The following is a 55,599-nucleotide window of genomic DNA, read 5'->3' as shown; positions in this document are numbered from 1 at the left end:
CCGGGGCGCGGCAGCCATGCCGCGCCCTTTCTGTTTGCGCGTATCGGGTGTATGTCGCGCACGGACCAGGGATCGTCGGACCGCGTGAAGCGGTCCGGCGCGAAACGGCAGACAACGGCGCGAAGCACCGGACTGGAAAAATGTTTCTTTCCGTATTCGATCTCTACAAGATCGGCATAGGCCCATCGAGTTCGCACACGATGGGGCCGATGAGCGCGGCCGGCCGCTTTCTCGACGAGATCGCCGGCGACGAGTGGCCGCGCCCGAGCGGTGTCGCCGTGGAAAGCCTTTCGGCCAGCCTGCACGGTTCGCTCGCCTTTACCGGCATCGGCCACGGCACCGACCGTGCGGTGATTCTGGGCCTGGCCGGCGAGAACCCGACCACGGTCGACCCCGATCAGATGGAGGCCATTCTGGCCACCGTGCGCGCGGACAAGACGGTCAGGCCGGCCGGCCATCCCGCCTACCGCTTCGATCCCGACGCAGACCTGGTGCTGGACAAGTCCACGCCACTGCCCGGCCACGCCAACGGCATGGCGTTTTGCGCGCATGACGGGCAGGGGCGGGTCCTGTTGCGGCGTGTCTATTATTCGATCGGCGGCGGCTTCGTGGTCTCGGAAGAGGAGATGCAGCGGCTGAAGGCGCGCGGCGCGGCGCCGGCGGGCCCGAGCGTTCCCTATCCCTTCGGCACCGCCCGGGAAATGCTCGACATGGCTGCAAAAAGCGGGTTGTCGATCGCCGAGATGAAACGGGTCAACGAACAGACCCGCCAGAGCGGCGAGGCGCTCGACGCCGGCCTCGAAGGCATCTGGGCGGCGATGCAGGCCTGTATCGAGCGCGGCCTGTCGAAGGACGGCATCATGCCGGGCGGGCTGAAGGTGCGCCGGCGCGCGCGCGTGCTGCACGACAGGCTGGAACAGGACTGGCGCGAGAACCGCCCCAATCCGCTGCTCGCCAACGACTGGCTAGCGGTGTTTGCGATGGCGGTCAACGAGGAAAACGCCGCCGGCGGGCGCGTTGTGACAGCGCCGACCAACGGGGCGGCCGGCGTGGTGCCGGCGGTGCTGCGCTACTGGCTGAAATTCCACGTCGACGCCGACGCGCGCGGCATCAAGGACTTTTTGCTGACCTCAGCCGCGATCGGCGGCATCATCAAGCACAACGCCTCGATCTCGGGCGCCGAGGTCGGCTGTCAGGGCGAGGTCGGATCGGCCTCGGCGATGGCCGCGGCCGGGCTGGCGGCGGTGATGGGCGGCACGCCCGAACAGGTGGAAAACGCCGCCGAGATCGCGCTCGAGCATCATCTGGGCATGACCTGCGACCCTGTCGGCGGCCTGGTCCAGGTGCCGTGCATCGAACGCAACGCGCTCGGCGCGGTCAAGGCGGTCACCGCCGCCTCGCTGGCGCTCAAGGGCGACGGGACGCATTTCGTGCCGCTCGACGTGGCGGTCGAAACCATGCGCCAGACCGGCCTCGACATGAACGAGCGCTACAAGGAAACCAGCCAGGGCGGGCTCGCGGTCAACGTGGTGGAGTGCTGAGGCCGGGCAGGGGCCGTTGTGGAGAACCGACGCTGCCGCTTGACCCGGGCCGGATCGGCGCTACACCCTTTCACGCATGGCACTTCACTTGGTCAAACTGTGTGTCGGCGCCGACAGCGTCGAGGATCTTCAGGGCTGGATCGAGGCCAGGCTCGACGCCATGCGCGGCGCCGGCGAGACCCCGGAACATTTCCACACCACCCGCATGATCCCCAAACGCCGCGACGAACTGCTCGACGGCGGGTCGCTCTATTGGGTGATCAAGGGCAACGTCCAGTGCCGGCAGCGCCTGACCGACATCAGGCCGTTTACCGACAAACAGGGCGTGTCGCGTTGCCGGCTGGTCTTCGATCCGCGGATCGTGCTGACCGAATGGCAACCCCGTCGCGCCTTCCAGGGCTGGCGCTACCTGCAGCCCAAGGACGCACCGCGCGACATCGACGACAGAAGCGGCGGCGGCTGGCAGACGCTGCCGCCGGAGCTGCGGCGCGAACTTGCCGAGCTCGGTCTGCTTTAGACTTCGTTCACCGCGCCCAAACAACACCCGCCCGCCTGGGTGAAAGAAGCCGCGCGCTTTACCAAAAATCGCACTTCTTGCTGTAGTGCAGCGGAAATGATTGATGCTGCCGGAAAAAAGAGTCAGTCTCGCCATTGGGTGGAGTGACAACGATGTTGTTGGCGGGGGTGAAGGGACATGCGACCGAGCGGCGCGATCGCGGCGCTCACGTTGTCGTGTGCGGCAACGAAAAGGGCGGCTCGGGCAAGTCGACGACGGCGATCCACATCGCCGTCGCGCTGCTGAAGTCCGGCTATTCGGTCGCCACCGTCGATCTCGACGGGCGCCAGCTTTCCCTGACGCGCTACGTGGAAAACCGGCGCCGCTGGGCACACAAGGCCCAAATCCCGCTCGCCGTTCCGCAGCATTTCCACGTGCCGCCGGCCCGGCACGACACGATCTCGGATGCCGAGAGCGAAGAATTCCGCAAGCTCGCCGGCGGGCTCGCCGATATCGAGAACGCCCACGATTTCGTGATCATCGACACGCCCGGTTCCGATACGTTCCTGAACCGGCTGGCGCATCGCATCGCCGACACGCTGGTGACGCCGATGAACGATTCCTTCATCGATTTCGACGTGCTCGCGCGCATCGATCCGGTGAGCTACGACATTCTGGAACTTTCGCAATATTCGGCCTCCGTGCGCGACGCACGGCGCGAGCGCCGGCAGACCGACAATGCGATCCTCGACTGGGTGGTGGTACGCAACCGCATGTCCTCCTTCACCTCGCGCAACGAGCAGAAGGTCGATTCGTGCCTAAGAAACCTGGCCGCCCGGCTCGGCTTCCGGCTCGCCGACGGGATTTCCGAACGCGTCATCTTCCGCGAGTTCTTTCCCATCGGGCTGACCGCGCTCGACGATTTCGACGAACACGTGCTGGGCACCAAGCCGACCCTGTCGCATCTGGCCGCGCGCCAGGAAATCCGGCTGCTTCTGTCCGCCCTGCGGCTGCCGACCAACGAGATGGGCCGCAAGCGGCTCGCCATGCGCCGCAAGCTGGCCGATTCCTCGAGCCGGCCGCTCGAACTGCCCGACATCTTCGCCAACTGACGGGCCGGCGCCGCGCCGGTTCCGACCGGATCGCCCACATCTTTGGCCCATCGACGGGCTTGCAAGTTCCCTCCGCACGCCACATTTTCCAAAAATGATGAACAAACGGGACAAACCGCTCGCGCGCAGGCAGGCCGACCGGCCGGCCGAACAGCGTTCCGACGCGGGGGCGGTGGACGCCTTCCTGCGCCAGGCCAAGGCGTTGCGGACCGTGTCGGGCCTGGCGCGCGGGCGGCTGGTGCTCGCCCTCGACGCCACGATGAGCCGCCAGCCGACCTGGGATCTGGCCTGCCGTCTTCAGGGCGAGATGTTCCAGGCGGCGGGGCAGTCGGGAAAATTGCGGGTCCAGCTGGTCTATTTTCGCGGTTTCGGCGAATGCCGCGCCTCGAAGTTTGTGCTCGATACCGACGAGCTGACCCGGCTGATGACCCGGATAGACTGCCGCGGCGGGCGTACCCAGATCGGCAAGGTGCTGTCGCACGCCCTCAAGGAGAACGAGCGCGAGAAGATCGACGCGCTGGTCTTCATCGGCGACGCGATGGAGGAAAATGTCGACGAACTCGCCGATCAGGCCGGCCGGCTCGGCCTGCGCGGCGTGCCGGTGTTCGTTTTCCAGGAGGGCCATGACGGTGCGGCCGAAGTGGCGTTGAAGGAAATCGCGCGGCTGTCGCGCGGCGCCTGGTTCCGGTTCGACCGCGCCGCCGCCGGCCGGCTGGCCGAACTGTTGTCGTCGATCGCCGTCTACGCCACCGGCGGCTTTGCCGCCCTGGAGGCGCGCGGCAGCGCCGGCGACCGCCTCCTCATCGAACATCTGGGCAAGAAACGGTAGCGGACGCGCGACATGACGGTGCTGTTTTACCTTGCGGCGATCCTGCTTGTCGCCGTACTGGCCGCGCTGGCGTTCCTGCGCGCCAATCCCGCCAGGCTGGCCGCCGGGCTGAATGTGGCCGGGCCCGTGTTTGTCGGGCTTGCCGGTCTCGGCCTGATGCTGGCGGGACGGGTCGGCCTGGCCGGGGTTTTGATGTCGATGGCGGCGGCCTGGTTTGTGTCCGGGCGCCGGCGCCGGCAGGCACGCCCGTCGCGGGGGCGGGTATCGACCGTGCGCACGGCGGCGCTGGAAATGGAATTGGACCACGATTCCGGCGCCCTCGAAGGCGCCGTGCTCGCCGGCCGGCACGAGGGGCGCACGCTCGGCGGCATGGATCGCGACGAGCTTCTCGAGCTTCGCGACGCGCTCGGCGGCGACGCGGAAAGCCTGCAGCTATTGGAAACCTATCTTGACGGCCGATTTGCCGGTTGGCGTGAAGGCCTTGACGGTGACGCGCACGGGCGGGAGCGAGCCTCTCCAAGCACGGGCCCCATGACAAAGGAGGAGGCCTACGAGATCCTTGGTCTTGAAGCGGGGGCCGGTGCGGCGGATATCCGCGAAGCGCATCGCCGCCTGATGCAGCGTGTGCACCCCGACCTCGGCGGCTCGTCCTTTCTGGCCGCCCGGATCAACGAAGCTCGCGATGTCCTGCTGAATGGTCATGACTGAAGTCTCCGTCGACTAAAAACCTGCCCGGGAGAGGGTCGGGAAATTCCGGATGCGGATGCCGCCTATTGCTGGGCGGCGTAGCACTCGATCTTCTTGCGTTTCAGCGCCTTGCAGGCGTTCCACGCAGCCGTCTTGGTGGTGAACCCGCCGAAACGGGCGCGATGATAGATGGTGCCTTCATGTTCGAACGGAACCGTGAAGGGCGAGGCGTCCGACAGGATGTTGCCGGCCGCGGCCCGCGTCTGTGACAGGGCGACCAGCGCGTCCTTCTGGTTGGGCGAGGAGGCAACCTGCACCACCCATCCCGAAACGGCGGTGGACGACGTCTTGACCGGGTCCACCCGGGCGGCGACGGAATTGCGGATCTCCGTGGCCACATCGCCGCCACCGCCGGGCACAGGCGCCCCCGGCCGCGGCGCGGGTTCGGGCGCATAGGCCGCGACGACGACCTCCTGCGGGCGCGCCTTCGGCGTGGGAATGTTTGCCTTGGGCAGAGCAACCATGCCGGCAACGGCGATCGAGCCGGGGTTGATGGTGCGCTTGGCCACCAGCGGACCGCGGTCGCGCGTCGAGGCCTTGGGCAGATATTTCTTGATCAGCTCGGCCATGTGGGCGTCGCGGGTGCGGCCGGACCGGCCGCCCATGACCACGGCCACGACGCTGCGCCCGCCGGTTTTGACCGACGAGACCAGATTGAAGCCGGAAGCGCGCGTATAGCCGGTCTTGATGCCGTCGACACCCTTCACGCGGCCGAGCAGCTTGTTGTGGTTGCGCATCCGGCGCTTGCCGAACTTGAACGAGCGCGTCGAAAAGTACCCGTAATATTTCGGGAAATGCTCGCGCAGCGCGATGCCCAGAACGGCCATGTCGCGCGCCGTGGTCTTCTGGGCCGAGTTCGGCAGGCCGGAGGCGTTGCGGAACGTGGTCTTCGTCATGCCGAGCTGGCGCGCCTTGGCCGTCATCTTGCGCGCGAAGCCGGATTCGGTGCCGCCGAAATATTCGGCCAGTGCCGCGGAGGCGTCGTTGGCCGACTTCGTGACCAGCGCGTAGATCGCTGTTTCCAGCGAGATCGAGCCGCCGGCGCGCACGCCGAGCTTGGTGGGCGGACGCGCGGCGGCATGTTTGGAAAACGGAATCCGCGTGCTCTTGTTGACCTTGCCGGCCTCCATCGCCTCGAACACCATGTAGAGCGTCATCATCTTGGTGAGGGAAGCGGGATAACGCGGCGCGTCGGCATTGGATTCGTGCAGCGTCTTGCCGGTATTGGCGTCGACGACGATCGCCGCATATTTCGACGCGTGCGCCGGCGCCAGGGCGAACACTGCCAGCGCGACCAACGTTGCTGAAACCGTCCGGACCGCGGACCGGACCCTCGATGAACCAAATACGCTCACGCTTGCCACCTTCAAAAACCTTCCGGTGTGTGTGTTGCGGGCCGCGAACCAGCCGGACGCCGCGACGCCATTTCCCCCAAGCTAGAAGCCACGCCGTTACCATTCCGTTTATGGTAACCGAGTTCTTCACCATTTCCCTGGCATTCGCCTCTCATTCGAACGGCCGCGCCGGCGGCAGGCCTTGGAAACGCCGCCACCCGCGGCCGGCCCCCTGATTGCGTCGGCAGGGGTTTTCCCGCGCTGCGCAGCGGCAAGCGTGTCGATGGCAGCACGGCGCAATCTTGACATTTGCTGCAGTGCAAACTAGTTTGCTGCATCGCACATAGGTGCATGCAGCCTCCTCCAACACGCCGGGAAAACACCATGATGCAGTCGTTCGAAGACACCAACAAGCTTGGCAAGGAATATATCGACAGCGGCCTGCAGAGCGCCGCCGCGCTGTCGAAGGGGTTTCAGGCCATCGCCGTCGAAACCACCGAATTCTCCAAAAAATCCTTCGACACGGCGACCGCCGCCATCGAAAAGCTGGCCGCCGCCAAATCGCTCGACACCGCGATCCAGGTGCAGAGCGACTACGCCAAGCAGGCCTACGAGGCCTTCGTCGCCGAGGCCACCAAGCTGAGCGATCTTTATGCCGACCTGGCCAAGGACGCCTACAAGCCGTTCGAATCGGTCGTGTCCAAAACCGTCTGACGCGCGTCCCGTCGCGCCCGACGAGAGATTGCCCGCATTTTTTGCGGGCTCCGCAGAAGCCCGGTCGCGCAAAGGCGGCCGGGTTTTTTCGTTTCGCGGTCATGATCGGTCAATCGTGACCGGATTTCGCCCCGCCAACGCCAACGCTCATATTGTCAGCGCCCGAGAAGGCCTTAAAATCGGCATAGGATTGACTACATAGGTCGTTCTGTCCCGCGAACGAGATGAGGGCTTCCAAGACTTGACGACAGGTAAGGCAGCCATGGGAGACCAGGCCGTAAGAATGCAGGGCGACGACGGCGATCGGGGCACCCCCGGGCGGGGGACCACGGTTATCACGCGTACCAAGCCCAAGACGAAGAAGCCGAGCCTTTATCGGGTGCTCATCCTCAACGATGACTACACCCCGATGGAGTTCGTCGTGCACGTCCTGGAGCGTTTTTTTCAGAAGGATCGTGAAGCCGCCACACGCATCATGCTTCATGTTCACAACCACGGCGTGGGCGAATGTGGCATATTCACCTTCGAGGTGGCGGAAACGAAGGTATCCCAGGTGATGGATTTTGCCCGCCAGCACCAGCATCCGCTACAATGCGTGATGGAAAAGAAGTGAGGTTCTAATGCCGGCTTTCTCGCAAGGCCTCGAACGGGCGCTGCACCAGGCGCTGACCTACGCCAACGAGCGGCATCACGAGTATGCCACGCTCGAACATCTGCTGCTGTCTCTGATCGACGATCCGGACGCGGCCGCGGTGATGCGCGCTTGCAATGTCGATCTCGACGAATTGAAGCAGACCGTGCTCGGCTATATCGACACCGAGCTCGATAATCTGGTGACCGGCTACGGCGAGGATTCCAAGCCGACCGCCGGCTTCCAGCGCGTCATCCAGCGCGCCGTCATCCACGTCCAGTCCTCCGGGCGCGAGGAAGTGTCGGGCGCCAACGTGCTGGTCGCGATCTTCGCCGAGCGCGAAAGCCACGCGGCCTATTTCCTGCAGGAACAGCAGATGACGCGCTACGACGCCGTCAACTACATCTCGCACGGCATCGCCAAACGTCCCGGCGCCACCGAAACGCGCTCGCCGCGCGGCGCCGAGGAAGAGCAGGGCCATAGCGGCGGCGAGGCCGAGGAGGGCGGCAAGAAGAAACAGCAACAGCAGGACGCGCTCACCGCCTATTGCATCAATCTCAATGAGAAGGCCCAGGCCGGCAAGATCGACCCGCTGATCGGCCGCGAAAGCGAGATCAACCGCACGATCCAGGTGCTGTGCCGCCGCTCCAAGAACAACCCGCTCTATGTCGGCGACCCGGGCGTCGGCAAGACGGCGATCGCCGAAGGCCTGGCCAAGCGCATCGTCGAGGGCGACGTGCCGAACGTGCTCGCCGAATCGACCATCTTCGCGCTCGACATGGGCACGCTGCTGGCGGGAACCCGCTATCGCGGCGATTTCGAGGAGCGGCTGAAGCAGGTCGTCAAGGAGCTGGAGGAGTTTCCCGGCGCGATCCTGTTCATCGACGAGATCCACACCGTAATAGGCGCCGGCGCCACCTCCGGCGGGGCGATGGATGCCTCCAATCTGCTGAAGCCGGCGTTGTCGTCGGGCACGATCCGCTGCATCGGCTCGACCACCTACAAGGAGTTCCGCCAGTTCTTCGAAAAGGACCGCGCCCTGGTGCGCCGGTTCCAGAAGATCGACGTCAACGAACCGACCGTCGACGATGCGATCGAGATCATGAAGGGGCTGAAGCCCTATTTCGAGGAATTCCACAAGGTCAAATACACCAACGAGGCCATCAAGGCCGCGGTGGAACTGTCGGCGCGCTACATCAACGACCGCAAATTGCCCGACAAGGCGATCGACGTGGTCGACGAGACCGGCGCCTCGCAAATGCTTCTGCCGGAGACCAAGCGCAAGAAGACGATCTCGATCAAGGAAATCGAATCGACCATCGCCACCATGGCGCGCATCCCGCCGAAGACGGTTTCGGCCGACGACGAGAAGGTTCTGGCCGGCCTGGAGGCCGAGCTCAAGAGCGTCGTCTACGGCCAGGACCGCGCCATCGAGGCGCTGGCGTCGTCCATCAAGCTGGCGCGCGCCGGCCTGCGCGAGCCGGAAAAGCCGATCGGGGCCTATCTGTTCTCCGGCCCGACCGGCGTCGGCAAGACCGAGGTCGCCCGCCAGATCGCGTCCTCGCTCGGCGTCGAGCTGCTGCGCTTCGACATGTCGGAATATATGGAGCGTCACACGGTCTCGCGGCTGATCGGCGCGCCGCCCGGCTATGTCGGCTTCGACCAGGGCGGACTGTTGACCGACGGCATCGACCAGCATCCGCACTGCGTGCTTTTGCTCGACGAGATCGAGAAGGCGCATCCCGATCTGTTCAACATCCTGTTGCAGGTGATGGATCACGGCAAACTGACCGACCACAACGGCAAGCAGATCGATTTCCGCAACGTGATCCTGATCATGACCACCAATGCGGGCGCGGCCGACCTGGCCAAGCCGGCGATCGGCTTCGGGTCGTCCAAGCGCGACAGCGACGACATGGAGGCCATCAACCGCATGTTCACGCCGGAATTCCGCAACCGGCTCGACGCGGTGATCCCGTTCGGCTCGCTGCCGGTGCCGGTGATCCACAAGGTGGTGCAGAAATTCGTCATGCAGCTCGAGGCCCAGCTTTCCGAACGCGGCGTCACCTTCGACCTGTCGCAGGACGCGATCGCCTGGCTGGCCGACAAGGGATATGACGAGCGCATGGGGGCGCGCCCGCTGGCGCGCGTCATCCAGGACAACATCAAAAAACCGCTCGCCGAGGAGGTCCTGTTCGGCAAGCTCAAGAAGGGCGGCACGGTCCGCGTCAGCGTCGAGACCAAGGAGGACGGCGAGACCGGCCTGAAACTCGACGCGATCGCCGACACCGTGCCGGTGAAGCCGAAGAAGGAAGTGCCGGCCAAGCGCAAGCCGGCCAAGAAGCCGCGCGCCCGGCCGGCGGCGAAAAAGACCAAGCCGGCAGCCGCGCCCAAGGGCAAGGACAAGGAGCCGCCCAAGCGCAGCCTCGTGCCGCAAATGCCGCGCAAGAGCTGATCCGGCGGCCGGCACGCAGGCGATGAACCGGCTGCGCGACCGTCTGGCCGAGAATGCCCGCGGCGAAATCGGGCAGGCGAGCGCCGTCGCCCGGGAGGTTCTGGACTGTCCCGGGCAACTCGATGCGCTGGTCGCGCTTCTGGCCGACGACGATGCAACCGTGGTCGCCCACGCCGCACACGCGGCCATGCAGGTCGCGCTAGACCGGCCCGACCTGTTCCAAGGCCGGGCCGCACACCTGATCAGTCTTCTGGCGCGCCCGGGCCCTTGGGAACGCGGCGAACAGCTCCCCAAAATCCTCGCCCGGCTCGACCTCGAGAAGGGCGAAGCCTCCCGGCTGGCGAAGATCCTTCTCGGCAAGCTGGACGAACGTTCGACCATCGCCGCCGCCTCTGCCCTGTCGGCGCTGGTGGAGCTGGCTTGTACCGGCCGGATCGAGCCCGCCGTGGCGCGCCGCGCCCACAGCCGCGCGCTGGCTTCGCCGCGCAAGGCGCTCGCCGCCCGCGCGCGCCGTCTCGCCCAAAAGGTGCGCGACCTTGGCTGAGGCCGCGCACGCGCACATCGCCGGCACGCGCCCGGCGCAAAAGCGATGAGCCGCGCCGATCCGCCGACGACCAAGGTCGACAATGCCGGTCCGTGGCGCTGGTTCCTGCGCGGCGTTGCGGCGTCGTTTTCGATCCCGGGCCTGATCCTGGCCAGTGCCTTTGTCGGCTTCGCCGGCCTGGCGCGCGAAGCCGGCCTGACCATGGCCGAGACCGTGTTCATGGTCGGCATCGTGTGGGCGCTGCCGGCCAAGGTGGTGCTGGTCGGCGCGATCCTGTCCAACACCACGCTTCTCGCCGCCGCCTTCGCGGTCGCGCTCTCCTCGGTGCGGCTAATGCCGATGGTGGTCGCGATCGTGCCGGAAATGCGCGCGCCGACGACACGCAAATGGGTGCTCTACGCTTTGTCGCATTTCGTCGCCGTCACCTCCTGGGTGGTGGCGCTTGAGCGTTTTCCGACCGTGCCCCGGCACCGGCGCACGGTTTTCTATGCCGGGCTGGGCGCAACGCTGGTGGTTCTCAACATGGTCGTGGTCGCGGTCGTGTTCAGCCTGGCGCAGAACCTGCCACCGATCGTCGGCGCGGCGCTGTTTTTGCTGACCCCGATCTATTTTCTGACCTCGCTGTGGGGATCGGCGCGCGAGCGCGCCGGCCATCTCGCCATGGTGTTCGGGCTCGCGCTGGGACCGGTCTTCCATCTCGTCGCGCCGGGCGTCGACCTCTTGGCGGCGGGCCTGCTCGGCGGCCTGATGGCCTATGGCTGGCACCGCTTCGCCAGCCGGAGGGCGCGCGAATGAGTTTCGCCGCGATCGACACCTGGTGGTGGCCCTATCTGTTCATCCTGCTTGCCGGCTGGCTGGCGACGGATTGCTGGCGTTATCTCGGCGTCTATCTCGGCGACCGTCTGTCGGAGGACGCCGACATTCTGGTCTTCATCAGGGCAGTGGCGACCGCGCTGGTGGCGGCCGTGATCGCCAATCTGATCATCTTTCCGGCCGGCGCGCTCGCCGCCACGCCGCTCGCCCTGCGCATCGCCGCCGCCATAGCCAGCTTCGTGGCCTATCTCGCCGCCGGCAAGCGCGTCTTCGTCGGCATTCTGGCCGGCGAGGCGGCGCTCTTGGGCGGGCTTTTCCTGCTGGGCTGACTTTTTGCGGCTTCCCGCAAGACTCAGAGCGCGGCCAGCGCTGTCCTGATCTTTTCGGCCTGCTCGGCCAGGACAGCCTGGTCGGCCATCTCGCCGGTATGGGGACGAAGCTTCACCCCCTCGAAACGCGGAATGACGTGCACGTGCAGATGAAAAACGACCTGGCCGCCGGCCGGCTCGTTGAACTGCTGGATTGTCACACCGTCGGCCGAAAACGCCCTGGTGACGGCCCTGGCCAGAAGCTGGGCCGTGGCCATCACCGCGGCCAGGTCGGTCGCCTCGACGTCGAGAATGGTGCGCGACGGCTTTTTCGGGATCACCAGGCAATGGCCGTCGCCGCGCGGCATGATATCCATGAAGGCCAGCGTGTGCTCATCCTCGTAGAGCCTGTGGGCGGGCAATTCGCCGCGCAGGATCTTGGCAAACACATTGTCGGCGTCGTAGGCGGGCTGGCTCATCTGATCCTCGTCGTGTGACCGCTATCGCGGCCATGTTTCGGCGCTAGTTTCACCGTCGTCAACCGGGCAGGGCCCGAATCGCGGAGCCGTCGATGACCTATTTTTACCTCGCCGCCGCCATCATGTTCGAGGTCGTGGCAACCACCGCGCTCAAACAGACGGACGGCTTCACCAAATTGTGGCCGTCGCTGGTCACGGTCGGCGGCTACGCGCTCGCCTTCTATTTCCTGTCGCTGCCGCTGCGGGTGCTGCCGGTCGGCGTCATCTACGCGGTCTGGTCGGGTGTCGGCATCGTGTTCATCACCGCGATCGGCTGGCTGTGGTTTCGCCAGACGCTCGATCTTGCCGCCATCATCGGCATCTTGTTGATCGTCGCCGGCGTGCTGGTGCTCAACCTGTTTTCCAAGACACTCGCCCACTGAGCCCGCCGCCGTCAGCTCTTCTTGAACGGGGCGTGCTCCTCGAAATAGGCCCCGACGCGGGCGACATCGGCGCGCTCGTGGTCGAGATAGTCGGCAACCGCGCGCCTGAGCCCCGGATGGGCGATGAAGTGCGCGGAATGGGTGGTCACCGGCACGTAGCCGCGCGCCAGCTTGTGCGGTCCCTGCGCGCCGGCCTCCACCACTTTCAGCCCGCGTTCAATGGCATACGCGATCGCCTGGTAATAACAGACCTCGAAATGCAGGAACGGGTGGTCCTCGACGCAGCCCCAGTGCCGGCCGAACAGCGTGTCGCCGCCGATGAAATTGATCGCGCCGGCGATATAGCGTCCGTCGCGCCGCGCCATGATCAGCAAAATGTCGTTCGCCATACGCTCGCCGATCAGCGAAAAGAAGCGGCGGGTCAGATAGGGCCGGCCCCATTTGCGCCCGCCAGTGTCGATGTAGAAGCGAAAAAAATCGTCCCAGACCGCTTCCGTCAGGTCGCGGCCGCTCAGCCACTCGATCGCGATTCCGGGCTCGAGCGCGTCGCGGCGTTCCTTGCGGATCGCCTTGCGCTTGCGCGAGGCGAGCGAGGCGAGAAAATCGTCGAAGGAACCGTAACCGTCGTTGCGGAAATGAAACTGCTGGTCGGTGCGGCGCAGGAACCCGGCCTGTTCGAGGGCGTCGGCTTCGGCCGCCGGCGCGAAGGTGACATGGGCCGACGACACGCCGAGCCGCTCGGTTAGCGTTTTCAACCCGGTCGCGAGCGCGCCGTGCACCGCGGCGGGACCGTCGCCGCGCCGGGCAAGCAGGCGCGGGCCGGTGGCCGGCGTGAACGGCACCGAGACCTGGAGTTTGGGATAATAGGCGCCGCCGGCGCGTTCGAACGCATCGGCCCAGCCGTGGTCGAAGACATATTCGCCCTGGCTGTGCGACTTCAAGAAACACGGGATGGCGCCGAGGAGGACGCCGCCCGGTCCTTCGAGCCGCAGGTGCTGGGGCTGCCATCCGGTCTCCCTCACGGCGCAGCCCGCCTCTTCCAGCGAACTTAGAAACCCGTGCGAAACAAAGGGATTGTAGGGCGTCGTGTCATCGCTGCTGCAGGTGCCGGCAAGGCTCCGCCACTCGCTCTCGCCGAACTGGCTGAACGAGGGCACGACGCGAAGGACGAAATCGTCCGCTTCTGGAGAGCCATTGCATGCGGGGTCTGTCACCATCATGCCAAGATATGGCGCCCGGTCCGGCTTGCAAGGCAAAACCCGGCGGCCTGTCTCAGGCGGGATCGGGGATCGGCTCGAAGCCCTCGAACGTCATCTGGTCGGCAAAGGCGACGGTGCGGGCGATGTCGTCCGGGGTGCGCACCGTCCAGGTGATGACCGGCATGGCGAGCCGGTCGCGCACGAAGGCGACGAACGGGTTGGGCAGATCGGAAACCCCGTAGGACACGAAATCGATGTCGTGGGCGAGCATGGAAAAGTGCTTTTCCAGTTCCTCCGTCTGCGTGCCCATGGCGGTCAACCCGGCGGGAACGCCCGGCGCGTCTGTCGAAAAGCGCCGCACCAGCCAGGGGTCGAAGGACATGATCGCCGCCCGGCCGGAATAGGCGGCGAGATCGCGGCCCACGGCGCGCACCAGCCCCGCATCGGCGCCCTCGGCCCCTTTCAGCTCGATCACCAGCGGCACCCGGCCGGCGACGCAGGCGAGCGCCTGGGAAAGCGAGGGCACGCAGGCGTCGGTTTCCCCGACGCGCATGGCGCCCAGTTCGGCGGCCATATGGTCTTGCACAAGCCCCGGCCGGCCGGTGAGGCGCTCCAGTTCGGCATCGTGAAAGACCACCGCGACCCCGTCGGCGGCAAGCCTGACGTCGCATTCGATCGCGTACCCCTTGGCGCAGGCCGCCTCGAAGGCGGGCAAGGTGTTTTCCCAGCAACGCCGGTTGAGGTCGTGCAGGCCGCGATGCGCGATCGGGCGCGCGGTCAGCCACGACAGGTCGTGCCTGGCCGGGTCAACCAAGTTCGAACATCGCCTCGATCTCGACCGGCGCGTTGAGCGGCAGGACCGCGGTGCCGACGGCGGCGCGCGCATGCCGGCCGCGCTCGCCCAGCACGTCGGCCAGCAGGTCGGAGGCACCGTTGGCGACCAGATGCTGTTCGGTGAAGTCCGGCGTCGAGGCGACGAAGACGGTGATCTTGACCAGGCGGACGATGTTTTCCAGATCGCCGGCGGCCGCCTTGGCCTGGGCGAGCAGGTTCAAGGCGCATTGGCGCGCGGCGTCCTGGCCCTGTTCCCGGGTCAGCTCGCGACCGAGCAACCCGGTTGCGACCAGCTTGCCGTCCTTGAGCGGCAATTGTCCGGAGGTCATCAAGAGCGTGCCGGTCCGCACGAAAGGCAGATAGTTGCCGGCCGCGGCCGCCGCGGCCGGCAGGTCGTGGCCCAGTTCGGCCAGGCGCTGTTCGGCTGTCATGATCGTGCGGCTCCCCTCTCTCGTGGCTGTTCGCGCCGGCGTCTGCATCGTGCCGGTGCGGCCACAGTGTAATTTGCTCTGGCTTCCGCCAAGCCATATTTAATACTGTGCCCAGGAATCAGCTCAATGACGGCTTAACCGCCACCGACCGTCATGCAAGCTCCGCCGCGGCGGAGGTCAGGGAGACTACCATGCGCGTCATCCGCGCTTTTGCCACCAGCACCTTGTGCGGGCTTCTCGCCGCGCCGGCCCTGGCCCAGCCGGGCCTGGCGCCGCACCGCGCCGTCTACGACATCGCGCTCGAGGAAGCCTCCGACCGTTCCGGCATCACGGCCGCGCGCGGGCGCATGGTCTACGAGTTCAACGGATCGGCCTGCGAGGGCTATACGGTCAATTTCCGCTTCGTCACCCAGATCGAGACCGCCGACGCCGCGCGCATGACCGACCAGCAGACCTCGACCTACGAGGGACCGGGTGGCGACAGTTTCGACTTCGTCACCAAGGCCTATGTCGACCGGGCGCTCGACCGCGAGGTCAAAGGCCGCGCCCGGCTGCAGGACGGCGCCACCGTGGTGGAGATCGACAAGCCCGAGCCCAACACCGTCACGCTGGAGGCGACGCAGTTTCCCACGCGCCATCTGGAAGAGCTGATCGCGAAGGCCGAAGAAGGGGAAACCTTTTACGAAACAAATCTCTATGACGGGTCCGAGGATGCCGACCGCATCATGACGACCACCGTCATCATCGGCCAGCCGAGCGCCACCGATCCGCAGGACGGCGAATTTCCGGCCGCCGGCGCGATCGAGCCGGCGCGCTACTGGCCGGTGTCGATCGCCTATTTCGATCTGTCCAAGGGCGAGGAACTGCCCGACTACCGGATCGACTTCAAGCTGCATCCCAACGGGATCACCCGCGATCTGGTGATGGACTACGGCGATTTTTCCATGACCGGAAAGCTGGTCGATCTGGCGCTGTTCGACCAGCCGGCAGGCTGCGAGAACTGACGGCGGCGCGGTGGCCGTCTATGTAGACCGCCCGCTGTGGCGCTTCGCCGGCCGCAGATGGTGCCATCTGCTGGCCGACACGCCCGAGGAATTGCACGGCTTCGCCGCCAAGCTCGGCATCACCCGCCACTCCTATCAGGGACCGCCCAAGACCTCGGCACCCCATTACGACATTACCGGGCTCGAGCGCAGCCGCGCGCTGGCGCTGGGGGCCGTCGCCTGCGGTCGCGAGGAGATCGTCGCCGTGTTCCGCCGGGTCCGGGTCAAGAACGGCAAGCGCCGCGACCAAGCCGGCGAGCAGGCTGCGCGCCCCGCGCCGCCAGGGCAAAGGGCGAGGACGGGCCGACAAAAATAGCCGGCCGGCACCCGCGCAGGCGCGCAACCGGGCGCGAGACTTGCAATGGCGGGCGAAATCGCCTATTTGCGCGCTCATTCCACACACGGGGATTGGTAACGCGCCGGGACAAATCCGGTCGTCGCCGCCGGTGGCGCCATCGCGAACGCGGTGTCGTCGTTCACCCGTGGAGGCAAACCGGAAAGGAAAAACCTATGGCACTGCCCGACTTCAGCATGCGTCAGCTCCTGGAAGCTGGTGTTCATTTCGGCCACCAGACCCACCGCTGGAACCCGAAAATGGCGCCTTACATTTTCGGCTCGCGCAACAATGTCCACGTCATCGACCTGTCGCAGACCGTTCCGCTGCTGCACCAGGCGCTCAAGGTGGTCTCCGACACGGTGGCCGCCGGCGGCCGCGTGCTGATGGTCGGCACCAAGCGCCAAGCCTCCGAGATCATCGCCGATTCGGCGCAGCGTTCGGCGCAGTATTTCGTCAATGCACGCTGGCTGGGCGGCATGCTGACCAACTGGAAGACGATTTCCCATTCGATCCAGCGCCTGCGCAAGCTCGACGAGCTGCTGGCCGGCGACGCCCAGGGCTTCACCAAGAAGGAGCGCCTCAACCTGGAGCGCGAACGCGAGAAGCTCAACAAGGCGCTCGGCGGCATCCGCGACATGGGCTCGACGCCCGACCTGATGTTCGTGATCGACACCAACAAAGAAGCGATCGCCATCCAGGAGGCCAAGCGCCTGGGCATTCCGGTCGTGGCGGTCGTCGATTCGAATTGCGACCCCGACATCGTCGACTATCCGATCCCGGGCAATGACGACGCTGCCCGCGCCATCGCGCTTTATTGCGACCTGGTCGCCAAGGCGGCGATCGACGGCATCGCGCGTCAGCAGGGCGCGCTCGGCGTCGATGTCGGCGCGGCCGAGGAAACGCCGGTCGAGCCCGCGCTTGAGGCTGAGCCGGCGCCCGAAGCCGCCGCCGGCACGGATGGCGAAGCCGGCAAGGACGCGTAATAAATCCGTCGCACTAATCTGCGAGGCGGACCGGCACGGTGAGCTGCGTGCCGGCCGCGAACAAGGGCATTGTCCGGGCGTGCGCAACGGTTGCACGAGACCGCCGAACGGCGTCTAACCCGACTTGGTACGAGAGGTAGAGATGAGCATTTCGGCTGCACAGGTGAAAGAGCTCCGCGAGATGACCGGCGCGGGCATGATGGACTGCAAGAGCGCACTGACGGAGACCGGCGGCGATATGGAAGCCGCAGTCGACTATCTGCGCAAGAAGGGCGTCGCCAAGGCCGACAAGAAGGCCGGCCGCACGGCCGCCGAGGGCCTGATCGGCGTCGCCGCCGACGGCACGGCCGGCATCGTCGTGGAGGTCAATTCCGAGACCGACTTCGTCGCCCGCAACGAGGCCTTCCAGGATCTGGTCCGCAACATCGCCACCGTCGCGCTGTCGACCGACGGATCGACCGACGCCGTCGCCCAGGTCGCCTATCCCGGCACCGGCAAGGCGGTGGTCGACCAGGTGCGCGACGCGATCGCGACCATCGGCGAGAATATGAGCCTGCGCCGCTCGGCCAAGCTGGCCGTGGGGCAGGGGGCGGTGGCGACCTATGTCCACAACGCGGTCGGCGACAATCTCGGCAAGCTCGGCGTGCTCGTCGGCATCGAGACCGCCGGCGACGCCGAGGCCGCGCGCGCCTTTGCGCGCCAGGTCGCCATGCATGTCGCCGCCACCAATCCGATGGCGCTGACCACGGAGGAGCTCGATCCCGCCGCGGTCGCCCGGGAACGCGAGATCTTCGCCGACCAGGCCCGCGCCTCCGGCAAGCCCGACAACATCATCGACAAGATGGTGGAAGGCCGGCTGCGCAAGTTCTACGAGGAAGTGGTGCTGGTGAAGCAGGCCTTCGTCATCAATCCCGACCTGACCGTTGAACAGGCGCTGAAGGAAGCCGAGGCCGCGATCGGCGCGCCCGCCAAGCTGACCGGCTTCGTGCGTTTCGCGCTCGGCGAGGGCATCGAGCGCGAAGAAAGCGATTTCGCCGCCGAAGTCGCCGCGGCGGTCAAAAAATAACTCTATCTTAGCACCGCAAGCACTATCAGGGCGTCGCGTGACAACGCGGCGCCCTTCGTGTATCGCAAGCCGCGCAACGGTTTCCCGAACGATAAAGAGTGTGTGATGCCCGCCAATCCGCCCTACCGCCGTGTCTTGCTCAAAGCATCCGGCGAGGCGTTGATGGGCAAGCAGGGTTTTGGCATCGACGTTTCGGTCGCCGACCAGATCGCCGCCGACATCGCCGAGGCGCGAAAACTGGGCGTCGAGGTCGGGCTGGTCATCGGCGGCGGCAATATTTTCCGCGGCGTGGCCGTGGCCTCGGCCGGCGGCGACCGGGTGACCGGCGACCATATGGGCATGCTGGCCACCGTCATCAACTCGCTCGCCATGCGCACCTCGCTGGTCAAGATCGGGGTCGACGCGGTGGTGCTGTCGGCGATCGCCATGCCCGAATTGTGCGAGAGCTTTTCCCAGCGCAAGGCCACCGCCTACATGAACGCCGGCAAGGTGGTGATCTTCGCCGGCGGCACCGGCAATCCCTTCTTCACCACCGATTCGGCCGCGGCCCTGCGCGCCGCCGAGATCGGCGCCGACGCGCTGTTCAAGGGCACGCAAGTCGACGGCGTCTATTCGGCCGACCCGAAAAAGCACCCCGACGCGCGCCGCTACGAGCACATCACCCATCGCGAGGTGTTGCAAAAGGGGCTGGCGGTGATGGATACCGCGGCGATTGCGCTTGCGCGCGAAAACAACATTCCGATAATCGTCTATTCGATACACGAAAAAGGCGGCTTCGGAGCGATTCTCAAGGGAAAAGGCCGCTGCACCGTCGTTTCCGACGAGTGAGACACGGCCCGCGAATGCCACCGGAAGACGGAGCCAGACAATGAGCAGCGTTTATGACTTCAAGGACTTGCAACGACGCATGGAGGGGGCGGTAAACGCCTTCAAGCACGATCTGGCCAGCCTGCGGACCGGACGCGCATCGGCGAATCTGCTCGACCCGGTCATGGTGACGGCCTACGGCTCGCCGATGCCGATCAGCCAGGTGGGCACCGTGACCGTGCCGGAACCGCGCATGATCCAGATCTCGGTCTGGGACAAGACCCTGGTCGGCGCCGTCGACCGCGCGATCCGCGAATCCAATCTCGGCTTCAACCCGATCGTGGACGGCACGACGCTGCGCATCCCGCTTCCCGAACTCAACGAGGAACGGCGCAAGGAACTGGTCAAGATCGCCCACCAATATGCCGAGAACGCCCGCGTCGCCGCCCGCCATGTGCGGCGCGACGGCATGGAAGGGCTCAAGAAGATGGAGAAGGACGGCGAGCTCGGGCAGGACGAGGTGCGGTCGCGCTCCGATCAGGTGCAAAAGCTGACCGACGACACGATCGCCTCGATCGACAGCGTGCTTGACGAGAAGGAAGCCGAGATCATGCATGTGTGATCGGGCAAACGGGGCTGCTTGCTGATCTGGAAGGCGACGATGACCAAACCGGCCCATATCGCGATCATCATGGACGGCAACGGCCGCTGGGCCAAGGCGCGCGGCATGCCGCGCACCGCCGGCCACCGCGCCGGCGTGGAGGTGCTGCGCAAGACCGTGCGCGCGGCCGGGGAAGCCGGGATCGGCTGGCTGACGGTCTATGCGTTTTCCTCCGAGAACTGGTCGCGCCCGGCCTCCGAGGTCAACGATTTGATGGGGCTGTTGAAGCTCTTCATCCGGCGCGACCTGGCCGAACTGCACCAAAACGGCGTCAAGGTGCGCGTGATCGGCAACCGCAAGGGCCTGAAACCCGACATCAAGGCGCTGCTCGAGGAAGCCGAGGCGCTGACCCGCGACAATGCCGCGATGAACCTGGTGATCGCCTTCAATTACGGCGCGCGCGACGAGATCGCCCGTGCCGCAGCCAAGATCGCCCGCATGGCCGCGAGCGGCGAGATCACCGCCGAGCAGATCACGGAAGACACGTTCGCCGCCTATCTCGACACGGCCGGCATCCCCGATCCCGACCTGATCATCCGCACCGGCGGCGACCAGCGCCTGTCGAATTTCCTGCTCTGGCAGGCCGCCTATGCCGAATTGGTCTACCTGCCGGGCCACTGGCCCGACTTCACCCGCGACGACCTGCTCGCCGCCATCGAGATCTTCGAAAACCGGGACCGGCGCTTTGGCGGCGTCGCCGCCAGGGACGTGGCCTCGTGAGCGCCCGACCGGGCGTGTTGCCGAGCGGGCGCCGGGCACCGCGATGAGCAATTTTTACCTGCGGCTGTTCTCGGCCCTCGTGCTGGCCGGCGTCGCGCTCGGCCTGACCTATCTGGGCGGCCTGGCCTTTCGTGTGCTTGCCGTGGCCGTCGGCGGCGCCATTTTCGTCGAATGGTGCCTGTTGAGCGGCCAGCGCCGCCACCGGGCGCATTTCGCGCTGCTCTGCGCGGTGGCGTGCGTCCTGCTCGTCATGGTGCTTGCCGGCCTGCCGCCTGCCACGGTGCTTGTCGCGCTGGCCGCCGGCATCGGGCTGGCGCTGGTCTCGGGCCTGGTCGCGGGGCAGGGCGCTTGGGGCGCCGGCGGCGTCGCCTATGCGCTTTTGCCGGTGATCGCGGCGAGTGCCCTGCGCGGCGACGCGCCCGCGGGCCTGGTTGCGGTGCTGTTCTTGTTCGCGGTGGTGTGGGCGACCGACATTTTCGCCTATGTCGTCGGCCGAATCGCGGGCGGGCCGAAACTCGCGCCGGCGATCTCGCCCGGCAAGACCTGGAGCGGGGCGTTCGGCGGCGTGTTGTTCGCGGTGGTCGCGGGGCTCGGCGTGGCGATGGCGGCGGGGCTGCGTGTCGGCTGGCTGGCGATCCTGTCGATCGTGCTGTTGAGCGCGCTCTCGCAGATCGGCGACCTGTTCGAATCCTGGCTCAAGCGCCGGTTCGGCGCAAAGGATTCCTCCAACCTCATTCCGGGCCATGGCGGCGTCATGGATCGCGTCGACGGTCTTGTCGCCGCCGTGATTGCCCTTTACCTGATCGGCGTGGCCGCTTCGGGACCGAACGATCCCCTGGCCGCCTTCGCATCCGGCTGAGCGGCGGCGCGGCCTTGCCGCACACACAGCCCAACGCATGGATGGGACAATAAAGAAATGGAAGTGGGCGGCATGCTGGATTCGATCATCGGCACGAACGGTCTTCTGATCGGGACCATCGTGCCGTTTCTGTTCGTGCTGACGGTGGTCGTGTTCGTGCACGAGATGGGACACTATCTCATCGGCCGGCTGTGCGGCATCGGCGTCAACGCCTTTTCGATCGGCTTCGGTCCGGAACTGATCGGCTTCACCGACAGGCACGGCACGCGCTGGAAACTCTCCGCCGTTCCGCTCGGCGGCTACGTCAAGTTCGTCGGCGACATGAGCGCCACCAGCCAGCCCGACACCGAGGAGATGGAGACGCTCAGCGAAACCGATCGCGCGCGCGCCTTCCACCTTCAGCCGGTGTGGAAACGCGCGGCGACGGTGGTGGCCGGCCCGCTGTTCAATTTCCTGCTGACGATCGTGGTGTTTGCGGTGATGTTTGCCGCCTATGGCCGTTTCGTCTCCGAACCGGTGGTGTCGGAAGTTCGCGCCGAGAGCCCGGCCGACGCTGCCGGCTTCTTGCCGGGCGACCGCTTCGTCTCCGTCGACGGCAGCAAGGTCGAGACCTTCGCCGACGTGCAGCGGCTCGTCTCCGGTCGCGCCGGCGACGAATTGACTTTCGTTATGCTGCGCGAGGGCGAGGAGGTGTTGCTGCGCGCGACGCCGGAAAGCACCGAACAGACCGACGCGCTCGGCAACACGATCAAGGTCGGAATCATCGGGGTCGTCAGCTCTCCGGAGGCCGGACAGCCGCGCGCGGTGGAGTACGGCCCGCTGGAAGCCGTCGGCGAAGCGGTCACCGAAACCGGCTATATCATCGCACGCACCGGTCAATTTCTGAAACGGTTTGTGGCAGGGCGTGAAGACCGGTGCCAGCTCGGCGGCCCCGTGCGCATCGCCGACATGGCGGGCAAGGCGGCAAGCAAGGGCTTCGAATGGTTGATACAACTCGTCGCGCTTCTGTCCGTCGGCATCGGTGTGCTAAACCTTTTGCCGATCCCGCCGCTGGACGGCGGCCACCTCGTGTTTTATGCCGTTGAGGCAGCGACCGGGCGGCCGGTGTCGGAGCGCGTGACGGAGGCGGTTTACCGGGTCGGTCTGCTGCTGGTACTGGTGTTCATGGGATTCGTTTTCTGGAACGACATATTCGGGTGCTGAGGTACGAGAACGGCGGGCGACAGCGTATTGGATTGACTAGCCATTTACCATTTCCGTCAAATTGCGTGACGTGAAAGCCACGCAGGGCGGATTAGTAAATGCAAATTAACCAGAAGCCTTGCGTGTATGGAATTTCCGGGTAATAGGGTATCAGGCACGATCAGATATCCGGTTTCTCGCCGTGGGGACTACGAGAACAAGGTAATTTAGCCCGATGAAGGCAACTAGGAAATTTTTGAGCGCCGCGTCGGCGGCCGCTCTTTCGGCCGGCATGATTGTGTCCGGCTCTTTGGCAATTCAGATGGCCAGCGTCGTGGTCGCCGAAGCGGCCGTGGTCCGGTCGGTGGACATTCGCGGCAACCGCCGCGTCGACAACGAAACCATCCGCAGCTACCTGAATATCCGCCAGGGCCAGAACTATTCCGGCGCCGACATCGACGAGGCGGTCAAGCGGCTGTTCGGCACCGGCCTGTTCGCCGACGTGCGCATCAATTTCCGCGGCTCGACGCTGGTGGTGGAAGTCGACGAATACGCAATCGTCAACCAGGTCATCTTCCAGGGCAATCGCAAACTCAAGGACGCCGACCTTGCACGCGCCGTGCAGCTGCGGGCGCGGGGCTCGTTCTCCAACGCGGCCATGGAAGCCGACGTGGAGACCATTCGCCAGGCCTATGCGCAGATCGGCCGCGAGGACGCCATCGTCACCGCGCGCACGATCGATCTCGGCGAAAACCGTGTCAACGTGGTCTACGAGATCACAGAAGGCGGCCGCACCAAGATCGCGGCGGTGAATTTCGTCGGCAACAACGCCTACAGCGACAGGCGCCTGCGCGACGTGATCTCGACCAAGAAGTCCAACATCCTGTCCTTCCTGTTCCGCGACGACGTTTATGACGAAAACCGGCTGCGGGCCGACGAGGAGGCGCTGCGCCGCTTCTACTACAATCGCGGTTATGCCGATTTCCGTGTGATCTCCGCCTCGGCCGAGCTCGACGAGACCGCCAACGAGTACAACGTCAACATCACGATCGAGGAAGGCGACCGCTACACGTTCGGCGACGTCTCCATCGAGACCACGCTCGACGGCATCGACACCGGCGCGTTCGATTCGCTTTTGGAAACCCGCCGCGGCAATGTCTATTCTGCCAAGGACGTGGAAGACACGATCATCGCGCTGACCGAGCGCGCCGTGGGCATGGGCTACGCCTTCACCCAGGTGACCCCGCGCGGCAATCGCGATTTCGAAACCCGCACCATCTCGGTCGTCTATTCGATCGACCAGGGTCCGCGCACCTATATCGAGCGCATCGAGATCCGCGGCAATGACCGCACGCGCGACTATGTGATCCGGCGCGAGTTCGACATCAGCGAGGGCGACGCCTTCAACCAGGTCCTGGTGCAGCGCGCCAAGCGGCGCCTGGAACGGCTCGACTATTTCACCGCCGTCAACATCTCCACCGTGCCGGGATCGCAGCCGGACCAGGTCTATCTGGTCGTCGACGTGGTCGAGAAGTCGACCGGCGAGTTTTCCGTCGGCGCGGGTTATTCCACGGGCGATTCGGCGCGCGGACGCGAGGGCGTCAACATCGAGGGATCGATCTCGGAGAAGAACTTCCTCGGTCGCGGACAATTCATCAAAGTGTCGGTCGGCGGCGGCAACGGCTCGCGCGATTACGGCCTGTCGTTCACCGAGCCCTATTTCCTGGGCCGTCGGATCTCGGCCGGGTTCGACATTTACCGGCAGACGCGATCCTTCGACAACTACACGTCCGAGCTGACGGGTGCGACGGTGCGCTTCGGCCTGCCGATCACCGAGGCGCTCACCGGACAGGTCGCCTATTCCTATTCGGTCGAGGAGTACGGCCTCACCGGCGCGTGCGACAGCATCACCAACGGAACCGGCGTTGCCCCGCCCGACGGCATTCCCGATCCGGGCTGCGTGATCTCCCCGGCGATCGTGACCGCCGTCGGCCAGAGCCCGTGGGTGAAGTCGGCGGTCTCGGGCACGCTGCTCTACAACACCATCGACGACATGAAGAACCCGCGCGAGGGCATCTACTCGACCTTCTCGGTCGAGGTCGCCGGCCTCGGCGGCGACGCCCAGTATGTCAAGCTGACCGGACGCGGCACCTATTACCACACGCTGCTCGACGAGCAGGACGTGGTCGGCGTGCTGGTCGCCGGCGCCGGTCATATCATCCCGACCGGCCAGACCCTGCGCCTGTTCGACCATTTCCAGAACAGCGACCGCATCATTCGCGGTTTCGAGGGCAGCGGTATCGGACCGGCATCGCTGACCTCGCCCACCGATCATCTCGGCGGCACGACCTATTTCCACGCCTCCGCCGAGGCGCAGTTCCCGCTGCCGCTGGTGCCGTACGGCTTCGGCCTGAAGGGCGCGCTGTTCGTGGACGCGGCCACGCTCTACGGCAACACGCTGCTCGACGCCGACCCGTCGACGACGGGCATGAAGTGGCGGGCATCGGTCGGCGCCAGTATTCTGTGGTCGTCGCCTTTCGGCCCGATCCGCCTCGACTACGCGTTCCCGATCGTCAAGGAGCCGACCGACGAGGTCCAGAATATCAACTTCGGCGTTTCCACCCGCTTCTAGGGTGGAAATCCGCGACCGCGAGCCCGGGACGACCGGGCCCGCGCGACCGAGGGTTCGGATCCAGAATGGCTGATCCGCAGTTCTACGTGCCGTCGCGCCGCTATACGGCCGGCGAGATCGCCACGTTGGCCGGGGCCGTGCTGGCCGACGACACGCTTGCAGGCAACGAGATCAGCAGTCTGGCCGCCGCCGAGGACGGCGGCGCCGGCGCGCTGGTCTATGTCGAAAAGGGCCGCCATGCCAGGCTGCTCGACACGCTGACGGCCGCCGCCGTGTTGTGCCCGGTCGAACTCGTTTCCCGTGTTCCCGCCGGCATCGCCGCCCTGACGACATCGGCGCCGGCCCTGGCCTTTGCCGACATTGCCGGCATTGTGTGTCCGACAGCCGCGTCGCCGCAGCCCGTCACCGGCGAAACCGGCCTGTCGCCGGCCGCCCATATCGCGGCCGACGCGCTCATCGAGCCCGGCGCCATCGTGGAAGCCGGCGCGGTGATCGGAGCGGGCGCTGCGATCGGGCGTGGCACCATCGTGGCTCCGGGCGCGATGATCGGCCCGGGATGCCAGATCGGCCGCGACGGATATGTCGGCGCCTCGGCCAGCATTGTCGCCAGCCTGATCGGCGACAGGGTGATCATCCATGCCGGCGCGCGGATCGGCCAAGACGGGTTTCGTTTCATGCCATCGCCGCGCGGCCTGAAAAAGATGCCGCAACTCGGCCGCGTGGTGATCCAGGACGATGTCGAGATCGGCGCCAACACGACCATCGACCGCGGCGCGCTCAGCGATACGCTGATCGGCGAAGGAACCAAGATCGACAATCTGGTGCAGCTTGGCCACAATGTCCGCATCGGCAGGCATTGCGCCATCGCCGCCCATGTCGGCGTCTCGGGCTCGGTCGTGATCGGAGATTTCGTCATGCTGGGCGGCCGTGTCGGCATTGCCGATCACCTCAAGATCGGCGACGGCGTCCATATTGCGGCGGCCAGCGGCGTGATGCATGACATTCCGGCCGGGCAGAAATGGGCGGGACTGCCCGCCCAGCCCGCCAAGGACTGGTTTCGCGAGGTGAACATGATACGCAAACTGGCCGGCAACAAGGCGCGAAAGGGAAACCGGGATGTCTGACACCCAGGCCAATCCAGTTCTCGACACGCTGGACATCCAGGCATTGTTGCGCCATCTGCCGCATCGCTATCCGTTTTTGCTGGTCGACCGGATCGAAGAGGTCGACGGCGACGATTCGGCCGTCGGCATCAAGAACGTCACCGTCAATGAGCCGCATTTCCAGGGACATTTTCCCGAAATGCCGGTCATGCCGGGCGTGTTGATCGTTGAGGCGATGGCGCAGACCGCCGGCGCCATCTGCGTGCGCAACTCCGGCAAGCACACGCCCAACCTGGTCTATTTCATGACCATCGACGGCGCGAAATTCCGCCGTCCGGTGGTCCCAGGCGACCAGTTGCGCATCGCCGTGCGCAAGCTCAAGCAGCGCGGAGCGATATTCAAATTCGCCTGCGTGGCGACCGTCGCCGGAACCAAGGTGGCCGAGGCGGAGATATCCGCCATGATGACGCCCAAACAGAACGGCTGAATACGCGGCCTCATGCAAAAGCGGTCCGAAGATCTGATTCACCCCAGCGCGGTCGTCGAGCCGGGCGCGAACCTGGCGCCCGACGTGCGCATCGGTCCGTTCTGCCATGTCGGTCCCGAAGTGGTTCTGGAGGCCGGCGTCGAGCTGCTCAGCCATATTTCAGTGACCGGCGCCACCACGATCGGCGCCGGCACGAAAGTCTATCCGCATGCCGCGCTCGGCGGACAGCCGCAGGACACCAAACACAAGGGCGGACGCACCAGCCTGTCGATCGGGCGCAACTGCACCATTCGCGAGGCGGTGACCATGCATGTGGGCACCGACGGCGGGCGCCAGGCGACCGTCATCGGCGACAACGGCTATTTCCTGTCCTATTCCCATGTCGCGCATGACTGCATCATCGGCAACAACGTCACCCTGACCCACGGCTCGACGCTCGGCGGGTTCTGCGAGATCGGCGATCACGTCATCGTCGGCGGGCTGACGGCGGTCCACCAGCATGTCAGGATCGGCACCCGGGCCTTCGCGGCCGGCTGCTCGGCGATCGTCGGCGACGTCATCCCCTACGGCATGGTGGCCGGCAACCGGGCCAAGCTGCGTGGCTTCAACATTGTCGGCATGCGCCGCTCCGGCATGCCGCGCGCCGAGATTTTGCGCATGCGCGAGGCCTATCGACGGATTTTCGATCCGCAGCGCCCGCTGACGGAAAATCTCGATATCGTCAGGACCGAGTTTTCCGACGTCGAGGCGGTGATGCAGATCGTCGCCTTCATGACCGATCGCGACAAACGCTATTTCTGCGTACCACCGCGAGGGGAAAGCGATGCGGCCGCTGACGATGAGCACGCCTGAGGCCGCCGAAACCGGCGCCCGCCCACGGCGTGTGGCAATCGTCGCCGGCGGCGGCCGTTTGCCGGCCGATCTCGCCGTCGGCCTGGCCGAGCGCGGGCAAAACCCGTTCGTGGTGATTGCCGGCGGCGAAGTGCTGCCGGGCTCGGAACTGTGGCGCTTCGAGCATGAGGTCATCGAACTCGAGGAATTCGGCCGTCTTGCCCGAGTGCTGAAAAAGGCCGGGGCAAGCCATGTCGTGCTCGCCGGCGCCATCGAGCGCCGTCCGGCCCTATCGCGCCTGAAATGGACGTTCGACCTGATCGCGATGCTGCCGCGCGTCGCCGCCACGCTAGGGCGCGGCGACGACGGCATCTTGCGCGGCATTGTCGGGTTTCTGGAAGGGCGCGGCTTCACGGTGATGGGCGCGCACGAAATCCTTCCCGACCTGGTGGCGACGACGGCGACGCTGACGCGCGCGCGGCCGACGGCCAAGGATCGGCGCGACATCGCGGCCGGCCTGGCCGCCGTGCAAGCGATCGGCGCGCTCGACATCGGCCAGGCCGCGATCGCCATCGGCGGACGCGTGGTCGCGCTCGAAGGCATCGAGGGCACCGACGGGCTCCTGGCCCGGGTCGCCCGGCTGCGTTCGCATGGCCGCATCGCGACCAGCAGCCGCGGCGTGCTGGTCAAATGCGCCAAGCCGGGTCAGGAGTTGCGCGCCGACCTGCCCACGATCGGCCCCAAAAGCGTCGAAGGCGCACACGCGGCCGGCCTGGTCGGCATCGCTGTCGAGGCCGGGCATTCCATCATTCTCGACCAGCGCAAGGTGATCGAGGCCGCGGACCGGCTCGGGCTTTTCGTGACCGGGGTCGACGGGCGCGCGCCATGAGCGCCGCCGCACCGCTTCGCATCGCGGTGATCGCAGGCGAAGAATCCGGCGACCTTCTCGGCGCCGATCTGGTGCGTGCGCTGGCCGACGCCTTCGGACATGCGCCGCAGCTCGTCGGCGTCGGCGGCCAACATCTCGCCGGGCTCGGACTGCGCTCGCTGTTCGATCCCGAGGAGATCGCGCTGATGGGCTTTACGGCGGTGGTGGCCCGGCTGCCGCAACTGGCCCGCCGCATCGCCACCACGGCACGGGCGCTTGCCGAGATCAGGCCGGACGTGCTGATCACCATCGACAGCCCCGATTTCAGCCTGCGGGTGGCGAAGTCGCTGCGCAAGCGCGCGCCCGACATCCCGATCGTGCACTATGTATGCCCGAGCGTCTGGGCCTGGCGCCCCGGACGCGCGGCTCGGATGGCCGCCTTCGTCGACCACGTTCTGTGCGTGCTGCCGTTCGAGGTCGACGTGTTGCGCCGGCTGGGCGGCCCGCCAGCCACCTATGTCGGCCACCGCCTGGTGCACGATCCCGCCATCAAGGCCGCCGCCGCCCGCCAGCGCGCCAAGAAACCGGCCATGGCGGGGGAGGCGGTCAAGCTGCTGGTGCTGCCCGGCTCGCGTCGGTCGGAGCTGCGGCGGCTGACCGAGCCGTTCGGCAAGACCGTCGCGCTCATGCAGCAGCGCGGGCTGAAGCTCGACGTGACGATACCGACATTGCCGCATCTGCAAGAAACGCTCGCGACAACGACGCGCGACTGGGCAAGCGTGCCCAACATCGTCACCACGACGCAGTGCAAATACGACGCTTTCGGCCAGGCCCACGCCGCGCTTGCCGCCTCCGGCACGGTGTCGCTGGAACTTGCCCTTGCCGGCGTGCCGCTGGTGTCGTGCTACAAGGCCGATTTGTTGTTCAAGTTCGCCTACTCGTTCCTGACGACATGGAGCGGATCGCTGCCGAACCTGGTGGCCGACTACCCCGTCGTGCCGGAATATTACGACGCGTTCGTCAGCCCCGACCTGCTGGCCCGCCAGCTCGAGCGCCTGGTCGCCGACACGCCGCAGCGCACGGCCCAGCGCGCCGGCTTCGCCGAGATCGCACGCGCGATGGCGACCGAGCGGCCGGCCGGCGAGCTTGCGGCCGAAACGGTCAAGACCCTGCTGAACCAACGAAAAACGGCGCCCTGAGGCGCCGTTTGGAGCGGGACCGGTCTTGCGGCCGGCGCAAAACCGCTTCAGCGCTTGGCGATCGCCACGTAGTCGCGCGACTTTTCGCCGGTATAGAGCTGGCGGGGACGCCCGATCTTCTGATGCGGGTCCTCGATCATCTCCTTCCACTGCGCGATCCAGCCGACGGTGCGGGCCAGCGCGAACAGCACGGTGAACATGGTGGTCGGAAAGCCCATCGCCTTGAGCGTGATGCCGGAATAGAAGTCGATGTTCGGATAGAGCTTCTTTTCGATGAAATACTCGTCCGTCAGGGCGATCTTTTCCAGCTCCATCGCCACTTCCAACAGCGGGTCGTCCTTGATGCCCAGTTCGGCCAGCACCTCGTGCGTGGTCTTCTGCATGATCTTGGCGCGCGGATCGTAGTTCTTGTAGACGCGGTGGCCGAAACCCATCAGCCGGAACGGGTCGTCCTTGTCCTTGGCGCGGTCGATGAATTCGGGAATCCGCTCCGGCGTCCCGATCTCGGCCAGCATGTTGAGCGCGGCCTCGTTGGCGCCGCCATGGGCCGGCCCCCAAAGACAGGCGATGCCGGCGGCGATGCAGGCAAACGGATTGGCGCCCGACGAACCGGCCAGGCGCACGGTCGAGGTGGAGGCGTTCTGCTCGTGGTCGGCATGCAGGATGAAAATGCGGTCCATGGCGCGCGCCAGAACCGGATTGACCTTGTATTCCTCGCACGGCACCGAAAAGCACATATGCAGGAAATTGGCCGCGTAGCTCAGCTCGTTCTTGGGATACATGAAGGGCTGGCCGATATGGTATTTATAGGCCATGGCGGCGATGGTCGGCATCTTGGCGATCATGCGCATGGAGGCAACCATGCGCTGGTGCGGATCGGCGATGTCGGTGGAATCGTGATAAAAGGCCGACAGCGCGCCGACCACGCCGCACATCACCGCCATCGGGTGGGCGTCGCGGCGAAAACCGGTGAAGAAGCGCGACATCTGCTCGTGCAGCATGGTGTGACGCGTCACGCGATAGTCGAAATCCAGCTTCTGCGCCTTGGTCGGCAACTCGCCGTAAAGCAGCAGATAGCAGACCTCGAGAAAATCGCCGTGCTCGGCCAGCTGCTCGATCGGATAGCCGCGATGCAGCAAAATGCCCTCGTCGCCGTCAATATAGGTGATCTTCGATTCGCAGCTTGCCGTGGAGGTGAAACCGGGGTCGTAGGTGAACATCCCGGTATCCCTGTAAAGTGACGCGATATCCACCACGCTCGGGCCGACGGAACCTGGCCTGACGTTCAAATCCATACTGTTGCCGCCATATTCGAGCTTCGCGGTGGAATCTGTCATAGAGAACTCCTTCGTCTAAAATGGCTAGCCAAACGGGAACCGCCGCGACGAATTTTCGCGGCGTCAAAAGTGCGCTTTAGCTATCCTATTTCCCGTTTCGTGCCAAGCAGGCCGAAAGGGTGATGCTGCGGTGCAAAAGAGCCGGCGCGACCGGCTCTTCCGTACCCACAATACCCTTTGGAGACACGGTTGCGCAAATCGCGATCAGCCGATGGCGTCGCCGATACGGGCCAGGCTCTCGTCGCGTCCGAGCACCGCCAGCACGTCGAACACGCCCGGCGAGACCGTGCGCCCGGTAAGCGCGGCGCGCAGCGGCTGGGCGACCGCGCCAAGCTTCAGCCCGGCCTCGGCGGCGAAGCCGCGGATCGCGGCTTCCGCCGTCTCCGCGCTCCAGTCCTGGCCGACATTTTCCAGCGCCGTCCTGGCACCGGCCAGCGTCTGGCGCGCCGCTGCGTCGAGCAGGGCGGCAGCCTTGTCGTCGAAGGACAGCGGGCGTTCGGCGAACAGATAGGTTGCGTTCTCAAGCAGCTCGACCAGGGTCTTGGCACGCTCCTTCAAGCCGGGCAGGGCGGCCAGCAGCATTGTTTTTTTCGCCGCGTCGAGCCGCTCGGCCACCGCCGGACCGCCTTCCAGATGGGGCAGGGTGGCGAGCAGCAGGTCGAGCAGATCCGCGTCGGCCATCGACCGCAGATGATGGCCGTTCACCGCTTCCAGCTTCTTGAAATCGAACCGGGCCGCGCCTTTGTTGACGTCCTCGATCTCGAACCAGCCGATCATGTCCTGGGTAGACATGATCTCGTCGTCGCCGTGGCTCCAGCCGAGCCGGGCCAGATAGTTGCGCAGCCCCGCCGGCAGATAACCCATGGCGCGATAGGCCTCGACCCCGAGCGCACCGTGCCGTTTCGACAGTTTTGCCCCGTCCGGCCCGTGGATCAGCGGGATATGGGCCATTACCGGCACCTCCCAGCCCATCGCCCGGTAGATGATGGTCTGGCGCGCCGCATTGGTCAGATGATCGTCGCCGCGAATGATGTGGGTCACCCCCATGTCGTGGTCGTCGACGACGACGGCCAGCATATAGGTCGGGCTCTTGTCCGAGCGCAGGATGACGAAATCGTCGAGATCCTTGTTGGGAAAGCGGACGTCGCCTTGCACCCGGTCGGCGACCACGGTTTCGCCGGTTTGCGGCGCCTTGATGCGCACCACCGGGTCGATTCCGGCCGGGGCCTCGGCGGGATCGCGGTCGCGCCAGCGCCCGTCATAGCGCGGCGGCCGGCCCTCGGCGCGGGCGGTTTCGCGCATCGCCTCCAGCTCGGCCTGGCTGGCATAGCAATAATAGGCCTCGCCGCGCCGCACGAGCTCTTCGGCGATCTCGCGGTGTCTGTCGGCGCGCGCGGCCTGGGAGACGGGCTCGCCGTGCCAGTCGAGGCCGAGCCAGGAAAGCCCGTCGAGGATCGCCGCCGTGGCCGCCTCGGTCGAGCGTTCGCGGTCCGTGTCCTCGATGCGCAACAGCATCTGCCCGCCCGTATGCCTGGCATAAAGCCAGTTGAACAAGGCGGTGCGGGCGCCGCCAATGTGCAGATAGCCGGTGGGCGAGGGCGCAAAACGCGTAACGACGGTCTTGGTCATGGCACTGTCCAGGAGATTCTTGGGCTGCCGCCGCGCCGAACGGGCGGCGCATGGGTGATTTTGATCGGCGTTCATGTAGCATAGGTGTCCGCCCGCGCAAGCGCCGGCCGCATCGTGAGGCGACGGCCCGATGAGCACGATGGAGACACAGCGCCTGGAAAGGGCGGCCGCGCCTGCCGCCGCGGGCGCGCATGTGCCGGCCAACCGGCAGTCCGATCGCGCCCGGCCGGCATCCATATCGGGCGCCCTGGTGTCCACCGGCCGCGCCCTTGCCGCGGCATTGGCGCTGGAAGAAGCGCGCGGCACGCCCTTTCTCCTGGTTCCGGTGCTGTTTTGCGCCGGGGCAGCGCTCTATTTCGCACTGCCCTTCGAGCCGGGCTGGCCGCTGCTTGCGGCCGCGCTTGTCGGGCCGGCGGCGGCCCGGTTTCTTGTCGCCCGGCACAGGGTCGCGGCACGGCTATGCGCGGCGTTCGCGATTGCGGCGGCCGGCGCGGGTGCCGGCAAGATCGAAACCGTGCGCGCCGACACCGCCATGCTGGGCTCGGCCGTCTCGACCGTGCTGACCGGGCGCGTGGTCAGGGTCGAGCACCAGGCGAGCGGACGCACGCGCTACACGATCGACGTGGAGACGACGCGGCGGCCGCTGCTGCGTTACGCGCCCGATCGCGTCCGCGTCACGGCGCGCGCCGATCCCGGCATCGCCGCAGGCGAGCGCATCGAGGGGGTCGTGCGGCTTTTCCCGCCCTCCGGCCCGGTTCGCCCCTATGGCTACGATTTCGCCTTCGAAAGCTACATGGCCGGCATCGGCGCGACCGGGTTCTTTCTCGGCATGCCGGACAGGCAAACGTCCGCCGGCGCGAGCGATATCGCCCCGCGCCTTGCCGCCGGGCTGGCCAATATGCGCCAGGCGATCGCCGGGCGGATCAGGCGCCATGTCGCGGGCGCGGAAGGCGAGATCGCCGCCGCGCTGATCGCCGGCACCCGCGCCGGCATTCCCGAGGAGGTCGACGAGGCGCTGCGCCGGGCCGGCCTCGCACACATCCTGTCGATATCCGGCCTGCACATGGCCCTCGTCGCCGGCACGGTGATGCTGGCGCTGCGGGCGCTGTTCGCGCTCGCGTCGGGCTTTTCCTCGCGCCGGCCGGTCAAAAAATACGCCGCCGCGCTGGCGCTTGCCGCGGCCGCCTATTATCTGGCGATTTCCGGCGCCGCGGTCGCCGCCCAGCGCTCGTTCATCATGATCGCGGTGATGCTGGTGGCGCTGCTGTTCGACCGCGCCGCAATCACCATGCGCAATCTGGCAATCGCGGCGCTGATCATCGCCGCGCTGGCCCCGCACGAGGTGGTCGGGCCGAGTTTCCAGATGTCGTTCGCCGCCACGGCGGCGCTGATCGCGGCCTATACGGCCTGGTCGAACCGGGTTTCGGCAAGGACGGGCGCCGGCCGCGCCCCGCCACGGGGCGGGCTGAACGCGGCCGGGCGCCGCCTGGCTTATTTCGCCACGGGGATCGCGGCAACCTCGCTGATCGCCGGCGGCGCGACCACGGTCTACGCGATCTGGCATTTCCACCGTGTCGCCCCGCTCGGGCTGGTTGCCAATCTCGCCGCCATGCCGGTCGTGTCGACGCTGATCATGCCGCCGGCCGTCGCCGCAGGCGTGTTGATGCCGGTGGGGCTGGAAGGTCCGCCGCTGACGGTGATGGGGCAGGGGATCGCGATCATGGTGGCTGTGGCGCGCTGGGTTGCCGATCACAGCCCGATCGACGCTGTCGGGGCGATGCCGCCGCTGGCGCTGATCCTGTTCACCGCCGCGCTTCTCGTCGCGACCATCGCGACCTCCGGCCTGCGCTGGCTGGCGCTGCCGCTGGCGCTGGCCGCAACGCTGGCCTTCGGCTTGCGCACGCCGCCCGACCTGCTGGTTTCCGAGGACGCCCGGCTGGCCGCCTTGATGCGCGATGACGGCCTATTCGCCGTCAATCGCCCGCGACCGAACGGTTTTACCATCGGCATCTGGCAAAAGGCGCTGGCAGCCACGGGTTACGTCAAGCCGCGCGACCGCGCCGACGGCAAGCCCGAGGCGGAGACGCGCTTCGTCTGCGACGCCGCGGCCTGCGAGGCCGTCCATGCCCGCGGCGCCGTGGTGGTGCACGCCAAGACCCGGGCCGCGGCCGCGCCGTTTTGCGGCGTGGCGAGCGTGATCGTGATCGCGGACGCGACCGCCGCCAATCCGTGCCGGGCGAAAGACGTTCTTGTCGTGACCGCGCGCGACCTTGCCCGCCGCGGCAGTCTCGAAGTGCGCTTCAAGCAAGTTGGAACCGAAAGCGCCGGCGCGAGCGGGGGGCCGTTGCGCGCCGAAGCGCGCTTCGCCCTGCCGCGGAACGAACGGCCATGGTTCGCGCACCGCAAATTCTCGCGCGAGGCCCGCGGTCTCGCGCCTTACAAGCGCGGCGAGAAAGGCAGGAACAACAAGAACGGCAAAAGCGGGAAAGGCGACAAAAGCTGAGCCATCCGCCGTGGCGGCGAGATCGGCGGCCGACAAAGCGGCGCCCGATCGAGCCGCGGCCAGACTACATATGTGCCGACACCGGCCCGACCTGGGTCGCCGGCGCGACCGACACCGGGAAACGTCAGTAGCGGCGGATCAGGCCGACCAGCCGCCCTTGGACTTTGACCTGGTCGGGGCCGTAGATGCGGGTTTCGTAGGCCGGGTTGGCAGCTTCGAGCGCGATCGAGGCGCCCTTGCGCCGAAACCGTTTCAGGGTCGCCTCGGCGTCTTCCACCAACGCCACGACGATGTCGCCGGGATTGGCTGTCGCCGCGCTGCGAATGATGACGGTGTCGCCGTCGAGAATGCCGGCATCGATCATGGAATCGCCGCGCACCTCGAGCGCGTAGTGCTCGCCGGCCGACAGCATGTCGGGCGGCACGGCGATCGCATGCGTTTGATGCTGGATGGCGTCGATCGGCACGCCGGCGGCGATCCGCCCCATGACCGGCACCGACACGCCGCCGCCAGCGTCGTCATTGGCCGACACGGGCGGGGCCGGCTTGGGTTTGGGCTTGCCGAGACTGCCCTCGATGACGCTCGGCGAAAAGCTGCGCGGCCGCCCGAGCCCCGGAGAGATCGATTCGGGCAGGCGCAGCACTTCCAGCGCACGGGCGCGATTGGGCAACCGGCGGATGAAACCGCGCTCCTCCAGCGCCGTGATCAGCCGATGAATGCCCGATTTGGAGGCGAGATCGAGCGCTTCCTTCATTTCGTCGAAGGAGGGCGGAATGCCGGTTTCCTTCAGCCGTTGATGGATGAAAAGCAGCAGCTCGTGTTGTTTTCGGGTTAACATGGCGGCCCCAGTGGAATCATCGACAAACAAAACCAGAACAAACTGTATCTGTTCTCACCTTGTTCCGCAAGTGTCCGAGCGCCGAAAGACGAAAACGATGCCGGCAACGCCGCCGACGGCATGCCGCGCCCGGTCTTCGGGCAGGCACCGATACCCGCGACAAGGGAAGGCCGCGGATGTTGAAACGCGGCGTCCCCGTTTCGAGCGCCGGTCTCTCGGCGGGTTTTGCGCCCGGCCTACGCCAGCCGGCCGTTGAGATAATCGTCGGTGACCTGGTTTTGCGGCCGCTCCGACAAATCCGCCATCGTGCCGTGCTCGAGCAGGTAGCCGGTTCCGCGCCGTGTCCAAAACAGCGCGCACTGATCGGCGATCCGTCGTGCCTGAGACAGATTATGCGTGACGATCACCAGCGTGACGCTGTCCTTGAGTTTGAGCAGCAGGCGCTCGATCGTCATCGTCGACATCGGGTCGAGCGCGCTGCACGGTTCGTCCAGAAGCAGGATTTCGGGCCGCGTGGCCAGCGCCCTGGCAATGCACAAACGCTGCTGCTGGCCGCCGGACAGCGCGCAGGCGGACATGTCGAGCCGGTGGCCGATTTCCGCGTGCAGGCCGACGGCACGCAGGCATTCGTCGATGCGCGCGTCCCGGTCCGCCCGCCGGCGCACGCCGAATTCACTCAACACGATATCGAAATTGCGACGGATGGAGAACGGAAACGGGTTAGGTTTCTGAAACACCATGCCGACCCGCTTGCGCAACCGCAGGAGATCGGCGCCCCGCGCCAGCACGTCGGTATCGCGAACAAGGATACGGCCGGACGCGTTCGCACCCGGGATCAGGTCGATCAGCCGGTTGACGCAGGTCAGCAGGCTGGTTTTGCCGCAGCCGGACGGGCCGATCAGCGCGGTGATGCGCCCTGGCGGGATCGACAGGCTGACATCCGACAGGGCCTTGATGGCGCCATAGGCGACCGTGACGTTTTCGACGCGGATATGGCTCGCCTCGGCGCGGCCCGGCGACAAGTCGAGCTTTCGGGTTCCTGTGGCTTGCACGTTCATACGAAATCCCTGCCTTGCTTGCTGTCCAAAGCCGTGAACAGGGCGACGACGGCGGCGACCGACGCCAAGAGCACGGTGGCGGTCGCGAACGCATTGCCGTCGCCACCGGGAACGTTCATCGCCAGGTCGAGAATATGGACCGCCAGGGTCCGTCCCGAATCGAAAACCGAATCCGGCATGCGCACCACGTAGCCGCTGGTGAAGATCAGGGCGGCGCTTTCGGCGACCGCGCGCCCGAAACCGAGCCCCAGCCCGGCGAAAATGCCCGGTGCGGCGGCCGGCAGCATGATCGACCAGACGATCCGCCGCTGCGGCAGGCCGAGCGCGTAGCCGGCCCTGCGGTCTTCGCCGTGCATGCGCAAGGTGGTTTCGGCCACGCAGGCCGCGATCGGCAGGATCATCAGGGCGAGCGTCAGCCCGCCGGCCAGAATGGAAAAGCCGAAGCCGAGCCAGTCGCAGAAGATCATGTTGCCGGCCAGACCGAAGACGATCGAGGGAACGGCGGCCAGCACGCCCAGGCAGCCCCGCGTCAGGCGCGCGGCCACGGTGTGCGGGCGTACCGCCTCGACCAGAAACACCGCCGCCCCGACCGCAAGCGGCAAGGCGGCCGCCAGCGCCACCCCCGTCACCGCCGCCGTCGACACAAGCACCGGCGCGATGCCGCCGGCGCGCCCGGCCGCGCGCGGCGCGGTGGTGAGGAAGTCCCACGACACCAGCGCAGCACCGCGCGTGACCACATGCATAACGATTGCAGCCAGGACGAGCACCACCGCCGCCACCGCCGCGCGCACCACAAGGTCGTTGACGAAGGGTCTAAGATTGCGGTGCATCGGCCCCGCCCCAGCAGCGGCGCAAGACGAGCAGCAGCCCGACCATGGCCATCAAGAACAGGCCCGAAACGAACAGAGCCGAGCGGTGGACGTCGATGGCGTAGGCCATTTCGAGCGCGATATTGGCCGGCAGCGTGCGCACGGACGCAAACGGACTGTCTGGCATCGCGACCGCGTTTCCGACCACCATCAGCACGGCCATCGTTTCGCCCAGCGCGCGGGCGAGCCCGAGCATGCAGGCGGCCGCCACCACCCCCTTGGCCGACGGCAGCACGATGCGCTTGATCGCCGCGTGACGGGCGCATCCGAGCGCCAGGCTGCCGAGATAGAGCGAGGCCGGCAATTGGCGCAGGCCCGCCTCCGCCAGAACGGCCACGGTCGGCAGCACCATGATCGACAAGACGATCACGCCGGCCAGGAGCGAGGTGCCGGGCGGCTGCCAGGCGGCGATGTGCGGCACCAGCACGGTCATGCCCCACAGGCCGTAGACGACCGAGGGAATGGCCGCCAGGGTCATCAGCACCACGCGAAAGGCGGCACCGCCGACATCGCCGGCGTAATAGCGGATATAGACCGCGCACAGGATTCCCAGCGGGCCGGCGACGGCAAGCGCGCCGGCCGAAACCGCGAGCGTGGCCGCGACCATCGCCACCAGGCCGTATTCGCCGGCGGTCGGATACCAGTCGCCATCGGCCACGAAGGCGCCCAGTCCCGCCTCGGTCAGCGCGGGCGCGGAGCCGATCGCCAGCACGATCAAGACGCCGGCCATCGCTCCGATCGCCAGAACGCCCGATGCCCACAAGACGACGACGAAGACGGCGTCTTTCAGCGCGAGCGGGCCGCGAAACAGCCTAATTCGAGGCGGGCGAGAAATAATGGTCTGAGATGAGGTCATGCACCTGTTGTCCGGAGGCAAACCGCAAAAACGCTTCGACCGGCGCCGCGGGGTCGGGATACGTGACCAGGTTCAGCTCTCGTCTGACCGGGTACGACCCGTTTGCGACATTGGCGGAAGTTGGAGCGACGGCCCCGAGCGCGATCGCGCGTATCGGGGTCATGGCGCTTGCGTGATATTCGGCCGCGCCGATCGAGATGTAGCCCACCGCCCTCGGGTTGCCGGCCACCACTTTCACCGCCTGCTCGTTGTCGCCGATGATGGTATGGGCGCGGATGTCGCGAATATCGAGATCGAGATAATCGAGGAAGATTCCCAAGGTCGAGCGGCCTTCGGCCTTGCTGACCACGGTGATCGGCCCGTCCCAGGAACCGAACGCCTCCCAGCGCGTCGCCTGGCCGGTGTAGATCGCCCGCACCTGGTCGTCGGAAAGCCGTTCGAGCGGATTTTGCGCATGAACGATCAGCGCCACGCCGTCCCATGCGATCCGCGTGGCCGCGACGTCGTTTTCATCCGCGCCGAGCGCCCGCGACACCATGCCGATATCGGCGAGCTTGCGCCGGACGTCCGACAGGCCCCTGGAAGAGCCGCCGGTCTGGACATCGACCTGCACGCCCGGATGCGCGGCCTCATAGCGCTGGGCGATATCCATCATCAACGGCGCGATCGTGCTCGAGCCGGTAACGACGATGCGCACCTCCTCCTGGGCATGGGATACACCCAGGCCGGCGAACGTCAGCGCAAGGGAGAAGGCGGCGATCACAGTCTTTCTGGCCGACATCATACGCTCCTCGTTGCCCAGCTTGCCGTTTGCGGCGGCCGCGCCGCGTGCCGGATCTCGGCGTCAGCCCGCATGGGCTGTGTCAGCACCGCGCTGGTGGCCGCCTCGGGCAGGCTGCCGTCGGCCAGAAGCCAGCGCGGGCGGGCGAAATGGCTGATCGCCGGCAAACGGGTCGTCGCGGCCTCGAAAACCAGTCCGCGCCCATGGGAAAACGCGGCCCGGACCCCGCCCAGAGGGTTCAAGCCGGCCACCGGTCGTGCCAGGCCGGCAATCAGGCAATGCGCGACATCCCAATCGCACCGGCGTCCCGCCGTCTCGGTGGCGATCCAGCAATGCATGCCGTCGGCGCGGCAGCCGCCCCGGTTGCGGCCGAAATGAAACCCGGCGAAATAGGCCGCGCGGCGCCCGGCAGCCCGCAGGCAGGCAAGCAGGGCGGTGTTGATATCGATGCAGTTGCCGGATCGTACGCCGCAAAACGTCGCCGGGCGCGCCAGATCGGGATTCGGCCCGCCATAGCTGAACCGGCGCGCCACCGCCGCGACAATGTCGTCGTCACCATGGCCTGCCGCGCATGCGGGTCGCTCGAGGGCGAGAAATTCGGACAGATCGCCGGCAAGCCTCGTATAGGCATTGTCGAAATCGGCAAATTCGTCGGTTTTGACCGTCCCTGTCCCGGCCGCGAAATGGAAGGAAAATTCGAGGCTCGCGCCGAAATCGCCCTCGAACAGATAGGCGCGCTGGCCGCTCCGGCTTTCGCGGACGATCCGGTAGGGCAAGGGGCAGGGGGCACAGAATCCGACCAGGGTCTGGTGCACCGTGTCGGGCGGCTCCGGCACCAGCAGGCCGATCGCGGCGGCGGCACGTTCGTGCGGGTCGATGCGCAGCGTTATGATCATGCCAGGCTCCGTTGTCTGCAAATCAGCGATGGCGCGTCGCCAATCCCGGCCGGATCGACGCCCAAAAGCGCGGCCATGGTCGCTGCGACGTTGTCGAGCCCGCCCGTCTCGAGCGCCCAGTCGGCCCGCCCGCCATCGGCCGCAACGATGGTGAAGGGGACCGGGTTTGCGGTGTGGGAACCGAAGCCGCGGCCCCGATCGTCCAAAAGTCGTTCGGCGTTGCCGTGATCGGCGGTGACCGCCAGCGTCCAGCCGGTGTCACGGGACTGGGCCACGATGGCGGCAAGGGCCCGGTCGACGGCGGCCGCCGCCTGCCGGCACAGGCCCACATCGCCGGAATGCCCGACCTGATCGAGATTTGGAATATTGACGACAAAACCGGTCTCGCGATCGCTCGTCATCACCGCGCGGCAGGCGTCCACCGTCTCGTCCACCCGCATGCGCGGGTTTTGTTCGGGACCGCCCGGCGTGTCGGGGATCGCCACCTGGCGTTCCCCGAGCGATTGCCGGAAACCGTTGAAGAAATAGGTGACATGCGGAAATTTGCAGTTTTCCGCGATCCGCGTCAGCGCGATGCCGCGCGCCTGCAGGGCCTGCGCCAGACCGCCCGAAAGGCTGCGGGTCGGAAAGAAGACGTGCGCGGCCGGCACGTGTTGCGTAATGGTGGTCAGCGTGGCGACACGGCAGCGCGCGGCAAGCGCTTCGACCGTCTGCACGGCGCGATCGGCGCGATGGCTGGTGACCAGCAGGGCCTCGCCCGGCGTGAGCTGGATGTCGGCATCGACCCGGTGGGCGGGGAAGTCGCGCTCGCTGTTGTCCTGGCAAAAACCGTCGAGATGCCGGCGATCGAAGCGCGGCAGCGCGTCGGCGCTCATAAGCGCATCGACCAGATGCCGCGCCAGGGCGCGGTTTCCAGACCGGTCGGCGAACCAGCTCCGTCCGATCACGACCCCGAGCCGCGCCGCCGGAACCCGCGCCGCCAGCGCCTGCCGCAACGTGTCGAGCAATGCGGGCCCCGAGCCGCGCATCGCATCGACCCCGTCGAGCACCGGGTGCACCACGACGGTGGAAAATCCGCCGCGCCCGGCCAGGTCAGCCGCCTGGACGATGGTGCGCCAATGGCCGTGCACGCCGGCGTCGGACAGAAGGCCGAGAACGTGGATCCGGCCATTTTGGGCCGTCTCGTCTCGCAAGACTCGCCAGACGGGGCTTTTTTTCCATTCGCCCGACCGGTAGGCACGGTCAATCTCAACCAGCGAGGAGACCACGGTGCGGCCCATGCCGAGGGTGAGATGCCCGACTTCGGAATTGCCCGCCTGGCCGTCGAACAGCCCCACGGCATTGCCGCTGGCCCTGAGCGGAACCATGCCGTAGCGATCGAACAGGTCGAACAGAACCGGCATGCAGGCGCGGTCGACGACATTGCCGGGCGAAGGCGCGGCGAGGCCGGCGCCGTCCAGGATGACCAGACCGGCTTTGGCACGAGCGGTCATCGGTCCGCCGCCGTGGCGACATGGATGACGAATTCCGACCCGTCCGGGTCGAAACCGACCCCGCGCGGGCCATAAAGGACGGGCGCGCAGAAGCCGCTCGCCCGGATCGCCGCGCCGACCTCGCCGGTCGCCCAGGCGCGCGTTCGAATGGTGGCCGGCGCATGGCCGGCCGTCCGGTAGGTGATGTCGACAACATCGGGCTCGACCACGGCAAGATCGACCGAAGCCTTGAGACCGGTGCAGCAATAGGTGCGATCCTGTGCGGATATCCGCCCGGCAAGCAGCGCGTCATAATTGCGATGATCGAGCACCAGCGTGCCCCCGTCGCCAAGCAGCCGCCGGAAATTGCACAGCGCGCGCTCCAAATCGGCACGCGAAAACAGATGCGCGATCGAATTGCCCATGCAGATCACCGCGTCGAAGGGACCGGCGGGCAGGCTTTCGTGATCAAGCCAGTCGCCAAGCGCGCAGGGCACCGCCCGTGCGGCCATGGTGGCGATGTTGCGCCTGGCCTGTTCGACCATCTCCGCAGCCCCGTCGATCGCGGTGACGGCGAACCCGGCCTGCGACAGCAGAACGGCATGAAAACCGGTGCCGGTGGCCGCATCGAGCACCGAGCGGGCCCGCCTCGCGCTCAAGACGTCGACAAGAAAGCTGCCTTCGGCGGCGCGCCGGTCGGTCCAGCCGAGCAGGGCGTCCCATTGCGCGACCAGCGCCGTGTCGTATTCGTCGCGGTAACGCGTGGATGAGGTTTGCATCGTTTCCTCCCGGCAACACACACCAGCTAGAGACCGACACCGTAGACTTCGGCCAGACGCGCATATTCGCGCCAATAGTCGGGAAAGGATTTTGCAACGCAGGCCGGGTCCTCGATCGTGATGCCCGGGCACGCAAGCGCGGCCAGCGAGAACGCCATGGCGACGCGATGATCGTCATAGGTGTGCACCGAGGCGGGCCGGGGCCCGGTTCCGTCCGGCGCGATCTCCAGCCAGTCAGGGCCTTCCCGCGCCGGAATGCCGATGCGGCGAAGCTCCTCGGCGGCCGCATGAAGCCTGTCGCACTCCTTCAGGCGCAAATTGGCGATGTTGACGATTTTCGTCCTGCCCTTTGCGAACGCGGCAACCACGGCGAGCGTGAGCACCATGTCGGGCATGGTCTCCAGGTCGACCTCGATGCCGCGCAACGCGCCTTCGGATCCGCGCAACTCGATCTCGCTCGGCGTCGCCGCAACCGCGCACCCCATCTCCTCCAGCACGCGGACAAGGCCGACATCGCCTTGCGCGGACGCCGTACCCAAGCCCGAAACCCGCACCGTGCCGCCGAGAATGGCGGCCGCGCCGAGGAAATAGGACATCGCGGAGGCGTCGGGCTCGACCGCGATCGAGGCCACGGCCGGCTGTCCGGGCTGTACGCGCCAGATCTGCGGCCCGACCGGCGCGACGTCGACGCCGGCCGTCCGCATGGCCGCCACGGTCATGTCGACATAGGGACGGGAGACGAGATTCCCGGTCGCCTCCACGTGAACCGGGCCGTCAGCAGGTTCCTGGCGCGCGGCCGACAGCAGCATGGAGCTGGTGAATTGAGACGAGACCGAGCCGTCGACCCGCCAATGCGCGCCGGTCGGCCTGCCGCCGACAATGCGCACGGGAAGGCACCCCGGATTGCCGGTTTCATCGACCCGGCGGCCGAGCGCCCGCAACGCCTCGATGCCGCTCGCCATCGGCCGTTCGCACAGCCGCCGCGTTCCGGTAATGATCGTCTCGCCATCCGCATCCGCGGCCATCGACAGCAAGAAGCGAGCCGGCGTGCCCGCCGCGCCGATGTCAAGCGGTCCGCCCGGCGCGCCAGGCCTTCCGCCGGCGCACGCATTTTCGACCCGGAAGGCGGCCCGGGCCGTGTCGGCCTGAACCGACAGCCCACCGAACCGGTCGATGCAATCGGCGAAGCGTACCGTGTCGTCGGCATGCAGCGCACCGGTCACGCTGGTGGTGCCGGACCGCGCCGCAGCCAGCGCGAGCGCGCGATTGGTGAGGGATTTCGATCCCGGCAGACGGGGCTCGAAAAACGGCGACCGGGTACGGGCGGAGGTAGTGGTGGACGCGACTGTCATCAAATTCACCAACAAAAACAAACGGTACATCGCCCGCCGACATATCGACGGAACCCGCATGACGACCGGGAAGTCCCAGGATGAGGCGGCAGGTCGAGAAACGACTGAACCAGCCGCCGAAGGATCGCCACATAACTAGTTTATTAGAATTTACATACAACCAAAAGTCAATGATATTTATTTGATGCAATTTATAGGCGAATTTGGCGCGAACGAAGCCCGGACCCCATCGTTCGGGTCGCGCACACTCGGTCTCCGCTTCATCCTCACGCTTCCGCCGCCGGCCTGTGCCGCCACCTCGCGTCTGGCGCTTGACAGGGCGTTAATACAACTATAAAGTTAGTTTTATAGTGACATAGCAACCGATACCGATGCCCGGCCGCAGCCGATGCGGTCGTCGATGGCGCGCGCCGATCCGCCGACCAGGCGGGCTTTGCAAGGCAACCGCCAACGACCTCACCCCAGGGAGGACCAGGAGATGACAGCAACGACTTCTTCCAACCAAACCGACGCCCTGCCGGCCGGCGAAGCCGCCCGCGCTGTGCCGCCCGCCAAGTCGATCCCCTTCACCGAAATTCCGCTCGTCGACTTCCAAGGCTTCCGGAACGGCACGGACGCCGACAAGAAGCGCGTCGCCGCCGAGGTCGGCAAAGCGCTGAACGATGTCGGGTTCTTCTACCTGGTCAACCATGGCATACCCGCCGAGGACGTGGCGGCCGTGTTCGCCGCAGCACGCGGCTTCTTCACCCAGCCCGGCGCGCGCAAGAACGCGGTTTCCAGCGCAAACACCAGCAACCATCGCGGCTATTTCCCGATGGGCGGCGAGAATGTCGATCCGCTTCACACACGTGACCTGAAGGAAGGTTTCGACATCGGCTTCGAGGGGACGCTCGCGCAGGAAGAAGCGCGCAGGGGCGGCTTGCGCGGCCTCAACCAATGGCCCGACGAACCGGCCGGTTTCCGTCCCGCCCTGGAGCGCTATTACGAACACAGCGTCGCGCTCGGCCGCGATTTGTGCCGCGCCTTCGCGCTGGCGCTCGACATGGAGGAAGACACGTTCGACCGCGAGATCGAGCACTCCGAATCGCGTATGCGCCTCCTGAGCTACCCGCCGCAGCCGGGCGGTCCCAAGGACAGCCGCGCCTTCGGCGCCGGCGCCCACACCGATTGCGGCTGCCTGACCATATTGGCTCAGGATGCGCTCGGCGGATTGGCGGCACGCAACAGCGCGGGAGACTGGATTGCCGTCGATCCGATCGAAAACGCGCTGATCTGCAATGTCGGCGACATCATGGAGCAATGGTCCGGCGGACGTTTTGCCAGCACGGTCCACCGGGTCATCAACGATTCGGACCAATATCGTTATTCGGTGGCGCTGTTCTTCAACCCGAATCTCGACGTAGTGGTCGACAGTTTCAAGAGCCTGACCGGAGCCGAGAGCGCCGGCGGCAAGACGACGACCGAGGAATATCTGGGCTGCTGTTTCAGCGAAACCCGCTCGGCCTGCCAATTGCCCTGACCAGACCGGGGCGGCTGGAGGACGTGGCGCGCGCCGTGGCACCAATCGTGGCGCGCGCTATGTCGCGGCGGCGGCAAAAACGTTCGCGATGACCGTTGCCAGCCTCGCCGCCAGCGGCCCGGTCCGCCCGGGGGCTGCACTCAATACCAGATGGGTCTCGCCCAGCGGCGGCAGCACGTCGTCGGCGAGCATGCGCAACCCGGCCTGGCCCGACAGCGTGCTGTGCGGCAGGACGCCGACGGCGATGCCGGCGGCGATCGCGGCGCGAACCCCGGCAACGCTCTCGCTGGTCAGCACGATCCGGTAGTCGAGGTCGCAATGCCGCAACAGATCGAGGCAACGTTCGCGCCACCAGCAGGTCCGGTCGAACAAGGCCACCGGCAGCGGACGCAGGCTTTCCAGGTCCCGGAACCGGGATCCGGCCCACACCGCCCGCTCGGAATGAACGACCCGGTCAGTTGCGGCGATCTCCTGAGGCGAGTGCAGAGCGAGATCGAGTTCGCCATGCGCGAGCGCGCGCGGAAAATCCATGCTCGACATGCAGCGTACGAACAGGCGTGCCGCCGGCTGGTCTTCGGCGAAGCCGGCCAGGATCGCCGGCAGGATCGTGTCGCTATATTCCTCCGGGACGCCGAGGCGGATTTCTTCGACGACCGGCGCGCCGCGCAATCGTGCGGCGGCCTGATCGAGCACGTCGACGACATGACGGGCGACCGGCAGCAATTGCTCGCCGGCCGGCGTCAGCATCACCCCGCGGCCATGTCTTTCGAACACGCGCTGCCCGAGCGCTCTTTCCAGTTTCTGTACCTGCAGGCTGACGGCCGATTGCGTGCGCAGGAGCTGCGCCGCGCCGGCACTCAAGCTGCCCGCCCTGGCGACGGCGAGAAACACGCGCAGCAGCGCGCTGTCGAGCGGGTCGCCCAAGCTATCTGTTTCGATCATGGCTGATATTTATCCTATTCGATTTATCAATAAAAGCTTTTCCCGTATGGGTCGTGTTCGAGGAGAGATGTCTTGAACAGCGTCCTGTCGCATGCCGACCGCCGGTTCATCCTTACGCTCGTGGCGATCGCCGCCGGCCTCGCCGCGACGGCGTTGTGGCCCCAAAAGGCGCAAGGCGCGGCGCTGTTCGCGCTCGTCAGCCTGGTCAAGGTCAGCCCGATGGTCGCCCTCGGCATCGTGCTGTCGGCCTGGGTGGCGGCCAGCGGCGCGGGGGCGGTAACGGCCAACCTGTTCAAGGGCCGGCCGTCGAGCGTGATCGTCACGGCCGCCGCGATCGGCGCCGTCACTCCGGTGTGCGGGGTCACCGTGCTGCCCCTGATGACCGGACTGTTGGTGTCGGGCGTGCCGCTGGCGCCGATCATGGCGTTCTGGCTGTCCTCGCCGGTGACCGATCCGTCGCTATTCACCGCGACCTGGGCCGTGCTCGGCCCCGGCTTTGCCATCGGCAAGACGCTCGCCGCCTTCGCGATCGGGATTTTCGCCGGTCTGGCAACGGCGCTCTTGCACAAAACGCGCATGGTGCAGGTGCCGCTGCGGGCGCATCCGCGGGGCGGACGAAATCCCGGTTGCGCGCCGGAAGCCGGCGGGTTTCGCCCGGCGGTATGGCGCGATCCGGTCCGCATGCGGACTTTCGCGCGCGAGCTCGCCTGGATGACGAAGCTCGTCCTGTTGTGCCTGTCGCTCGCCTTCGCGGCGGAATATCTGCTGCGCGACCTGGTGCCGCCCGAGCTTTTGAGCGCCTATGCCGGGGCCGACTCACCCTATGCCATCCCACTCGCCGTAACGCTCGGCGCGCCCTTATATCTCGACGGCTACGCCGCCCTGCCGCTGGTGCGCGGCCTGCTCGACCTCGGCATGTCCGCCGGCGCCGCGCTCGGCTTTCTGGTCGCCGGCAGTGCGGTCAGCATCTGGGGCGTGCTGGCGGTCGTGCCGGTGCTGCGCGCCTCGACGCTGGGCCTGTTCGTGGCGCTGGCGGTGGCGGGATCGCTCGTCTCGGCCTATGCCTTCCAGGCGCTGTGGCAGGTTTTTGCCTGATCCCCGACCTGCGCCGCCCTTTCAAAAGGGCCAGACGGTCAACCGCCGGCAGCGGCGGCCGGCTTGACACCCCTCCATCCGACTAGTTTTATCGCGGCAAACCGGGGGAACGATCTCGATGTTGTCCGCACAGGACGCCGCAAAGGGTTTTGATGCCGTGGGGGCACCCGCGCGCATCGTCGTGCTTCTGGCGCTGGTGCGCGCCGGGCCGGACGGTCTTTTGATCGGAGAACTGCAAAAGCGGCTCGAGATTCCGGCCTCGACCCTGGCGCACCATATCCGCATCCTGCTCAATGCCGGTCTGATCAGCCAGGAGCGCCAGGGGCGCACCACCACCTGCCGGCCGAACCTCGACGCCATCGAGGAACTCGCCGCGTTCCTGATGAAGGAATGCTGCGCCGACCGCGCGCCGCAGCCGGCCGGGCAGGGCACCGGGAGAGACGGCAAGGACGACGCGCGCGCCTGAGCGCGGTCCGCCGCAACGCGATGCGATCACGCCGCGCGGGCGGCGATCGCGACCAGGTTTTTGAGAAGCATGGCACGCGTCAGCGCACCGACCGAGCCATGGCGCGGCGTCACGAAGCCGGCGACCTGCGCCACCGCATCGTCGATGTCGGAGACGGTGCGGCCATCCGCGTCGGAAGAGATGCCCACGCCGATGACGGCCGCGCCCGGCTTGACCATGGTCTTGTCCACCAATCCGATTGTACCGGCCGCGGAAACCACGATATCGGCGCGGCGCACCGTTGCGGCCAGATCGCGCGATCGGGAATGCAGCAGGGTGACGGTCGCGTCGATCCCCTTCAGCGACAACAGCATGGAAAGCGGCCGGCCGACCAGCATGCCGCGGCCGATAATGGCGACCGCGCGGCCGGCGATGGCGATCTCGTGATGGCGCAGCAGCGCCAGCACGCCGGCGGGCGTGCACGGCACGATGTCGGGCGTTCCGGCAAGCAGGCGTCCGAGATTGACCGGATGGCAGCCGTCGACATCCTTGGCCGGGTCGATGGCGTCGAGAACCGCCGTCTCGTCGAGAGGGGCGGGCAGGGGAAGCTGCACCATGAAACCGTGCACGGCGGGGTCGCGGTTGAGCTCCGCGACGACGTCGAGCAGGCGCACCTGGGTCGTCTGCACCGGCAGGCGCACAATGTCGGCGGCAATTCCGGTTTCGGCGCAGTCCGCGCTCTTGCGCGCGACATAGGCGGCACTGTCGGCGCGGTCGCCGACGATCACGATGACCAGTTTCGGCGTGACGCCGCGGACCCTGAGGTCCGCGGCGGCGGTTGCGATCCCGCGCCGGAGCCGGGCGGCGAGCGCCTCTCCGTCCAGCAGGCAGGCGCGGGAAGCCGGCATCACTTCAGGCCGATCGCCGGATCGATGAAGCGGTTGGTGACAACGTCTTCCGGCTTGACGTCCGGATCGGAGCGCTCGTCGAGCCAGGGTTTTACGATGGCGTGCATCTCGGCGACGCGCTCCATGTCGAAATCGCCCAGCGTGTCGTTGGCGCCATTGCCGACGATGCCGCGTTCCTTGAGCGTCTTGGAGGCGTATTCCATCTTGCCCATCGGGGTCTTCCACCAGCTGGTGGCGTGGCCGGCCTCGTTGAAGTCCGAGATCAGCTTGTTCACCTCGTCGGGATTGTTGACGTAGTCGATCCAGGCCTGCTGCATGATCGGCACCACCTTCTCCAGGCAGGGCGCGAGCTCGTCCAGGCGCGGCGTCGCCACAGATAGCATGCCGGTATAGTTGCGATAGCCGAGTTCGCCCACCGTCACCGCGTCGATCGGCTTGCCCCAATTGTTGCCGGTCGAGAAGCTGTAGGGTTCGCTGGTGACAAACCCCTGGTTCAGCCAGGTGCCGTTATTGGTGACGAAGTTCTCGCCGTCGCCGCGATAGCCTTCCACGAACACGTCGCGCGACACGCCCGACTGGACGAGATAGAGGCCGAAGGTGCGCTGGATGGTCGAGACATAGATCATGCCCTTGCCCGACTCGGCGAATTCCTTCAGGTCGTCCAGCGAGCGGAAGCCGTCCGGATAGGTGCCCTTGTCCCAGAACAGGCCCTGCGGGGCGTTGTCCAGCGGCGCGAACACGCCAACGGTCGGAAAGCGCTCGGAAAACAGGAAGGAATTGTCCAGTTCCTGGTAGCCGAGATGCGGCGTGACGCCGGCTCTCGAATTGCCCAGATGCAGCGCCGAATAGGCGGTCTCGCCGTCGCCGAGGCCGATGCCGCCGCCGCCTTCGAGGATCATCAGGTCGATGCCGGTGGAGCCGAGCGGCCCGACATATTTGCCCGCCGACATCTCGCCGGCAGCGCCGATCATCTGGTAGAAGCCGCCGTGCTCGGCCTGCGCCAGCCAGTCCTTCTGGATGATCAGCGGGTCGGGGCACACATCGGCCAGCGGCGTGGTGTAGTTTTCCTTGGCGAAGGCGCCGGGCTCCTGGGCGGCTGCGGTGCCGAGCGCGCCGGCGAGCAGGCCCGAGGCGAGGGCGGTTGCTAATCTGTATTTCATCCGAAGTCTCCCATTTTCGGTTGCGAAGTGGTTCAAGGCTTGCGCCTTTCGTGGTCAGGTCGGTGCCGCGCCGGATTCATGCCATTCCGAAAACAGCTTGTTACCGAGCCAGGCGAAGAACAGATAGACGCTGATCGACAGGGCGGAGGAGGCGATCAGCGCGGCATACATCTGTTCGTATTTGAAATCGATCTTGGCGTTGATCAGCATCTGGCCGAGACCGCCGCGGCCGGCCAGGAAGAAGATTTCCGACACGATCGCGCCGATCACGGCCAGTCCGGCCGAGATGCGCAACCCGGCAAACAGCGCCGGCGCTGCCGACGGAAAGCCGGCCTTGCGCAGGATCACCGGCCAGCCCGCGCCCTGCAGCTTGAACAGGTCGATGACGCCGCGATCGACGCTCTTGAGGCCGAGCAGCAGGGTCGTGGGGATGGCGAAGAACGTGAACAGCGCCACGATCAGCACTTTCGGCATGAAACCGAAACCCAGCGCGCTCTGGATCAGCGGAATGATGGCCAGGATCGGAATCGACTGCAACGCCACCAGATAGGGAAAGAAGGCGCGTTCCATGACGTGGAAGCGGAACATGATGATGCCGAGCACGATGCCGATCGGGATCGAGATGCACATGCCCACCACCGCGATGGTGATGGTGACGAGCGCGCGGTCGACAAGCTCGGCGCGCACCTCCGGCAGGGCAAAGGCGTTGGTCCACAACGACCAGGCGTCCGGCATCAGAAACTGCCGGTGCGGTTCAAGCTGGGCTCTGGTCCACCAGTAGAGCAGCACCAAGAGGATGCCGAGAAGGATCGGCGGCATGATGGTGGTGAAAAAGCGCTGCAGCATGTTGGCCGGCGGCGGCAGCGGTACGGCGCGATAGGTCCGAGGCTTTGCTACGGGGGCTGTGGTCATGTCTGCCTCTCAATTCTCGATGGCCGCGCGCAGCGATACGGACAGGTCGCCGCACAGTTCGGAAAATTCCGGTGCGTAGCGCAGTTCCGGCGTGCGCGGATAGTCGAAGGGAACGTCGAACACGTCGAGGATCCGCCCCGGCCGGCGCGACATGACGACGACCCGGTTGGACAGATAGACGGCCTCGGGGATGGAGTGGGTGATGAACAACCCCGTAAAACCCTGGCGCATGAACAGCGCGATCAACTCGTCGTTCAGCCGCTCGCGGGTGATCTCGTCGAGGGCGCCGAACGGCTCGTCGAACATGAACACGCTCGGGTTGAGCGCCAGCGAGCGGGCGAGCGAGGCGCGCATCTTCATGCCGCCGGACAGTCTTTTGGGATAATGGTTTTCAAAGCCGGTCAGGCCGACCAGATCGATTTGTTCCTTGGCGATGCGCCGCCGTTCGGCGGCCGGGAAGCCGCGCAGCTCCATCAAAAGCTCGACATTCGGCATCACCTTGCGCCACGGCAACAGCGTGGCGTCCTGGAACGTATATCCGAGGTGGTTGCGGTCGACATCGACGGTGCCGGCAGTGTGTTTGACCAGGCCGGACGCGATCTTGAGCAAGGTCGACTTGCCGCACCCCGATGGCCCGACGATCGACACGAATTCGCCCGGCTTGAGCGCCAGCGATACATTGTCGAGCGCCTCGGTGCCGTCGGGAAACTGCATCGACACATGATTGAAGGAGAGGGGCGCGTCGGCCGTCCCCGTCTCGGAGCGGGCGTTGGACGTATCTGCAGGGTCGTTTTCGGGCGGCATTGTCAAGGCTTGTGCCGTCATGGGTGTTCCTCCCTGGAATCTATGGTCACCGACTGGTCATGCGGCCAGCCGCCTGGCGAAGCGTTGTACGGAAAACGGCGATCGATCGATCGAGGACGCACGGCCGACCATCAGATCGGCGACAAGCCGTCCCGTCGAGGCGCCCGAACACATGCCGACATGCTGGTGTCCGAAGGCAAAGACCACGCCCGGATAACGCGGCGAGCGATCGATGACCGGCAGGCTGTCGGGCAGGCAGGGCCTGTGGCCCATCCAGCGCGACGGCTTGCTGCGGTCGAGGTCGGGAAACAATTCGCCGGCGATGTCGGCCAGCCGGTCGGCGCGCGCATAGTTCGGCTTCGCCTTCAGCCCGGCCAGCTCGACCGTGCCGGCGATCCGCAGGCCGGGCCGCATCGGATTGACGAACACGCTGCGCTTGTTCCACATCACCGTGCGGTTCACCTCGATACCGGCCTGGGGAAAGGTGACGTGGTAGCCGCGCTGGGTCTCCAGCGGCACGACGGCGCCGAGCTTGCGCGCCAAACCCGCAGACCAGGCCCCGGCCGCCAGAACCAGCCTGTCGAGCGGCTGGCGGCCCTGGTCGGTGACGAGCGCGGTCGGGCCCTCCGGCGCCATCTCGATGTCCTTGACCTCGGCGCGCACGAATTCGCCGCCATTGGCGAACACCTGGGCCATCACCGCGTTGACCAGCAGGCTCGGGTCGACGGTCGAGCCGTTGTCGGGCGCGAAAATGCCGATCCGGAACCGCCGCGCCAACGCCGGCTCAAGCTGGCGAATCTCGTCTTCGCCGATCAGGTCCATCGCCGCGCCCAAATTGCGCCGCAGGTCGAGGGTCCACCGCGCCGCATCGAGTTCGGCCTGGTTTTCGTAAACATAAAGACAGCCATTGCGACGGATCAGAGTGCGGAACTCACCCTGCGGCAAAAGACGCTCATAATCGTCGAAGACCGGTTCCATCAAGGCGCGCATCGCGGTCGCCACGCGGGCCACCTCGTCGCGGCTGGCGTGGCGCAGGAAGCGCAGCAGCCACGGCGCGATCCACGGCAGATAGGACCAGCGCACGGTCAGCGGCCCCAGCGGATCGAGAAGCCAGCCGGGAATTTTGCGGAGCATACCGGGCATGGCGACCGGCAGCACCGCGCTGGGGCTGATCGAGCCCGCATTGCCGAACGAGGTCGCCATGCCGGGCTCGACACGGTCGACGACCGTCACCGCGTAACCCTCGCGCTGCAGATAGGCCGCGCAACAGGCGCCCACGATGCCTGCGCCGACGACGGTGACGTGGCCGGGCGTGTCGGCCTTGGCTTGGTTCATCATGCCTCGCGCCGCTAGTGTTTCAACATTTCGAGCCGGACCCTCTCCACGAAGCCCGCGGCGCGTTCTGCCGAGATATTGTTGATGTCGTAAAGGGCGTGGTAGCGCACTTTCACGCGCGGATTGCAGATCACCCTGAGGAAACGGGTGGCGTTCTTGCGCGGCGGATCGCCCAGAACCGCGGCGCGCCAGCGTTTGGAGCCGTAGGTCGTAACCGTGGTCAGCTTGCGGATATTGGTCAGGCCCGGTCCGATCTTGCCGTCCTTGAGCACGAAGGAGACGTCGGGCAGGAAGACGCGGTCAAAATAACCCTTCAAAATCGCCGGCCAGCCGAAATTCCACACCGGATGGCACAATACCAGCGAATCGGCGCGCCGCAGGCGCTCGACATAGGGATCGATGCGCTGGCGGTTGATCTCGACGTCGTGATAGTTGCGCCGGTCGTCGGCCGACAGCACCGGATCGAACCCCTCGCGGTAAAGATCGAGGTCGTCGACCTGGTGCCCGGCCTCCTGCAGGCTTTCCACCACGGTTTTGTGCAGCGTCGCCGACAGGCTGTCTTCAAGCGGATGTGCATAGACTACGTGTACGTTCATCGTTCCGGCTGCCGGTTTCTACTTGGCGAAAAGGAAGGTCTTGCCCGCGACCGGCGTCCAGTCCGGTTCCGTCCAGGCGATCATCTTGCCGGGGTTCATCAGCCCCTTCGGGTCGGTCTGCTTCTTGAACTCGAGCTGGCCGACATCGGTCCTTTTCATGCCGCCTTCCTCGAGCGTCACGCGATGCGGGTTGAAGACCGGCAGGCCGAGCTTGCCCTCGATCGTCATGATGATCTCTTCCAGCCGCTCCTCGGAGGTGAAGCGCACCAGCGGCAGGCCGACCGGCGTGACGACGCCGTCGAAGCGGGTGAATTCGCAATGCATCATCAACTCGTCGCCGAACGTGTCGCGCACGGCAGCGAAGCTCTCGGTGAGTCCTTCGCGTGGCAGCATCATCTGCAGATAGGTGATCGACGGATCGATGCGCAGCGCGCGCAGCGTGGTGTGGTTCCAGGCCAATTCATAGACCGCCGGCAGCTTGCCTGACGGTTTGGCCGTGTCGGCGCGGAAGCGCAGATGAGCGTGGTCGAGAGGCGACAGACAGGCCTCCAGCGCGGGTAGGGTGCCGCGCGACACGATCATGGCGATCGCAGCCTCGCCGTCGACCAGAAACGGGCCGTGGCGGCGGAAATAGAGTTCGGGGATCGGCGCCTCGAAGGTCGACAACATCCGCTTGGAAATCGCCTCGTCCTCGCCGAGCGCGATGGCGAGCGCGGTCGCCTTGTCGAACCCGTCGACGCCGATCAGCACGTCGACCCAATCGGAAGCGGGATCGATCGGGATCTCGACCTCGGTGAGGACGCCGTTGACGCCGTAGGCATGGGCGGCCTTGGATATGTCCTCGCCGGCCAGCTCGATGACCCGCGGCGTCTCCTCCATCGTCACCAGACGAAGCCGGCGCAGATTGGCCGGGTTGCGCAGACCGCCCCAACGGATGGCGCCGACGCCGCTCGAGCCGCCGGCGATGAAGCCGCCGATGGTGGCCGTGCCCGCAGTGGAGGGAAACAGCCTGATTTCCTTACCGCTTTCGCGGGCGGTCTTTTCCAGGTGCTCGATCACCACGCCCGGCTGGGCGACCATGTGGTCGCTTCCGACCCTGACGATCCGGTCGAGATGCTTGGTGTGCAGCACCGCGCCGCCGAACAGCGGCATCGCCTGGCCGTAATTGCCTGTGCCCGCACCGCGCACGGTGACCGGCACGTCGTGTTTCCAGCAAGTGGCGAGCACGCGCACGACCTCCTCCTCGTCGCGCGGCGCGACCACGAAATCGGCCGTGACGGCGCCGAGCTGACGTTTCAGGATCGGGCTGTACCAGTAAAGGTCCCGGCTCTTCTGCTGGACGGTGGCCGGATTGACGTCGAGGTCAAGCCCGGACAGCGCCTCGAGACAGCCCTTCAAATCCCCGCTCATATCGTCTCCTGTGCGGTCATGGTGTCCGGCCGCTGCGGGAGCCTCCCGTCAATCGGCCTGCCGTTGCGAACGACGCAGCGCGCAAGGCGCGAACGGCAAAAAAGATCAATCCAGTCCCGTGCCGCGAACTGGACGAAGTCCGCCGGCTGACCCGGCGCCAGCCGGCCATGGGGGGCCAGTCCCAGCGTCTCGGCCGGACGCCGCGCGAAAGCGTCGGCCCAGGCGCCGATTTCAGTTTCCAGATGCGCGAGGCGCACGGTTTCGCGCATGATCTCGAACATGTCGAAATCGCCATAGGGATAAAACGGGTCGCAGACATTGTCGGAGGCGAAGGAAACCGCAATGCCACGGGCGCGCATTTCCTTGACCAGCGTCAGGCCGCGCCGGCGCGGCGTGCAGCCGGCGTCGCGGTCCTGCAAGAACAGATTGGTGGCGG

56 protein-coding genes (1 of these 56 only partly in view) are annotated in these 55,599 nt (G+C 66.4%); 31 read left to right on the top strand and 25 right to left on the bottom strand.

All coding sequences use genetic code 11. The features are described 5' to 3' along the window. Positions 1–140 precede the first annotated feature (140 nt). The 5 genes from C7T96_RS01670 to C7T96_RS01650 all read left to right on the top strand — a co-directional run bounded on the left by C7T96_RS01670 (position 141) and on the right by C7T96_RS01650 (position 4,686). Positions 141–1,541, top strand: a complete 1,401-nt coding sequence (locus C7T96_RS01670; protein WP_106569424.1) for an L-serine ammonia-lyase — start codon at positions 141–143, stop codon at positions 1,539–1,541. A gap of 76 nt (positions 1,542–1,617) precedes the next feature. Next, positions 1,618–2,058 (top strand): DUF1489 family protein, encoded by a 441-nt coding sequence (locus C7T96_RS01665; RefSeq protein WP_106569423.1) that lies wholly within the window; start codon positions 1,618–1,620, stop codon positions 2,056–2,058. 152 nt (positions 2,059–2,210) lie between these two features. Next, on the top strand, positions 2,211–3,149 hold the full coding sequence (locus tag C7T96_RS01660) for a division plane positioning ATPase MipZ (protein ID WP_106569422.1): 939 nt from the start codon (positions 2,211–2,213) through the stop codon (positions 3,147–3,149). 97 nt (positions 3,150–3,246) lie between these two features. After that, the gene (locus tag C7T96_RS01655) at positions 3,247–3,978 is read left to right on the top strand and encodes a hypothetical protein (protein WP_106569951.1); all 732 of its coding nucleotides are present in this window, start codon (positions 3,247–3,249) and stop codon (positions 3,976–3,978) included. 12 nt (positions 3,979–3,990) lie between these two features. Then, a complete protein-coding gene (locus tag C7T96_RS01650) occupies positions 3,991–4,686 on the top strand; it encodes a DnaJ domain-containing protein (RefSeq protein ID WP_106569421.1) in 696 nt (231 codons plus the stop codon). Positions 4,687–4,748: 62 nt separating this feature from the next. Here C7T96_RS01650 and C7T96_RS01645 read toward each other — a convergent pair whose 3' ends face one another. Further along, positions 4,749–6,023: a D-alanyl-D-alanine carboxypeptidase family protein gene (locus C7T96_RS01645; protein ID WP_238719821.1), complete on the bottom strand. Its 1,275-nt coding sequence runs from the start codon at positions 6,021–6,023 to the stop codon at positions 4,749–4,751. A gap of 420 nt (positions 6,024–6,443) precedes the next feature. Between C7T96_RS01645 and C7T96_RS01640 the strand changes: the two genes are divergently transcribed. From C7T96_RS01640 to C7T96_RS01615, 6 genes are all read left to right on the top strand, one after another. Next, the gene (locus C7T96_RS01640; protein WP_106569420.1) at positions 6,444–6,773 is read left to right on the top strand and encodes a phasin family protein; all 330 of its coding nucleotides are present in this window, start codon (positions 6,444–6,446) and stop codon (positions 6,771–6,773) included. A gap of 262 nt (positions 6,774–7,035) precedes the next feature. Then, positions 7,036–7,386 carry an ATP-dependent Clp protease adapter ClpS gene (clpS, locus tag C7T96_RS01635; protein ID WP_106569419.1) on the top strand — a complete coding sequence of 117 codons (351 nt, stop codon included), beginning with the start codon at positions 7,036–7,038 and terminating at the stop codon, positions 7,384–7,386. 7 nt (positions 7,387–7,393) lie between these two features. Further along, complete coding sequence (clpA, locus tag C7T96_RS01630; RefSeq protein ID WP_106569418.1) at positions 7,394–9,859, top strand: ATP-dependent Clp protease ATP-binding subunit ClpA; 2,466 nt, start codon at positions 7,394–7,396, stop codon at positions 9,857–9,859. 22 nt (positions 9,860–9,881) lie between these two features. Further along, positions 9,882–10,403, top strand: coding sequence for a hypothetical protein (locus C7T96_RS01625; RefSeq protein ID WP_106569417.1), 522 nt, complete (start codon positions 9,882–9,884; stop codon positions 10,401–10,403). Positions 10,404–10,448: 45 nt separating this feature from the next. After that, on the top strand, positions 10,449–11,198 hold the full coding sequence (locus tag C7T96_RS01620) for an AzlC family ABC transporter permease (RefSeq protein ID WP_106569416.1): 750 nt from the start codon (positions 10,449–10,451) through the stop codon (positions 11,196–11,198). After that, complete coding sequence (locus C7T96_RS01615) at positions 11,195–11,545, top strand: AzlD domain-containing protein (protein ID WP_106569415.1); 351 nt, start codon at positions 11,195–11,197, stop codon at positions 11,543–11,545. The genes C7T96_RS01620 and C7T96_RS01615 overlap by 4 nt, the downstream gene beginning before the upstream one ends. A 23-nt stretch (positions 11,546–11,568) precedes the next feature. On the opposite strand, the gene C7T96_RS01610 is transcribed toward C7T96_RS01615, so the two are convergent. Beyond that, complete coding sequence (locus C7T96_RS01610) at positions 11,569–12,003, bottom strand: HIT family protein (protein ID WP_106569414.1); 435 nt, start codon at positions 12,001–12,003, stop codon at positions 11,569–11,571. Positions 12,004–12,095: 92 nt separating this feature from the next. Here C7T96_RS01610 and C7T96_RS01605 point away from each other — a divergent pair, with 92 nt between their 5' ends. Further along, complete coding sequence (locus C7T96_RS01605) at positions 12,096–12,425, top strand: multidrug efflux SMR transporter (RefSeq protein WP_106569413.1); 330 nt, start codon at positions 12,096–12,098, stop codon at positions 12,423–12,425. An 11-nt stretch (positions 12,426–12,436) separates the two neighbouring features. Here the strand turns inward: C7T96_RS01605 and C7T96_RS01600 are convergent, their stop codons facing one another. From C7T96_RS01600 to C7T96_RS01590, 3 genes are read right to left on the bottom strand one after another with little or no spacing between them, the layout of a single operon-like run. Further along, positions 12,437–13,639 (bottom strand): GNAT family N-acetyltransferase, encoded by a 1,203-nt coding sequence (locus C7T96_RS01600; RefSeq protein ID WP_245414052.1) that lies wholly within the window; start codon positions 13,637–13,639, stop codon positions 12,437–12,439. A gap of 58 nt (positions 13,640–13,697) precedes the next feature. Next, positions 13,698–14,438 carry a glycerophosphodiester phosphodiesterase gene (locus C7T96_RS01595; RefSeq protein ID WP_245414036.1) on the bottom strand — a complete coding sequence of 247 codons (741 nt, stop codon included), beginning with the start codon at positions 14,436–14,438 and terminating at the stop codon, positions 13,698–13,700. Beyond that, entirely contained in the window at positions 14,431–14,889 is a 459-nt protein-coding gene (locus C7T96_RS01590) for a RidA family protein (RefSeq protein WP_106569411.1), read from the bottom strand. Before C7T96_RS01590 ends, C7T96_RS01595 begins: the two co-directional genes overlap by 8 nt. A 191-nt stretch (positions 14,890–15,080) precedes the next feature. Here C7T96_RS01590 and C7T96_RS01585 point away from each other — a divergent pair, with 191 nt between their 5' ends. The 15 genes from C7T96_RS01585 (at position 15,081) to lpxB (ending at position 29,667) form a co-directional block, all read left to right on the top strand. Beyond that, positions 15,081–15,893: a cell envelope integrity EipB family protein gene (locus C7T96_RS01585; protein WP_106569410.1), complete on the top strand. Its 813-nt coding sequence runs from the start codon at positions 15,081–15,083 to the stop codon at positions 15,891–15,893. A gap of 10 nt (positions 15,894–15,903) precedes the next feature. After that, positions 15,904–16,248: a DUF4031 domain-containing protein gene (locus C7T96_RS01580; RefSeq protein ID WP_106569409.1), complete on the top strand. Its 345-nt coding sequence runs from the start codon at positions 15,904–15,906 to the stop codon at positions 16,246–16,248. A gap of 194 nt (positions 16,249–16,442) precedes the next feature. Then, entirely contained in the window at positions 16,443–17,252 is an 810-nt protein-coding gene (gene rpsB / locus C7T96_RS01575) for a 30S ribosomal protein S2 (protein WP_106569408.1), read from the top strand. Positions 17,253–17,394: 142 nt separating this feature from the next. Next, entirely contained in the window at positions 17,395–18,318 is a 924-nt protein-coding gene (gene tsf, locus C7T96_RS01570; protein ID WP_106569407.1) for a translation elongation factor Ts, read from the top strand. A gap of 105 nt (positions 18,319–18,423) precedes the next feature. Continuing rightward, on the top strand, positions 18,424–19,146 hold the full coding sequence (gene pyrH, locus C7T96_RS01565) for a UMP kinase (RefSeq protein ID WP_106569948.1): 723 nt from the start codon (positions 18,424–18,426) through the stop codon (positions 19,144–19,146). 40 nt (positions 19,147–19,186) lie between these two features. Further along, positions 19,187–19,747, top strand: coding sequence for a ribosome recycling factor (gene frr / locus C7T96_RS01560; RefSeq protein ID WP_106569406.1), 561 nt, complete (start codon positions 19,187–19,189; stop codon positions 19,745–19,747). A gap of 39 nt (positions 19,748–19,786) precedes the next feature. Continuing rightward, complete coding sequence (locus tag C7T96_RS01555; RefSeq protein ID WP_106569947.1) at positions 19,787–20,506, top strand: isoprenyl transferase; 720 nt, start codon at positions 19,787–19,789, stop codon at positions 20,504–20,506. Positions 20,507–20,549: 43 nt separating this feature from the next. Next, positions 20,550–21,365, top strand: coding sequence for a phosphatidate cytidylyltransferase (locus tag C7T96_RS01550; protein ID WP_106569405.1), 816 nt, complete (start codon positions 20,550–20,552; stop codon positions 21,363–21,365). 63 nt (positions 21,366–21,428) lie between these two features. Then, entirely contained in the window at positions 21,429–22,568 is a 1,140-nt protein-coding gene (gene rseP, locus C7T96_RS01545) for an RIP metalloprotease RseP (protein ID WP_199190407.1), read from the top strand. A gap of 214 nt (positions 22,569–22,782) precedes the next feature. Next, a complete protein-coding gene (gene bamA, locus C7T96_RS01540; RefSeq protein WP_106569403.1) occupies positions 22,783–25,179 on the top strand; it encodes an outer membrane protein assembly factor BamA in 2,397 nt (798 codons plus the stop codon). A gap of 65 nt (positions 25,180–25,244) precedes the next feature. After that, a complete protein-coding gene (lpxD, locus tag C7T96_RS01535) occupies positions 25,245–26,303 on the top strand; it encodes a UDP-3-O-(3-hydroxymyristoyl)glucosamine N-acyltransferase (RefSeq protein ID WP_106569402.1) in 1,059 nt (352 codons plus the stop codon). After that, positions 26,296–26,769 carry a 3-hydroxyacyl-ACP dehydratase FabZ gene (gene fabZ, locus C7T96_RS01530; protein ID WP_106569401.1) on the top strand — a complete coding sequence of 158 codons (474 nt, stop codon included), beginning with the start codon at positions 26,296–26,298 and terminating at the stop codon, positions 26,767–26,769. Before lpxD ends, fabZ begins: the two co-directional genes overlap by 8 nt. A gap of 12 nt (positions 26,770–26,781) precedes the next feature. Continuing rightward, positions 26,782–27,621: an acyl-ACP--UDP-N-acetylglucosamine O-acyltransferase gene (gene lpxA / locus C7T96_RS01525; protein WP_106569400.1), complete on the top strand. Its 840-nt coding sequence runs from the start codon at positions 26,782–26,784 to the stop codon at positions 27,619–27,621. Beyond that, positions 27,608–28,489, top strand: a complete 882-nt coding sequence (lpxI, locus tag C7T96_RS01520) for a UDP-2,3-diacylglucosamine diphosphatase LpxI (protein WP_106569946.1) — start codon at positions 27,608–27,610, stop codon at positions 28,487–28,489. Before lpxA ends, lpxI begins: the two co-directional genes overlap by 14 nt. Beyond that, positions 28,486–29,667, top strand: a complete 1,182-nt coding sequence (gene lpxB / locus C7T96_RS01515) for a lipid-A-disaccharide synthase (protein ID WP_106569399.1) — start codon at positions 28,486–28,488, stop codon at positions 29,665–29,667. The genes lpxI and lpxB overlap by 4 nt, the downstream gene beginning before the upstream one ends. A gap of 47 nt (positions 29,668–29,714) precedes the next feature. On the opposite strand, the gene gltA is transcribed toward lpxB, so the two are convergent. Beyond that, entirely contained in the window at positions 29,715–31,004 is a 1,290-nt protein-coding gene (gene gltA / locus C7T96_RS01510; RefSeq protein WP_106569398.1) for a citrate synthase, read from the bottom strand. A 204-nt stretch (positions 31,005–31,208) separates the two neighbouring features. Beyond that, on the bottom strand, positions 31,209–32,633 hold the full coding sequence (gene gltX, locus C7T96_RS01505; protein WP_106569945.1) for a glutamate--tRNA ligase: 1,425 nt from the start codon (positions 32,631–32,633) through the stop codon (positions 31,209–31,211). A gap of 130 nt (positions 32,634–32,763) precedes the next feature. Here gltX and C7T96_RS01500 point away from each other — a divergent pair, with 130 nt between their 5' ends. After that, complete coding sequence (locus C7T96_RS01500) at positions 32,764–35,136, top strand: ComEC/Rec2 family competence protein (RefSeq protein ID WP_106569397.1); 2,373 nt, start codon at positions 32,764–32,766, stop codon at positions 35,134–35,136. 124 nt (positions 35,137–35,260) lie between these two features. Here the strand turns inward: C7T96_RS01500 and lexA are convergent, their stop codons facing one another. The 9 genes from lexA to aroA form a co-directional block, all read right to left on the bottom strand. Beyond that, complete coding sequence (lexA, locus tag C7T96_RS01495; protein WP_106569944.1) at positions 35,261–35,974, bottom strand: transcriptional repressor LexA; 714 nt, start codon at positions 35,972–35,974, stop codon at positions 35,261–35,263. 236 nt (positions 35,975–36,210) lie between these two features. Further along, on the bottom strand, positions 36,211–37,032 hold the full coding sequence (locus C7T96_RS01490) for a phosphate ABC transporter ATP-binding protein (RefSeq protein WP_106569396.1): 822 nt from the start codon (positions 37,030–37,032) through the stop codon (positions 36,211–36,213). Continuing rightward, a complete protein-coding gene (locus C7T96_RS01485) occupies positions 37,029–37,862 on the bottom strand; it encodes an ABC transporter permease subunit (RefSeq protein ID WP_106569395.1) in 834 nt (277 codons plus the stop codon). Before C7T96_RS01485 ends, C7T96_RS01490 begins: the two co-directional genes overlap by 4 nt. After that, a complete protein-coding gene (gene pstC / locus C7T96_RS01480; RefSeq protein ID WP_106569394.1) occupies positions 37,846–38,757 on the bottom strand; it encodes a phosphate ABC transporter permease subunit PstC in 912 nt (303 codons plus the stop codon). Before pstC ends, C7T96_RS01485 begins: the two co-directional genes overlap by 17 nt. Further along, entirely contained in the window at positions 38,714–39,538 is an 825-nt protein-coding gene (locus tag C7T96_RS01475) for a phosphate ABC transporter substrate-binding protein (protein ID WP_158264283.1), read from the bottom strand. Before C7T96_RS01475 ends, pstC begins: the two co-directional genes overlap by 44 nt. Then, a complete protein-coding gene (locus tag C7T96_RS01470) occupies positions 39,538–40,434 on the bottom strand; it encodes a transglutaminase domain-containing protein (protein ID WP_106569392.1) in 897 nt (298 codons plus the stop codon). The genes C7T96_RS01475 and C7T96_RS01470 overlap by 1 nt, the downstream gene beginning before the upstream one ends. After that, a complete protein-coding gene (locus tag C7T96_RS01465; protein WP_106569391.1) occupies positions 40,431–41,927 on the bottom strand; it encodes a hypothetical protein in 1,497 nt (498 codons plus the stop codon). Before C7T96_RS01465 ends, C7T96_RS01470 begins: the two co-directional genes overlap by 4 nt. Beyond that, positions 41,924–42,685, bottom strand: coding sequence for a class I SAM-dependent methyltransferase (locus C7T96_RS01460; protein ID WP_106569390.1), 762 nt, complete (start codon positions 42,683–42,685; stop codon positions 41,924–41,926). Before C7T96_RS01460 ends, C7T96_RS01465 begins: the two co-directional genes overlap by 4 nt. A gap of 26 nt (positions 42,686–42,711) precedes the next feature. After that, complete coding sequence (gene aroA / locus C7T96_RS01455) at positions 42,712–44,037, bottom strand: 3-phosphoshikimate 1-carboxyvinyltransferase (RefSeq protein WP_158264282.1); 1,326 nt, start codon at positions 44,035–44,037, stop codon at positions 42,712–42,714. Between the two features lie 478 nt (positions 44,038–44,515). Here aroA and C7T96_RS01450 point away from each other — a divergent pair, with 478 nt between their 5' ends. After that, positions 44,516–45,556: a 2-oxoglutarate and iron-dependent oxygenase domain-containing protein gene (locus C7T96_RS01450; protein ID WP_158264281.1), complete on the top strand. Its 1,041-nt coding sequence runs from the start codon at positions 44,516–44,518 to the stop codon at positions 45,554–45,556. A 57-nt stretch (positions 45,557–45,613) separates the two neighbouring features. Here the strand turns inward: C7T96_RS01450 and C7T96_RS01445 are convergent, their stop codons facing one another. After that, positions 45,614–46,498 carry a LysR substrate-binding domain-containing protein gene (locus tag C7T96_RS01445; RefSeq protein ID WP_106569387.1) on the bottom strand — a complete coding sequence of 295 codons (885 nt, stop codon included), beginning with the start codon at positions 46,496–46,498 and terminating at the stop codon, positions 45,614–45,616. A gap of 72 nt (positions 46,499–46,570) precedes the next feature. Between C7T96_RS01445 and C7T96_RS01440 the strand changes: the two genes are divergently transcribed. Together C7T96_RS01440 and C7T96_RS01435 are read left to right on the top strand one after the other, a co-directional pair. Further along, positions 46,571–47,593 (top strand): permease, encoded by a 1,023-nt coding sequence (locus tag C7T96_RS01440; protein WP_199190389.1) that lies wholly within the window; start codon positions 46,571–46,573, stop codon positions 47,591–47,593. Positions 47,594–47,711: 118 nt separating this feature from the next. Beyond that, positions 47,712–48,059 (top strand): helix-turn-helix transcriptional regulator, encoded by a 348-nt coding sequence (locus C7T96_RS01435; protein WP_106569386.1) that lies wholly within the window; start codon positions 47,712–47,714, stop codon positions 48,057–48,059. A 26-nt stretch (positions 48,060–48,085) separates the two neighbouring features. On the opposite strand, the gene C7T96_RS01430 is transcribed toward C7T96_RS01435, so the two are convergent. The 8 genes in view from C7T96_RS01430 to C7T96_RS01395 are tightly spaced (at most 54 nt apart) and all read right to left on the bottom strand, a layout consistent with a single transcriptional unit that may run on beyond the window. After that, positions 48,086–48,946: a bifunctional 5,10-methylenetetrahydrofolate dehydrogenase/5,10-methenyltetrahydrofolate cyclohydrolase gene (locus C7T96_RS01430; RefSeq protein WP_106569385.1), complete on the bottom strand. Its 861-nt coding sequence runs from the start codon at positions 48,944–48,946 to the stop codon at positions 48,086–48,088. Beyond that, positions 48,946–50,106: a hypothetical protein gene (locus tag C7T96_RS01425; RefSeq protein WP_106569384.1), complete on the bottom strand. Its 1,161-nt coding sequence runs from the start codon at positions 50,104–50,106 to the stop codon at positions 48,946–48,948. The genes C7T96_RS01430 and C7T96_RS01425 overlap by 1 nt, the downstream gene beginning before the upstream one ends. Before the next feature lie 54 nt (positions 50,107–50,160). Then, a complete protein-coding gene (locus C7T96_RS01420) occupies positions 50,161–51,018 on the bottom strand; it encodes an ABC transporter permease subunit (RefSeq protein WP_106569383.1) in 858 nt (285 codons plus the stop codon). A gap of 9 nt (positions 51,019–51,027) precedes the next feature. Further along, the gene (locus tag C7T96_RS01415; protein WP_199190388.1) at positions 51,028–51,843 is read right to left on the bottom strand and encodes an ABC transporter ATP-binding protein; all 816 of its coding nucleotides are present in this window, start codon (positions 51,841–51,843) and stop codon (positions 51,028–51,030) included. Positions 51,844–51,879: 36 nt separating this feature from the next. Continuing rightward, positions 51,880–53,160 (bottom strand): FAD-dependent oxidoreductase, encoded by a 1,281-nt coding sequence (locus C7T96_RS01410; protein WP_245414035.1) that lies wholly within the window; start codon positions 53,158–53,160, stop codon positions 51,880–51,882. An 11-nt stretch (positions 53,161–53,171) separates the two neighbouring features. Then, positions 53,172–53,753 carry an NAD(P)H-dependent oxidoreductase gene (locus C7T96_RS01405; RefSeq protein ID WP_106569382.1) on the bottom strand — a complete coding sequence of 194 codons (582 nt, stop codon included), beginning with the start codon at positions 53,751–53,753 and terminating at the stop codon, positions 53,172–53,174. 18 nt (positions 53,754–53,771) lie between these two features. Further along, positions 53,772–55,163: an FAD-binding oxidoreductase gene (locus C7T96_RS01400; protein ID WP_106569381.1), complete on the bottom strand. Its 1,392-nt coding sequence runs from the start codon at positions 55,161–55,163 to the stop codon at positions 53,772–53,774. Beyond that, positions 55,160–55,599, bottom strand: the 3' end of a protein-coding gene (locus tag C7T96_RS01395; RefSeq protein WP_106569380.1) for a cytosine deaminase. The gene runs 865 nt beyond the window's last position; only the last 440 of its 1,305 coding nucleotides appear in the window; the start codon falls outside the window, past its right edge — the gene reads right to left on this strand; the stop codon is at positions 55,160–55,162. The genes C7T96_RS01400 and C7T96_RS01395 overlap by 4 nt, the downstream gene beginning before the upstream one ends.

The organism is Nitratireductor sp. StC3, assembly GCF_003015025.1.
Classification (GTDB): domain Bacteria; phylum Pseudomonadota; class Alphaproteobacteria; order Rhizobiales; family Rhizobiaceae; genus Mangrovimarina; species Mangrovimarina alexandrii.
The sequence above is the reverse complement of the archived record's forward strand: the minus strand, read 5'-3'. Positions and strand labels throughout refer to the sequence as shown.

What these genes read in the sequence shown, in the direction of transcription:
- lpxA (WP_106569400.1), top strand. Translation starts at nt 26,782, where the DNA reads ATGCAAAAGCGGTCCGAAGATCTGATTCACCCCAGCGCGGTCGTCGAG.
- C7T96_RS01460 (WP_106569390.1), bottom strand. Translation starts at nt 42,685, where the DNA reads ATGCAAACCTCATCCACGCGTTACCGCGACGAATACGACACGGCGCTG.
- C7T96_RS01400 (WP_106569381.1), bottom strand. Translation starts at nt 55,163, where the DNA reads ATGAGCGGGGATTTGAAGGGCTGTCTCGAGGCGCTGTCCGGGCTTGAC.
- C7T96_RS01435 (WP_106569386.1), top strand. Translation starts at nt 47,712, where the DNA reads ATGTTGTCCGCACAGGACGCCGCAAAGGGTTTTGATGCCGTGGGGGCA.
- C7T96_RS01585 (WP_106569410.1), top strand. Translation starts at nt 15,081, where the DNA reads ATGCGCGTCATCCGCGCTTTTGCCACCAGCACCTTGTGCGGGCTTCTC.
- C7T96_RS01610 (WP_106569414.1), bottom strand. Translation starts at nt 12,003, where the DNA reads ATGAGCCAGCCCGCCTACGACGCCGACAATGTGTTTGCCAAGATCCTG.
- lexA (WP_106569944.1), bottom strand. Translation starts at nt 35,974, where the DNA reads ATGTTAACCCGAAAACAACACGAGCTGCTGCTTTTCATCCATCAACGG.
- aroA (WP_158264282.1), bottom strand. Translation starts at nt 44,037, where the DNA reads ATGACAGTCGCGTCCACCACTACCTCCGCCCGTACCCGGTCGCCGTTT.
- C7T96_RS01405 (WP_106569382.1), bottom strand. Translation starts at nt 53,753, where the DNA reads ATGAACGTACACGTAGTCTATGCACATCCGCTTGAAGACAGCCTGTCG.
- bamA (WP_106569403.1), top strand. Translation starts at nt 22,783, where the DNA reads ATGAAGGCAACTAGGAAATTTTTGAGCGCCGCGTCGGCGGCCGCTCTT.
- C7T96_RS01425 (WP_106569384.1), bottom strand. Translation starts at nt 50,106, where the DNA reads ATGAAATACAGATTAGCAACCGCCCTCGCCTCGGGCCTGCTCGCCGGC.
- C7T96_RS01625 (WP_106569417.1), top strand. Translation starts at nt 9,882, where the DNA reads ATGAACCGGCTGCGCGACCGTCTGGCCGAGAATGCCCGCGGCGAAATC.
- C7T96_RS01640 (WP_106569420.1), top strand. Translation starts at nt 6,444, where the DNA reads ATGATGCAGTCGTTCGAAGACACCAACAAGCTTGGCAAGGAATATATC.
- C7T96_RS01655 (WP_106569951.1), top strand. Translation starts at nt 3,247, where the DNA reads ATGAACAAACGGGACAAACCGCTCGCGCGCAGGCAGGCCGACCGGCCG.
- C7T96_RS01650 (WP_106569421.1), top strand. Translation starts at nt 3,991, where the DNA reads ATGACGGTGCTGTTTTACCTTGCGGCGATCCTGCTTGTCGCCGTACTG.
- C7T96_RS01445 (WP_106569387.1), bottom strand. Translation starts at nt 46,498, where the DNA reads ATGATCGAAACAGATAGCTTGGGCGACCCGCTCGACAGCGCGCTGCTG.
- C7T96_RS01605 (WP_106569413.1), top strand. Translation starts at nt 12,096, where the DNA reads ATGACCTATTTTTACCTCGCCGCCGCCATCATGTTCGAGGTCGTGGCA.
- C7T96_RS01410 (WP_245414035.1), bottom strand. Translation starts at nt 53,160, where the DNA reads ATGATGAACCAAGCCAAGGCCGACACGCCCGGCCACGTCACCGTCGTC.
- clpS (WP_106569419.1), top strand. Translation starts at nt 7,036, where the DNA reads ATGGGAGACCAGGCCGTAAGAATGCAGGGCGACGACGGCGATCGGGGC.
- C7T96_RS01660 (WP_106569422.1), top strand. Translation starts at nt 2,211, where the DNA reads ATGTTGTTGGCGGGGGTGAAGGGACATGCGACCGAGCGGCGCGATCGC.
- frr (WP_106569406.1), top strand. Translation starts at nt 19,187, where the DNA reads ATGAGCAGCGTTTATGACTTCAAGGACTTGCAACGACGCATGGAGGGG.
- C7T96_RS01665 (WP_106569423.1), top strand. Translation starts at nt 1,618, where the DNA reads ATGGCACTTCACTTGGTCAAACTGTGTGTCGGCGCCGACAGCGTCGAG.
- C7T96_RS01450 (WP_158264281.1), top strand. Translation starts at nt 44,516, where the DNA reads ATGACAGCAACGACTTCTTCCAACCAAACCGACGCCCTGCCGGCCGGC.
- C7T96_RS01470 (WP_106569392.1), bottom strand. Translation starts at nt 40,434, where the DNA reads ATGATCATAACGCTGCGCATCGACCCGCACGAACGTGCCGCCGCCGCG.
- C7T96_RS01620 (WP_106569416.1), top strand. Translation starts at nt 10,449, where the DNA reads ATGAGCCGCGCCGATCCGCCGACGACCAAGGTCGACAATGCCGGTCCG.
- C7T96_RS01550 (WP_106569405.1), top strand. Translation starts at nt 20,550, where the DNA reads ATGAGCAATTTTTACCTGCGGCTGTTCTCGGCCCTCGTGCTGGCCGGC.
- rpsB (WP_106569408.1), top strand. Translation starts at nt 16,443, where the DNA reads ATGGCACTGCCCGACTTCAGCATGCGTCAGCTCCTGGAAGCTGGTGTT.
- C7T96_RS01615 (WP_106569415.1), top strand. Translation starts at nt 11,195, where the DNA reads ATGAGTTTCGCCGCGATCGACACCTGGTGGTGGCCCTATCTGTTCATC.
- C7T96_RS01555 (WP_106569947.1), top strand. Translation starts at nt 19,787, where the DNA reads ATGACCAAACCGGCCCATATCGCGATCATCATGGACGGCAACGGCCGC.
- C7T96_RS01500 (WP_106569397.1), top strand. Translation starts at nt 32,764, where the DNA reads ATGAGCACGATGGAGACACAGCGCCTGGAAAGGGCGGCCGCGCCTGCC.
- C7T96_RS01485 (WP_106569395.1), bottom strand. Translation starts at nt 37,862, where the DNA reads ATGCACCGCAATCTTAGACCCTTCGTCAACGACCTTGTGGTGCGCGCG.
- clpA (WP_106569418.1), top strand. Translation starts at nt 7,394, where the DNA reads ATGCCGGCTTTCTCGCAAGGCCTCGAACGGGCGCTGCACCAGGCGCTG.
- C7T96_RS01670 (WP_106569424.1), top strand. Translation starts at nt 141, where the DNA reads ATGTTTCTTTCCGTATTCGATCTCTACAAGATCGGCATAGGCCCATCG.
- lpxD (WP_106569402.1), top strand. Translation starts at nt 25,245, where the DNA reads ATGGCTGATCCGCAGTTCTACGTGCCGTCGCGCCGCTATACGGCCGGC.
- gltX (WP_106569945.1), bottom strand. Translation starts at nt 32,633, where the DNA reads ATGACCAAGACCGTCGTTACGCGTTTTGCGCCCTCGCCCACCGGCTAT.
- C7T96_RS01490 (WP_106569396.1), bottom strand. Translation starts at nt 37,032, where the DNA reads ATGAACGTGCAAGCCACAGGAACCCGAAAGCTCGACTTGTCGCCGGGC.
- C7T96_RS01420 (WP_106569383.1), bottom strand. Translation starts at nt 51,018, where the DNA reads ATGACCACAGCCCCCGTAGCAAAGCCTCGGACCTATCGCGCCGTACCG.
- gltA (WP_106569398.1), bottom strand. Translation starts at nt 31,004, where the DNA reads ATGACAGATTCCACCGCGAAGCTCGAATATGGCGGCAACAGTATGGAT.
- C7T96_RS01590 (WP_106569411.1), bottom strand. Translation starts at nt 14,889, where the DNA reads ATGACAGCCGAACAGCGCCTGGCCGAACTGGGCCACGACCTGCCGGCC.
- C7T96_RS01475 (WP_158264283.1), bottom strand. Translation starts at nt 39,538, where the DNA reads ATGTCGGCCAGAAAGACTGTGATCGCCGCCTTCTCCCTTGCGCTGACG.
- lpxB (WP_106569399.1), top strand. Translation starts at nt 28,486, where the DNA reads ATGAGCGCCGCCGCACCGCTTCGCATCGCGGTGATCGCAGGCGAAGAA.
- C7T96_RS01415 (WP_199190388.1), bottom strand. Translation starts at nt 51,843, where the DNA reads ATGACGGCACAAGCCTTGACAATGCCGCCCGAAAACGACCCTGCAGAT.
- C7T96_RS01430 (WP_106569385.1), bottom strand. Translation starts at nt 48,946, where the DNA reads ATGCCGGCTTCCCGCGCCTGCCTGCTGGACGGAGAGGCGCTCGCCGCC.
- tsf (WP_106569407.1), top strand. Translation starts at nt 17,395, where the DNA reads ATGAGCATTTCGGCTGCACAGGTGAAAGAGCTCCGCGAGATGACCGGC.
- fabZ (WP_106569401.1), top strand. Translation starts at nt 26,296, where the DNA reads ATGTCTGACACCCAGGCCAATCCAGTTCTCGACACGCTGGACATCCAG.
- pyrH (WP_106569948.1), top strand. Translation starts at nt 18,424, where the DNA reads ATGCCCGCCAATCCGCCCTACCGCCGTGTCTTGCTCAAAGCATCCGGC.
- pstC (WP_106569394.1), bottom strand. Translation starts at nt 38,757, where the DNA reads ATGACCTCATCTCAGACCATTATTTCTCGCCCGCCTCGAATTAGGCTG.
- lpxI (WP_106569946.1), top strand. Translation starts at nt 27,608, where the DNA reads ATGAGCACGCCTGAGGCCGCCGAAACCGGCGCCCGCCCACGGCGTGTG.
- C7T96_RS01465 (WP_106569391.1), bottom strand. Translation starts at nt 41,927, where the DNA reads ATGACCGCTCGTGCCAAAGCCGGTCTGGTCATCCTGGACGGCGCCGGC.